The sequence below is a fragment of the Actinomadura luzonensis genome (assembly GCF_022664455.2).
GTDB lineage: Bacteria > Actinomycetota > Actinomycetes > Streptosporangiales > Streptosporangiaceae > Nonomuraea > Nonomuraea luzonensis.
The window spans coordinates 1,075,828-1,131,021 of the sequence record NZ_JAKRKC020000003.1 but is presented as its reverse complement, the minus strand read 5'-3'; the positions used below and the strand labels follow the sequence as shown (position 1 = coordinate 1,131,021).

At 68.0% G+C, this 55,194-nt stretch carries 64 protein-coding genes, 1 tRNA gene and 1 pseudogene (2 of these 66 cut by a window edge); 40 read left to right on the top strand and 26 right to left on the bottom strand.

Annotation, left to right across the window (positions count from 1 at the left end; genetic code table 11):
• Together MF672_RS50355 and MF672_RS50350 are read right to left on the bottom strand one after the other, a co-directional pair.
• Window positions 1-230: the 5' end (the start) of a VOC family protein gene (locus MF672_RS50355; RefSeq protein WP_242377563.1), read on the bottom strand. 508 nt of this gene lie to the left of the window's left edge; only the first 230 of its 738 coding nucleotides appear in the window; its start codon is at window positions 228-230; its stop codon lies off the left edge, out of view.
• Window positions 231-275: 45 nt separating this feature from the next.
• Window positions 276-671 carry a RidA family protein gene (locus MF672_RS50350; protein ID WP_242377652.1) on the bottom strand — a complete coding sequence of 132 codons (396 nt, stop codon included), beginning with the start codon at window positions 669-671 and terminating at the stop codon, window positions 276-278.
• Window positions 672-773: 102 nt separating this feature from the next.
• Here MF672_RS50350 and MF672_RS50345 point away from each other — a divergent pair, with 102 nt between their 5' ends.
• Window positions 774-1,751 carry a helix-turn-helix transcriptional regulator gene (locus tag MF672_RS50345; RefSeq protein WP_242377566.1) on the top strand — a complete coding sequence of 326 codons (978 nt, stop codon included), beginning with the start codon at window positions 774-776 and terminating at the stop codon, window positions 1,749-1,751.
• 90 nt (window positions 1,752-1,841) lie between these two features.
• Window positions 1,842-2,546, top strand: coding sequence for a sulfotransferase family protein (locus MF672_RS50340; protein WP_242377568.1), 705 nt, complete (start codon window positions 1,842-1,844; stop codon window positions 2,544-2,546).
• 86 nt (window positions 2,547-2,632) lie between these two features.
• Here MF672_RS50340 and MF672_RS50335 read toward each other — a convergent pair whose 3' ends face one another.
• Together MF672_RS50335 and MF672_RS50330 are read right to left on the bottom strand one after the other, a co-directional pair.
• Window positions 2,633-3,184 (bottom strand): NPCBM/NEW2 domain-containing protein, encoded by a 552-nt coding sequence (locus tag MF672_RS50335; protein ID WP_242377570.1) that lies wholly within the window; start codon window positions 3,182-3,184, stop codon window positions 2,633-2,635.
• A 236-nt stretch (window positions 3,185-3,420) separates the two neighbouring features.
• Window positions 3,421-4,416 (bottom strand): helix-turn-helix transcriptional regulator, encoded by a 996-nt coding sequence (locus MF672_RS50330; protein ID WP_242377572.1) that lies wholly within the window; start codon window positions 4,414-4,416, stop codon window positions 3,421-3,423.
• A 192-nt stretch (window positions 4,417-4,608) separates the two neighbouring features.
• Between MF672_RS50330 and MF672_RS50325 the strand changes: the two genes are divergently transcribed.
• The gene (locus MF672_RS50325) at window positions 4,609-5,070 is read left to right on the top strand and encodes a VOC family protein (RefSeq protein WP_242377574.1); all 462 of its coding nucleotides are present in this window, start codon (window positions 4,609-4,611) and stop codon (window positions 5,068-5,070) included.
• 84 nt (window positions 5,071-5,154) lie between these two features.
• Window positions 5,155-6,114, top strand: a complete 960-nt coding sequence (locus MF672_RS50320) for an aldo/keto reductase (protein ID WP_242377577.1) — start codon at window positions 5,155-5,157, stop codon at window positions 6,112-6,114.
• Window positions 6,115-6,171: 57 nt separating this feature from the next.
• On the opposite strand, the gene MF672_RS50315 is transcribed toward MF672_RS50320, so the two are convergent.
• Window positions 6,172-7,074, bottom strand: a complete 903-nt coding sequence (locus MF672_RS50315; protein ID WP_242377579.1) for an aldo/keto reductase — start codon at window positions 7,072-7,074, stop codon at window positions 6,172-6,174.
• Window positions 7,075-7,161: 87 nt separating this feature from the next.
• Here MF672_RS50315 and MF672_RS50310 point away from each other — a divergent pair, with 87 nt between their 5' ends.
• Complete coding sequence (locus MF672_RS50310) at window positions 7,162-7,869, top strand: TetR/AcrR family transcriptional regulator (protein ID WP_242377581.1); 708 nt, start codon at window positions 7,162-7,164, stop codon at window positions 7,867-7,869.
• A 111-nt stretch (window positions 7,870-7,980) separates the two neighbouring features.
• Here the strand turns inward: MF672_RS50310 and MF672_RS50305 are convergent, their stop codons facing one another.
• Window positions 7,981-8,811: a helix-turn-helix domain-containing protein gene (locus MF672_RS50305; protein ID WP_242377583.1), complete on the bottom strand. Its 831-nt coding sequence runs from the start codon at window positions 8,809-8,811 to the stop codon at window positions 7,981-7,983.
• Window positions 8,812-9,274: 463 nt separating this feature from the next.
• Between MF672_RS50305 and MF672_RS50300 the strand changes: the two genes are divergently transcribed.
• From MF672_RS50300 to MF672_RS50280, 5 genes are all read left to right on the top strand, one after another.
• Window positions 9,275-10,147, top strand: coding sequence for a helix-turn-helix transcriptional regulator (locus tag MF672_RS50300; RefSeq protein ID WP_242377585.1), 873 nt, complete (start codon window positions 9,275-9,277; stop codon window positions 10,145-10,147).
• A 180-nt stretch (window positions 10,148-10,327) separates the two neighbouring features.
• Window positions 10,328-11,170: an SDR family NAD(P)-dependent oxidoreductase gene (locus tag MF672_RS50295; protein WP_242377587.1), complete on the top strand. Its 843-nt coding sequence runs from the start codon at window positions 10,328-10,330 to the stop codon at window positions 11,168-11,170.
• Window positions 11,171-11,247: 77 nt separating this feature from the next.
• Window positions 11,248-12,030, top strand: a complete 783-nt coding sequence (locus tag MF672_RS50290) for an SDR family oxidoreductase (RefSeq protein WP_242377589.1) — start codon at window positions 11,248-11,250, stop codon at window positions 12,028-12,030.
• A gap of 136 nt (window positions 12,031-12,166) precedes the next feature.
• Window positions 12,167-13,540, top strand: coding sequence for an amidohydrolase family protein (locus tag MF672_RS50285; protein WP_242377591.1), 1,374 nt, complete (start codon window positions 12,167-12,169; stop codon window positions 13,538-13,540).
• 92 nt (window positions 13,541-13,632) lie between these two features.
• Window positions 13,633-13,953: an Atu4866 domain-containing protein gene (locus MF672_RS50280; protein ID WP_242377593.1), complete on the top strand. Its 321-nt coding sequence runs from the start codon at window positions 13,633-13,635 to the stop codon at window positions 13,951-13,953.
• Between the two features lie 625 nt (window positions 13,954-14,578).
• Here MF672_RS50280 and MF672_RS50275 read toward each other — a convergent pair.
• The 10 genes from MF672_RS50275 to MF672_RS50230 form a co-directional block, all read right to left on the bottom strand.
• Window positions 14,579-14,818, bottom strand: a complete 240-nt coding sequence (locus MF672_RS50275) for a hypothetical protein (RefSeq protein WP_242377596.1) — start codon at window positions 14,816-14,818, stop codon at window positions 14,579-14,581.
• On the bottom strand, window positions 14,815-15,597 hold the full coding sequence (locus MF672_RS50270) for a histidine kinase (RefSeq protein ID WP_247815821.1): 783 nt from the start codon (window positions 15,595-15,597) through the stop codon (window positions 14,815-14,817). Before MF672_RS50270 ends, MF672_RS50275 begins: the two co-directional genes overlap by 4 nt.
• Window positions 15,566-16,096, bottom strand: a complete 531-nt coding sequence (locus tag MF672_RS50265) for a helix-turn-helix domain-containing protein (protein ID WP_242377601.1) — start codon at window positions 16,094-16,096, stop codon at window positions 15,566-15,568. Before MF672_RS50265 ends, MF672_RS50270 begins: the two co-directional genes overlap by 32 nt.
• Window positions 16,097-16,206: 110 nt before the next feature.
• Window positions 16,207-16,410 (bottom strand): hypothetical protein, encoded by a 204-nt coding sequence (locus MF672_RS50260; RefSeq protein WP_242377603.1) that lies wholly within the window; start codon window positions 16,408-16,410, stop codon window positions 16,207-16,209.
• A 657-nt stretch (window positions 16,411-17,067) separates the two neighbouring features.
• The gene (locus MF672_RS50255) at window positions 17,068-17,619 is read right to left on the bottom strand and encodes a TetR/AcrR family transcriptional regulator (RefSeq protein WP_242377605.1); all 552 of its coding nucleotides are present in this window, start codon (window positions 17,617-17,619) and stop codon (window positions 17,068-17,070) included.
• Between the two features lie 110 nt (window positions 17,620-17,729).
• A complete protein-coding gene (locus MF672_RS50250) occupies window positions 17,730-18,758 on the bottom strand; it encodes a class I SAM-dependent methyltransferase (RefSeq protein ID WP_242377608.1) in 1,029 nt (342 codons plus the stop codon).
• Between the two features lie 58 nt (window positions 18,759-18,816).
• Window positions 18,817-19,107 carry an antibiotic biosynthesis monooxygenase gene (locus tag MF672_RS50245; RefSeq protein ID WP_242377610.1) on the bottom strand — a complete coding sequence of 97 codons (291 nt, stop codon included), beginning with the start codon at window positions 19,105-19,107 and terminating at the stop codon, window positions 18,817-18,819.
• An 18-nt stretch (window positions 19,108-19,125) separates the two neighbouring features.
• Window positions 19,126-20,076 (bottom strand): saccharopine dehydrogenase family protein, encoded by a 951-nt coding sequence (locus MF672_RS50240; protein WP_242377612.1) that lies wholly within the window; start codon window positions 20,074-20,076, stop codon window positions 19,126-19,128.
• Window positions 20,077-20,239: 163 nt separating this feature from the next.
• Complete coding sequence (locus MF672_RS50235) at window positions 20,240-20,713, bottom strand: hypothetical protein (protein ID WP_242377614.1); 474 nt, start codon at window positions 20,711-20,713, stop codon at window positions 20,240-20,242.
• 491 nt (window positions 20,714-21,204) lie between these two features.
• Complete coding sequence (locus MF672_RS50230) at window positions 21,205-22,377, bottom strand: serine hydrolase domain-containing protein (RefSeq protein ID WP_242377616.1); 1,173 nt, start codon at window positions 22,375-22,377, stop codon at window positions 21,205-21,207.
• A 493-nt stretch (window positions 22,378-22,870) separates the two neighbouring features.
• Here MF672_RS50230 and MF672_RS52395 point away from each other — a divergent pair.
• The 6 genes and pseudogenes from MF672_RS52395 to MF672_RS50205 all read left to right on the top strand — a co-directional run.
• Window positions 22,871-22,924: pseudogene (locus MF672_RS52395) on the top strand (hypothetical protein); the annotation flags it as partial.
• 83 nt (window positions 22,925-23,007) lie between these two features.
• The gene (locus MF672_RS52390; RefSeq protein WP_407654829.1) at window positions 23,008-23,508 is read left to right on the top strand and encodes a hypothetical protein; all 501 of its coding nucleotides are present in this window, start codon (window positions 23,008-23,010) and stop codon (window positions 23,506-23,508) included.
• 18 nt (window positions 23,509-23,526) lie between these two features.
• On the top strand, window positions 23,527-24,420 hold the full coding sequence (locus MF672_RS50220) for an NAD(P)-dependent oxidoreductase (protein WP_242377621.1): 894 nt from the start codon (window positions 23,527-23,529) through the stop codon (window positions 24,418-24,420).
• A gap of 184 nt (window positions 24,421-24,604) precedes the next feature.
• Window positions 24,605-24,892: a hypothetical protein gene (locus MF672_RS50215; protein WP_242377623.1), complete on the top strand. Its 288-nt coding sequence runs from the start codon at window positions 24,605-24,607 to the stop codon at window positions 24,890-24,892.
• A gap of 259 nt (window positions 24,893-25,151) precedes the next feature.
• Window positions 25,152-25,934, top strand: a complete 783-nt coding sequence (locus MF672_RS50210) for a transposase family protein (RefSeq protein WP_242377626.1) — start codon at window positions 25,152-25,154, stop codon at window positions 25,932-25,934.
• 419 nt (window positions 25,935-26,353) lie between these two features.
• Window positions 26,354-27,160: a hypothetical protein gene (locus MF672_RS50205; protein WP_242377628.1), complete on the top strand. Its 807-nt coding sequence runs from the start codon at window positions 26,354-26,356 to the stop codon at window positions 27,158-27,160.
• A 275-nt stretch (window positions 27,161-27,435) separates the two neighbouring features.
• Here the strand turns inward: MF672_RS50205 and MF672_RS50200 are convergent, their stop codons facing one another.
• Window positions 27,436-28,218, bottom strand: coding sequence for a GntR family transcriptional regulator (locus tag MF672_RS50200; RefSeq protein ID WP_242377630.1), 783 nt, complete (start codon window positions 28,216-28,218; stop codon window positions 27,436-27,438).
• 81 nt (window positions 28,219-28,299) lie between these two features.
• On the opposite strand from MF672_RS50200, the gene MF672_RS50195 reads away from it, so the two are divergent.
• The 4 genes from MF672_RS50195 (at window position 28,300) to MF672_RS50180 (ending at window position 31,108) form a co-directional block, all read left to right on the top strand.
• Complete coding sequence (locus MF672_RS50195; RefSeq protein ID WP_242377632.1) at window positions 28,300-28,668, top strand: hypothetical protein; 369 nt, start codon at window positions 28,300-28,302, stop codon at window positions 28,666-28,668.
• Window positions 28,669-28,735: 67 nt separating this feature from the next.
• Complete coding sequence (locus tag MF672_RS50190; RefSeq protein WP_242377634.1) at window positions 28,736-28,996, top strand: hypothetical protein; 261 nt, start codon at window positions 28,736-28,738, stop codon at window positions 28,994-28,996.
• A 514-nt stretch (window positions 28,997-29,510) separates the two neighbouring features.
• A complete protein-coding gene (locus MF672_RS50185; RefSeq protein WP_242377637.1) occupies window positions 29,511-30,200 on the top strand; it encodes a GntR family transcriptional regulator in 690 nt (229 codons plus the stop codon).
• Window positions 30,200-31,108 carry an aminoglycoside phosphotransferase family protein gene (locus MF672_RS50180; RefSeq protein ID WP_242377639.1) on the top strand — a complete coding sequence of 303 codons (909 nt, stop codon included), beginning with the start codon at window positions 30,200-30,202 and terminating at the stop codon, window positions 31,106-31,108. Before MF672_RS50185 ends, MF672_RS50180 begins: the two co-directional genes overlap by 1 nt.
• Here MF672_RS50180 and MF672_RS50175 read toward each other — a convergent pair.
• A complete protein-coding gene (locus MF672_RS50175; protein WP_507161389.1) occupies window positions 31,105-32,469 on the bottom strand; it encodes an NsdA family TPR-like regulatory protein in 1,365 nt (454 codons plus the stop codon). The two genes, MF672_RS50180 and MF672_RS50175, sit on opposite strands and share 4 nt — an antisense overlap.
• 522 nt (window positions 32,470-32,991) lie before the next feature.
• Between MF672_RS50175 and MF672_RS50170 the strand changes: the two genes are divergently transcribed.
• From MF672_RS50170 to MF672_RS50105, 14 genes are all read left to right on the top strand, one after another.
• Entirely contained in the window at window positions 32,992-33,321 is a 330-nt protein-coding gene (locus MF672_RS50170; RefSeq protein ID WP_242377645.1) for a WhiB family transcriptional regulator, read from the top strand.
• Window positions 33,321-33,704 (top strand): RRQRL motif-containing zinc-binding protein, encoded by a 384-nt coding sequence (locus MF672_RS50165; RefSeq protein ID WP_302893434.1) that lies wholly within the window; start codon window positions 33,321-33,323, stop codon window positions 33,702-33,704. The genes MF672_RS50170 and MF672_RS50165 overlap by 1 nt, the downstream gene beginning before the upstream one ends.
• Entirely contained in the window at window positions 33,701-34,198 is a 498-nt protein-coding gene (locus tag MF672_RS50160) for a DUF2637 domain-containing protein (protein WP_247815820.1), read from the top strand. The genes MF672_RS50165 and MF672_RS50160 overlap by 4 nt, the downstream gene beginning before the upstream one ends.
• A gap of 102 nt (window positions 34,199-34,300) precedes the next feature.
• A complete protein-coding gene (locus tag MF672_RS50155) occupies window positions 34,301-35,491 on the top strand; it encodes an ISAs1 family transposase (protein ID WP_247815238.1) in 1,191 nt (396 codons plus the stop codon).
• Window positions 35,492-35,567: 76 nt separating this feature from the next.
• Window positions 35,568-36,032 (top strand): KH domain-containing protein, encoded by a 465-nt coding sequence (locus tag MF672_RS50150; RefSeq protein WP_247815819.1) that lies wholly within the window; start codon window positions 35,568-35,570, stop codon window positions 36,030-36,032.
• Complete coding sequence (locus MF672_RS50145; RefSeq protein WP_242383932.1) at window positions 36,032-36,433, top strand: hypothetical protein; 402 nt, start codon at window positions 36,032-36,034, stop codon at window positions 36,431-36,433. The genes MF672_RS50150 and MF672_RS50145 overlap by 1 nt, the downstream gene beginning before the upstream one ends.
• Window positions 36,430-38,685: a P-loop NTPase family protein gene (locus MF672_RS50140; protein WP_242383933.1), complete on the top strand. Its 2,256-nt coding sequence runs from the start codon at window positions 36,430-36,432 to the stop codon at window positions 38,683-38,685. Before MF672_RS50145 ends, MF672_RS50140 begins: the two co-directional genes overlap by 4 nt.
• A 385-nt stretch (window positions 38,686-39,070) precedes the next feature.
• A complete protein-coding gene (locus tag MF672_RS50135) occupies window positions 39,071-39,517 on the top strand; it encodes a single-stranded DNA-binding protein (protein WP_242383934.1) in 447 nt (148 codons plus the stop codon).
• A 251-nt stretch (window positions 39,518-39,768) separates the two neighbouring features.
• A complete protein-coding gene (locus MF672_RS50130) occupies window positions 39,769-40,326 on the top strand; it encodes a bifunctional DNA primase/polymerase (protein WP_247815818.1) in 558 nt (185 codons plus the stop codon).
• A 24-nt stretch (window positions 40,327-40,350) separates the two neighbouring features.
• Entirely contained in the window at window positions 40,351-41,799 is a 1,449-nt protein-coding gene (locus MF672_RS50125) for an IS4 family transposase (protein ID WP_247815372.1), read from the top strand.
• Window positions 41,800-41,971: 172 nt separating this feature from the next.
• Complete coding sequence (locus MF672_RS50120; protein ID WP_247815817.1) at window positions 41,972-42,211, top strand: hypothetical protein; 240 nt, start codon at window positions 41,972-41,974, stop codon at window positions 42,209-42,211.
• A 23-nt stretch (window positions 42,212-42,234) separates the two neighbouring features.
• The gene (locus MF672_RS50115) at window positions 42,235-43,410 is read left to right on the top strand and encodes a DUF3631 domain-containing protein (protein WP_242384129.1); all 1,176 of its coding nucleotides are present in this window, start codon (window positions 42,235-42,237) and stop codon (window positions 43,408-43,410) included.
• Between the two features lie 174 nt (window positions 43,411-43,584).
• The gene (locus MF672_RS50110) at window positions 43,585-43,779 is read left to right on the top strand and encodes a helix-turn-helix transcriptional regulator (protein WP_138688512.1); all 195 of its coding nucleotides are present in this window, start codon (window positions 43,585-43,587) and stop codon (window positions 43,777-43,779) included.
• Window positions 43,780-43,790: 11 nt separating this feature from the next.
• Window positions 43,791-44,126: a hypothetical protein gene (locus MF672_RS50105; protein WP_247815816.1), complete on the top strand. Its 336-nt coding sequence runs from the start codon at window positions 43,791-43,793 to the stop codon at window positions 44,124-44,126.
• Here the strand turns inward: MF672_RS50105 and MF672_RS50100 are convergent.
• Window positions 44,123-45,490 (bottom strand): IS256 family transposase, encoded by a 1,368-nt coding sequence (locus tag MF672_RS50100; RefSeq protein WP_247815236.1) that lies wholly within the window; start codon window positions 45,488-45,490, stop codon window positions 44,123-44,125. The genes MF672_RS50105 and MF672_RS50100 overlap by 4 nt on opposite strands.
• Before the next feature lie 129 nt (window positions 45,491-45,619).
• Between MF672_RS50100 and MF672_RS50095 the strand changes: the two genes are divergently transcribed.
• The gene (locus MF672_RS50095; RefSeq protein ID WP_247815815.1) at window positions 45,620-46,678 is read left to right on the top strand and encodes a tyrosine-type recombinase/integrase; all 1,059 of its coding nucleotides are present in this window, start codon (window positions 45,620-45,622) and stop codon (window positions 46,676-46,678) included.
• Window positions 46,679-46,839: 161 nt separating this feature from the next.
• Here MF672_RS50095 and MF672_RS52385 read toward each other — a convergent pair whose 3' ends face one another.
• The 4 genes from MF672_RS52385 to MF672_RS50080 form a co-directional block, all read right to left on the bottom strand.
• Window positions 46,840-47,868: a DUF4238 domain-containing protein gene (locus tag MF672_RS52385; RefSeq protein ID WP_407654827.1), complete on the bottom strand. Its 1,029-nt coding sequence runs from the start codon at window positions 47,866-47,868 to the stop codon at window positions 46,840-46,842.
• 15 nt (window positions 47,869-47,883) lie between these two features.
• Window positions 47,884-48,513, bottom strand: a complete 630-nt coding sequence (locus tag MF672_RS50090) for an MAE_28990/MAE_18760 family HEPN-like nuclease (protein WP_242383289.1) — start codon at window positions 48,511-48,513, stop codon at window positions 47,884-47,886.
• Between the two features lie 16 nt (window positions 48,514-48,529).
• Complete coding sequence (locus MF672_RS50085; protein ID WP_242383290.1) at window positions 48,530-49,636, bottom strand: DUF262 domain-containing protein; 1,107 nt, start codon at window positions 49,634-49,636, stop codon at window positions 48,530-48,532.
• Between the two features lie 529 nt (window positions 49,637-50,165).
• A tRNA-Arg gene (locus MF672_RS50080) sits at window positions 50,166-50,237 on the bottom strand.
• A gap of 116 nt (window positions 50,238-50,353) precedes the next feature.
• Here MF672_RS50080 and MF672_RS50075 point away from each other — a divergent pair.
• The 5 genes from MF672_RS50075 (at window position 50,354) to MF672_RS50055 (ending at window position 53,101) form a co-directional block, all read left to right on the top strand.
• Complete coding sequence (locus tag MF672_RS50075; RefSeq protein WP_242383291.1) at window positions 50,354-50,752, top strand: response regulator transcription factor; 399 nt, start codon at window positions 50,354-50,356, stop codon at window positions 50,750-50,752.
• 32 nt (window positions 50,753-50,784) lie between these two features.
• Window positions 50,785-51,504, top strand: coding sequence for a hypothetical protein (locus tag MF672_RS50070; RefSeq protein WP_242383292.1), 720 nt, complete (start codon window positions 50,785-50,787; stop codon window positions 51,502-51,504).
• 81 nt (window positions 51,505-51,585) lie between these two features.
• The gene (locus tag MF672_RS50065) at window positions 51,586-52,251 is read left to right on the top strand and encodes an AIM24 family protein (RefSeq protein ID WP_242383293.1); all 666 of its coding nucleotides are present in this window, start codon (window positions 51,586-51,588) and stop codon (window positions 52,249-52,251) included.
• 45 nt (window positions 52,252-52,296) lie between these two features.
• On the top strand, window positions 52,297-52,599 hold the full coding sequence (locus MF672_RS50060) for an ArsR/SmtB family transcription factor (RefSeq protein WP_242383294.1): 303 nt from the start codon (window positions 52,297-52,299) through the stop codon (window positions 52,597-52,599).
• Complete coding sequence (locus MF672_RS50055; protein ID WP_242383295.1) at window positions 52,589-53,101, top strand: YbaK/EbsC family protein; 513 nt, start codon at window positions 52,589-52,591, stop codon at window positions 53,099-53,101. Before MF672_RS50060 ends, MF672_RS50055 begins: the two co-directional genes overlap by 11 nt.
• Here the strand turns inward: MF672_RS50055 and MF672_RS50050 are convergent.
• The 3 genes from MF672_RS50050 to MF672_RS50040 form a co-directional block, all read right to left on the bottom strand.
• Complete coding sequence (locus MF672_RS50050) at window positions 53,088-54,143, bottom strand: cellulose binding domain-containing protein (RefSeq protein ID WP_242383296.1); 1,056 nt, start codon at window positions 54,141-54,143, stop codon at window positions 53,088-53,090. The genes MF672_RS50055 and MF672_RS50050 overlap by 14 nt on opposite strands.
• Window positions 54,144-54,262: 119 nt before the next feature.
• Window positions 54,263-55,087, bottom strand: a complete 825-nt coding sequence (locus tag MF672_RS50045) for a universal stress protein (RefSeq protein ID WP_242383297.1) — start codon at window positions 55,085-55,087, stop codon at window positions 54,263-54,265.
• Between the two features lie 10 nt (window positions 55,088-55,097).
• On the bottom strand, window positions 55,098-55,194 hold the final stretch of the coding sequence (locus tag MF672_RS50040; protein ID WP_242383298.1) for a hypothetical protein. The gene runs 257 nt beyond the window's last position; the window shows 97 of its 354 coding nt (coding positions 258-354); the start codon falls outside the window, past its right edge; the stop codon is at window positions 55,098-55,100.

Here is a 55,194-nt window from a genome sequence, read left to right as displayed (position 1 = left end):
GTGGTGGCGAGGTCGAGGTGCACGCGGTACCGGACCGTCTCGGGATCCGGGACGGTGACGACGTCGATGCAGACGGCGGTGGGGTCCGGCCAGGTGAAGTCCAGGGGTTCGACGTTGGTCACGCCGGGCCCCTCGCTGGCCAGACCCCAGCCGAGCGCCTCCGCCCAGAAGCGGCCGAGCGCCGCGTCGTCCCGAGCCTTGAAGTTCACCTGAACAAGTCGCAGTCCCACGCCGCCCACCCTACCCCCGAAGATCAAGCGGCCGGCGGGACGGTGTCACGCCACGGCGGTCCCTTCGAGCTCGACCATCAGCTCGGGCAGCGCCAGCCGGGTCACCCCGAGCATCGTGGTGGGCGGCGCCGCCCCCGCGGCGCCCAGCCGCCCCGCCAGCACGCCGTAGTGCTCGAAGAGCCGGTCCACGTCCGTGGTGCAGACGGTGAGCCGGACCAGGTTCGCGAGGGACATGCCGGCCCCGCCCAGCACGGCCTCCAGGTTGTCGAGGCTCAGCGCGAGCTGCGCCGCCAGGTCACCGGCGTGCCGGGGCTTGCCGTCGCTGTCCATCGCGCCCTGCCCCGCGCAGTACAGGGTCCGGGTGTGCCCGGAGACGAGCTGCCCCTGGTCGTAGCCCAGTCCCACCGACCACGCCCACGGGTTGACCGCCGTTCGCTGCATCGCCACTTCCGCTCCGTCCGATGTCGATCTCTGTCGCTTGCGGTGATGAGCCTGCCAACGAATCACGACATCCTTTGTCGTGTATTCGATAGGGTTTTTCGCATGCGCGCCGACCGGCTGGTCTCGCTGGTGCTCCTGCTGCGGCAGCACGGCCGGATGTCCGCGACCGCGCTGGCCCGCGAGCTGGAGGTGTCCACGCGCACCGTGCTGCGCGACGTCGAGGCGCTGTCCGCGGCCGGCGTCCCGGTCTACGCCGAACGCGGCCGGCACGGCGGCTTCGCGCTGCTGCCCGGCTTCCGTACCGAGCTGACCGGCCTCAACCCCGACGAGGCCCTGGCCCTGCTGGTCGCCGGGTCGCGGCGCGGGGCGCAGGCGTTCGGCCTCGGCTCGGCGCTCGCCTCCGCGATGCTCAAGGTGGTCGACGCGCTGCCCGCGAGCTATCGCGACACCGCGGCCGGCGCGGCCGGGCGGCTGCTCATCGACCCGGAGACCGACCTGCTCTCCCGCCGCCTGGACGCCGAGGAGGTGCCCGACGCCGTGGCGGCCGAGGTGCTGCGCGCGGTGTTCACCGGACGCCGGCTCCAGATCCACTACGCCGCCGCCGACGAGGCCCCGCGGTGGCGCACGGTGGACCCGGTCGGCCTGGTCACCGTACGCGAGCGGGGCTACCTGCTGGCCACGCGGCAGGGCGCGGACCGCACCTACCGGCTGTCGCGCATCCTGGCCGCCGAGGCGCTCGCCGAGCCCGCGCAGCGCCCGCCCCGCGTCGACCTCGACCGGGCCTGGCGCGAACGCGGCACCCGCTTCCGCGCCGGCGGCGACCAGGTCACCGTGCTGGCCCGGGTGCACCCGGCGCGCCGGGAGGACCTGGTGGGCACCGCGCTGGCCGTACTCGCCGAGGAGGCCGGCGACCCGGACGGCTGGCTGCGCCTGGAGGTGACCTTCCAGGACCGGAGGCACGCCGAATGGGCGCTGTGGCAGCTCAGCACGAACGCCGAGGCCCTGGCCCCGCAGTGGTTGCGCGCCGCGCTCCGCACCCGCGCCGCCGCGCTCGCCGCCCGCTACGACCCGCCATCCTGAGCCCTCCCGGAAAATCGCCGCGGGGGGATTGCCATGCCCATGATCACACCACCATGATCGGGGCCAAGCCGAACCTCATGGAGGAGCGTCATGCTGACCGTGATCGGCGCGGGCTTCCCGCGCACCGGTACGAGTTCGATGAAGGCGGCACTGGAACAGCTGGGATTCGGTCCCTGCCACCACATGTTCGACGTCGGGTCCGATCCCGACCGCGCCCGGCGCTGGGCGCCCCTGGCCGACCCCGGCACGGTGCCGGACTGGGACCACGTGCTCGAGGGGTTCAGGTCCTCCGTGGACTGGCCGGCCGCGTTCTTCTGGCGCGAACTGGCGGCCGCGTACCCGGAGGCCAAGGTGGTCCTCACCGTACGCGACCCGGAGGCCTGGTTCGCGAGCATGCGGACGCTCATCACCAACGGCCCGGCGCGGCTGCAGACCGAGAAGCTGGCGCCCGAGATGGCCGGCCTGGTGGAGAACATGCAGACCACCCGCCCGCTGCTGGAACGCATGATCCGGGAGGGGCTGGGCAGCGACCGGCCCTTCGGCGAGGTCCCCGACGAGAAGGAGAGCATCCTGGCGTTCGAACGGCACATCGCCACGGTCAAGGAGAGCCTGCCGGCCGACCGGCTGCTGGTGTTCGACGTCCGCGAGGGGTGGGAGCCGCTGTGCCGCTTCCTCGGCGTGGACGTTCCCGCCGAGCCGTTCCCGCACCTCAACGACAGCAAGATGATGCAGCAGTCGATCGACCGGCTGATGCGGGGCGAGAACATCGGCCTCCCCTTCCACCCCACCCGCTGACCACCGAAGCCCGCACCCCCCTGGGCCGCAGTCCTTCTCCGGGGGACTCCAGGGGGCCGGGAGAAGCGCCCGTCGAGCCGCGGCGCTTATCTCGACAGGGTCGGCTCCATCCAGGCGGCCTGAGCGTCCTGATCGCACGCGAATATCGAGAGAGTAAGTGTGCGCGCATTCTCGACCGGGAATTCTATGTGCTTCGGCCGGCCGAATACGACTTCCACTGTCTCGGCTGATCCCGCCCGCCCGTTGACAGCAACCGTGAAACTGGCCGAGGTGTCGGCGCTCGCCCCGTCCGGAATGGCGGCGTCCGCGGTGAACCTTTTGTATCGGCCCCCGCCGAGGCGGTACGAGGACGATGCCGCGCAACTTCCGCTCTGCTGAATCACCAGGGCGTGATCCGTGCTGCGGCCGTCAACAGTGGCGGTGCCGGGTCTGAGCGGTACTGCGCCGGCTTCTGCCATCGGATCCAGGTCGATCAGAGACACACCCGGCTCCGCCTGGGCTGTTGCGGGCGTGGCTGTCGGTACGGGCCTCCGCTCGGGCGTTGCCACTGCCGTCGTGGTGGCTGAGTCGGAAGACGCTCTGTCCAGCAGCCACTCGGTCACGGCAGGGCCGATCACGCCGATGATCGCCAGAGACACCGTCACGATGATCCAAGTTGGGGTGCTCATTTTGGGTTCTGGCGCCGTCATATGACCCCCCATTCTTCAGCCGACATCTGTACAAGCATGAAAGCCGGCCATGAATGGACCCAGGGCATTTGGGCAGTGCCCGAGAAGGACGAAAGCCCTGGAGTGGCGGCGGCCGAGCCTGGCGCTCATCGGTGCGCACGAGATGCATGAACGGCGGCCGTCGGTGACCATCTCGTCCAGACGACTCACGATGTCGGTGATGCGATGCCGTGGCCGGTTGCGGTTCTGGTGAACCGGCGGGCGAGGTGTTCGAAGGCGTCGGTGAGTTCGTCGGGGCCGACGACTTCGATGTCGGCGTCGTAGCGGGCGATGGCGGCGGCGAGGCTCGGCCAGGACCAGGATCCGAGGGTGAGCCGGCAGCGGCAGGGGCTGATCTCCTCGACGAGTCCCTCGCGGGTGTAGCGAGCCACGGTGGCGGCGGGCAGGTCGAGGATCACCGTGCCTTGGCAGGGCCAGTTGCCCGAGGCGTCGCCAGAGCCGCGGAACGTGCTGGTGACGAAGGCGGCGACGTCTCCTCCGGGCAGTGCGCGTGGAGTGAACCGGGGGCCGTTGGGGCTGCGCGGGGTGATCCGGTCGGCGCGGAAGGTGCGCCAGTCGTCGCGGTCGAGGTCCCAGGCGATGAGGTACCAGCGTCCGTCCCAGGTGATGACGTGGTGGGGTTCGACGCGGCGCGGGGGTTCGTCCGTGACCTCGGCGCCGTAGTCGAAGCGCAGGACCTCGCGGGCGTGGACGGCGGCGCTGATGGTCAGGAGCACGTCGCCGTCGACCGGGGTGGCCGGCCGGGTGACAGGTCGTTCGACGGCGGTGACGCGCAGCGCGTCGATGCGGTGCCGGAGCCGGGAGGGCATGATCTGCCGGATGGTGTTCAGTGCCCGTTCGGCGGGTTCGGCGAGGCCGCTGCCGGGGTTGGTGGCGACGATCTGCAAGGCGATGGTGAGGGCGACGGCCTGTTCGTCGTCGAACAGCAGCGGGGGCAGTTCGCTGCCGGCGCTGAGCCGGTAGCCGCCGTCAGGGCCTTTGACGGCGGCGATGGGGTAGCCGAGTTCGCGGAGCCGGTCGACATCGCGGCGCACGGTGCGCAGGCTGATGTCCAGGCGGTCGGCCAGCACCGTGCCGGGCCAGTCCCGGCGGGTCTGCAGCAGCGACAGCAGAGCCAGCAGCCGGGCAGAGGTTTTCTGCATGAACCTCATCCTGCCCGAAGTAGGTGCCACATCCTGTCACCTACCCCTGCGACTCTTCATGTCGGGCCGGTCAGCCACGCGATCCGGACGGCCCCTCCAGCAGCACTGCGGGGACTCGCCGATTCGGCCGTCCGACACCCATATCCCACACCGGGCGCACCGCGCCCGGAAGATCAATAAGGAGCCACCAGCATGGCCATCTCCACCACCACCCACCTGAACTTCCGCGGCGACGCCCGCGCGGCGCTGGAGTTCTACCAGAGCGTGTTCGGCGGCCACCTCACCACCATCGCGTACGGCGACTTCGGCATGCCGAAGGACCTGCCGGACGCCGACAAGATCGTTTTCGGCCAGGTCACGGCCGACAACGGCTTCACCATCATGGCTTACGACGTGCCCAGCCAGGCGCCGGCCGCCGCCGCGCCCGCCGCCACCACTCGCGAGCACGGCATGACGCTGACCGGCGAGCGGTTCTTCGTGTCCGTCCGCGGCGAGACCGCCGAGGAAGTCGGCGCGCTGTGGGACAAGCTCACCGACGGCGCCCACATCATCGACAAGTACGGCCCGTCGCAGTGGGCCCCGGGCTTCGGGATGCTGACCGACCGCTTCGGCGTCACCTGGATCCTCGACGTCGCCGCCCCGTACGCCGGCTGACCACCAACGCACTCATCCGGTCCGAGGCGGCCTTCCCTGGCCGCCTCGGACCACCCGGCTCTCCGCCTTCCGAAGGAACAGATCATGCGCACCCGCCCCCTGGGCCGTACCGGCATCAAGGTCAGCCCCTACTGCCTCGGCACCATGATGTTCGGCCCGTTCGGCAACCCCGACCCCGACGCCTGCGTCGCCATCGTCCACCGGGCCCTCGACGCCGGCATCAACTTCATCGACACCGCCGACGTCTACGGCGGTGACGGCGAAACCGAACGGATCGTGGGCAAGGCGCTGCGCGGCCGGCGCGACGACGTGGTGCTCGCCACCAAGTTCAACGGCCCCATGGGCGCCGACCCCAACCAGCGCGGCAGCTCCCGCCGCTGGATCGTCACCGCGGCCGAGAACTCGCTGCGGCGTCTCGGCGTCGACCACCTCGACCTCTACCAGGTCCACCACCCCGAGCCCGGCACCGACATCGAGGAAACCCTCGCCGCCCTGACCGACCTGATGCAGGCGGGCAAGGTACGCGCGATCGGCCACTCCAGCCTGCCGGCCGCGGAGATCGTCGAGGCCCAATGGGCTTCCGAACGGCGCGGGCTGGCCCGCTTCCGCACCGAACAGCCGCCGTACTCGATCCTGAACCGCATGCTCACCGGCCGCTACCGCAAGGGCGGCAACGAACAAGTCTCCGACGCCCGCATGCGCTGGGTGCCCAGGCACATGACCGACAAGCGCAACCACGATGCCGTCGAAGAACTCGTCCCGATCGCCGAGCAGGCCGGTCTGTCGCTCACCCATCTGGCCCTGGCCTTCGTCATCAGCCATCCCGCGGTCTCCTCGGCGATCATCGGCCCCCGCACCATGGCGCAGCTCGAAGACCTGCTCGCCGGCGCCGGCACCACCCTCGACGACGACACCCTCGACCGGATCGACCAGGTGGTCCCGCCCGGGGTGAACCCGGGCACGCTCGACATCGCCTACGTACCGCCCGCGCTCGAGCGAGCCGACCTGCGCCGCCGCCGCACCGGCGACCGCGCCGCCGCCTGACGTACGTGCCGCGCGGGTTGCCGGATCTGCCCTGCTCGTCGCTCGTCGAGTGGTCGCTCAGCGGCGGCCTTCCGCCACGGACCTGAGCGCGTCGAACGTGGACTGGTCCGGCCGGCCGAGGACGGCCTTCGACTCGTCGACAAGACCGGTCAGGCGAGCCACCTCGGCTTCGGTCAAGTGCTCGGCGACCTCTGCCGCGGCGATGTTGGCGCGCAGGTGAGCGGGGTTCGTCGTGCCGGGGATGACGACGATGGCGGGAGAGCGGCGCAGCAGCCAGGCCAGCGCGACCTGGCTCGGCGTCACGCCGAGGCGTTCCGCGGGACCTGTCAGCTCGCGATGGCCGGCGAGCTGCCCGGAGGCCAGCGGGAAGTAGGGGACGAACATGACGCCCTGCGCCTCACAGTCGGCGAGGATCTGCACACCGCTGCGGTCGAGCAGGTTGAAGCGGTTCTGCACGGCCGCGATCGGCGTCATCTTCTGCGCGCGGGCCAGCATCTCCGGCGTCGCGCCGGACAGGCCGATGCGGCGGATGAGCCCCTGGTCGCGCAGTTCGACGAGCACCCCGAGCGAATCCTCGAGCGGCACGTCGCTGTGCGTTCCCGGAGTGTCGCCGGCGAGCCGCAGGTACGTCAGCTCGCTCGCCTCCGCACCCAGGTCCGCCAGCGCCTCGTGGACCTGCCGGCGTACCGTGTCGGGGTGGTCGGTGATGATCCACGACCCGTCCGGGCCCCGCCCGGCGCCGACCTTGTTGCCGACGATCACTCCTTCCGGGAACGGCTGCAGCGCCTCCCCGATCAGCTGGTTCACCGTACGCGGCCCGTAGGCGTTCGCGGTGTCGAAGAACGTGACCCCCAGCTCGACCGCCAGGCGCAGCACCCGCCGCGCCGCCTCGGGGTCGTCCGGCAGCCCCAACACGTTCGGCCCAGCCAGTTGCATGGCGCCGTATCCGACACGGTTCATTGGCTTCTCCCTCTATGTATCACTGCCACGCCTATTTGCGTATCACTGTACGTTCCAGTGATACGCCAAATGCCGTAGCATTGCAACGTGGATGACGCGAAGGCCTGTACCCGGCGGCAGATCCTCGAGGCGGCGGCCGGCATCCTGGAACGGGAGGGCGCCCAGGCGGTCTCCACCCGCTCCGTCGCCGCCGCGGCCGGCATCCGGGCCGCCTCCCTCTACCAGCTCTTCGGCGACAAGGACGCCCTCCTCGCGGCGCTGGCCATCCACGGCTTCGACCTCTACCTGGCCGAGAAGCACCAGCTACAGCACACCGACGACCCGGTCGACGACCTGCGCCGCGGCTGGGACGCGCACGTCGACTACGGCCTGCGCCACCCCGCCTTCTACGTGCTGATGTTCGGGACCGACCGCCCCGGTCGCCGCCCGCCCGCGGCCCAGGAGGCCCACAGTCTCCTGCTGAGGTTCCTCGACCGCGTCGCCGCCGCCGGCCGCCTCCGGGTCCCGGCGCTCATCGCCGCCCACCTCCTGCACGCCGGCGTCACCGGCGTCACCCTGTCGCTCATCGGCGCCCCCGCGGAGGACCGCGAGCCGGAGGTCTCCACGAGAATGCGCGACGCCCTCATCGGCTCCCTCACCACCGACCCGCCCCCCGCCGCGGACACCGGCCTCGCTTCCCGGGCCCTCGCCCTTGATGCCGCCCTCACCACCGCCGCCGTGGAGGGGGCGCCTCTCCCGCTTCGCCCGACCGAGACCGCGCTCCTCCGCGACTGGCTCCACCAACTCGCCCGATGACGGCCCGCCCGTGGGCGAACAGAACCGCGGCCGGTGAAGGCGACTGTCCGGGCCGCGTACAGGCGATCGGCGAGCCGGGTCATCGGCGGGAACGCATCTGGCGTGACAGGACTACTCCGCAGGCCGGATGGCCAGCGTGCCCAGCAGGGCCAGGGCCTGGGCGGAGGGCGAGTCCGGCTCGGCCGGGTGGGCGACGAGCCGCAGGCCGGGCCCGCTGGCGATCGGGAAGATCTCGGTGCGCAGACGCAGGTCGCCCACGTCGGGGTGGTGAAAGTGGCTGCCGGGCGTGAGCGCGCCGCGCGGCTCGGGGGCGGCCCACAACTGGCGGAAGTCGTGGCTGGCGATCGCCAGCTCACCGACGAGTTCACGCAGGCGGTGCTCGTCCGGGCTCTGACGGGCCGCATGACGAAGGTCGTGGACGGCGGCCCGGGCGGTGCCGGTCCAGTCGCGGAAGAACTGCCGTCCCGCCGGGTCGAGGAAGATCATGCGCAGCAGGTTGTCGCCGAGGACGAAACGGTTGTGCAGCACGGCCGCCAGCGGGTTGCGGGCCAGCACGTCGAAGGACCAGCCCAGGACGTACGCCGGGGCCGCCGTCCAGTCGTGCAGCAGGGCCAGCACCTCGGGCGCGACGCGCTCGACGCGGCCGGGACGGCGGCGGGCGACGGTGGGCCGGGCCAGCCGGTACAGCTCTGCCCGGGCGTGCTCGTCCAGGCGCAGCGCCCGAGCCAGGCTCTCCACCGTCTGCCGGGTGGGACGCTCGCGGCCCTGCTCGAGCCGGGCATAGTAGCCGGGGCTGAGACCGGCCAGGTGGGCGACCTCGTCGCGGCGCAGGCCCTTCACCTGACGGCGGCCGTCCGGGGACAGCCCGGCCTGCTCGGGCCGCACGAGCGCGCGGCGCTCTGTCAGGAACCTCCCCAACGGGTCGTTGCGCTCACTGTCCATGACATCCGAGGTTAGGCAGACGCGGGTGACGCTGCCTGGGTGTGTCACTCCCAGGCTGGCCGGGGCACCTGGACGATCTCCAGCACCTCCGGGCCGGCATCAGATGAGGACGGCAGGGCCCGCCCGCAGCCCGCCACGGCGGAAGTTACTCAACGAATGCGGTGTTCATGAGGCTGTAGCGGTGACGGCTGGAGGGGGAGAAGCGGGTGAGGGCGCTGGCGACGGCGGGCTACACCGGCACCGTCCCCGTACCGGGGTGTCTGGACGCGCTCGCCAAGCAGGCGGCACCCCCTACACCTTCGCCGACGCCCGCCAGGCGCTCATCGACCTCGCCACGCGGCACAGCCAAGCAAAAGGCGACCATCACCTTCTGAACGGTCCCGCACAGGGAAAGGACGGACATGACAGCCCTCACGAGCCCGCTCGGCGCCCTCCCGCAGCCTTGCCCGGCGAAGGACGTGGCATGACCGGCACTCCGCTGGGCGACTTCCTGCGCGCCCGCCGCGAAGCGCTCAAGCCACAGGACGTCGGCCTGCCCGAGTACGGCCGCCGCCGGGTCAAGGGCCTGCGCCGCGAGGAGGTGGCGATGCTGGCCGGCATGAGCAGCGACTACTACGTACGGCTGGAACAGGGCCGCGAGTCCAGCCCCTCCCCGCAGGTGGTCGACGCGGTCGCGCGGGCGCTGCGCCTGGACGCGCCCGCCACCGAGCACCTGTGGCGGCTGGTCCGGCCGCCGGAGGCGCGGACCTGGCGGGGCGCGCAGGACACCCCCGTCAGCCCGCAACTGCTGCAGCTGATGGACGGCTGGTCCGCCTCGCCCGCCTTCGCGCTCGGCCCCGCGCTGGACATCCTGGCCCGCAACCCCATGGCCGCCGCGCTGCACGAGGGCTTCGACCCGCCCGACAACCTGGCCCGCATGGTGTTCGCCGACCCGGCCGGACGGGAGTTCTACCAGGAGTGGGAGCGGGTGGCGCATTCGTGCGTGGCGGAGCTCCGCGCCGCCTACGGCCATGACCCCGGCAATCCGCGTATCGCCGAGGTGGTGGCGGACCTGTCGGAGGCCAGTGCCGAGTTCGCCGAGCTGTGGGGCCGGCACGACGTCAAGCCCAAGACGCAGGAGGGCAAGCACCTGCGCCATCCGGTCGTGGGCGATCTGCACATCCTGTTCTCGGCGTTCACCGTCAACGGGGCGCCGCACCAGCAGCTCGTCGTCTACCAGGCCGAGCCGGCCTCACCCACCGCGCAGGCGTTCGAACGGCTGCGCGCCCGCGCCCACGACGCGCTGTCCAAGGCGCTGCGGGACGCCGACGAGGCGCTCACCGCGCGAGCCGACTGACGACCCAGCACCATCACGCATACGACACCAGAGGCCGGGGCCATGCCCCGGCCTCTTTCGCTGCGCGGCCCGGTTCCTAGGTACATCACTCCCAGGAAACTCGCGGCCTTCTTCCACCTCGCTGACCTGGGCAAACTCCTAGAAGTCAGCCAAACGGAACGGAAAACGAAGGACACCGTCATGGCCACCTGGTTCATCACCGGAGCATCCCGCGGGCTCGGCGCCGAGATCGCCCGCACCGCCCTCGCGCAGGGCGACGACGTCGTCATCGCGGTCCGCGACCCGGACCGCGTCCCGGACGACCTCGCCAAGGCCGGCAACGTGCTCACTGTCGCCCTCGACGTCACCGACAGCGCCGCCATCCCGGCCGCCGTGCAGGCCGCCGTGGACCGGTTCGGCCGGATCGACGTCCTGGTCAACAACGCCGGCCGCGGCCTGCTCGGCGCGCTGGAGGAGATCAGCGACGCCGAAGCCCGCTCCCTGTTCGATCTCAACGTCTTCGCCCTCATCGACATGACCCGGGCCGTGCTGCCCGTCATGCGCCGCCAGGGCTCCGGCAAGCTGGTGCACATCGGCTCGCGGTCCGGCTTCGAGGGCGAGCCCGGCGTCAGCCTGTACAGCGCTTCGAAGTTCGCGGTGGCGGGCATCAGCGAGGCGCTGTCGAAGGAGCTGGAGCCGTTCGGCATCCAGTCGATGGTGGTCGAGCCGGGCGTGCTGCGCACCGACTTCCTGGACGCCAGCTCCCTGTCGGTCGCCGCCTCCCGCATCGACGCCTACGACGGCACCCCGGCCCACGTCACCCTCGACTGGGCCGGCACCGCCAACCACACCCAGCTCGGCGACCCGGTCAAGGGCGCGGCCCTGATCTACGAGGTCACCCGCCAGGACACCCTGCCCACGCACCTGTATCTGGGCCCGGACACCCTGGAGCGGCTGCAGGTCAAGCTCGACCAGATCGAGCAGGACGTGGCCCCCTGGCGCGACAAGTCCGCCGCAACCGCCCACGACGACGCCACAGCCTGACCGGCAGCCCGCCGCACGTCACCTGGCCTGCCCTGACCGCGGGCACCCCGCACACTCACCCGAAAGAGGCCTTTGCCATGTCTCCTGCTGCTCTGCTCACCGGAACCCCGCTGGCCGGCCGCGTGGCCGTCGTCTCGGGCGCCTCCAGCGGCATCGGCGCCGCCACCGCCCTCCGCCTGGCCGAACTCGGCGCGAGCGTGGCCGCGCTGGCCCGGCGCAAGGACAAGCTGGAGGAGCTGACCGCGTCCATCAGCGCCGCCGGCGGCACCGCGGTCGCCATCGCCGTCGACGTCACCGGCCGGGAAGCCGTCGCGACCGCCGCCGCGCAGGTCGCCGACCGGCTCGGCACCGCCGACCTGGTGGTCAACAACGCCGGCGTCCAGCTCATCTCGCCGATCACCGACCTTCGCCAGGACGACTGGCAACGCCAGATCGACCTGAACATCACCGGTGTCATGAACGTGCTCGGCGCCTTCCTGCCGCACCTGACCGCCGCCGCCGAGGCCGGCCGCCCCGCGGACCTGATCACCACCTCCTCGATCGCGGCCACCCGGATCCTGGAGAAGTTCTCCGTCTACTCCGGCACCAAGGCCTACATCAGCCACCTCACCCGGCTGCTGCGCGTCGAACTCGGCCCCCGAAACATCCGGGTGGCCACCATCGAGCCCGGCATGGTCGACACCGAGCTGCCCAGCCACGTCACCGACCCCGACGCCAGCGCCCTCATGGAAGGGCTGCTCACCGAGATCGACCCGCTGCGATCGGCGGACGTGGCCGAGACGGTGGCGTTCATCGCCGCCTCGCCCCGCCACGTGAACCTCACCGAGATCACCATCCTGCCCACCGCGCAGGCCGTCTGACCCCGCCTCCCGCCCGGCGCGGGCGAGTACCACCACCGCGGCGACGGCACCTTCTCCGCCAACGCCGCCACCGTCGACCCGCGCCACCGCATGACCAAGTGGCAGTACCTCACCCAGCCCTGAAGGAGACCACGCCATGACCCCCACCCTGGACGAGCTGCGCCGCCCCGGCCGCCGCATCCTGCTCACCGGCGCCACCATCGTCACCATGGACCCGGAGCTGGGCGTCCTGCCCCGCGCCGACCTGCTCATCGACGGCGACCGGATCGCCGCCGTCGGCGCGGACCTGCCGGCCGGCGACGCGCTCACCGTCGACCTCACCGGCGCCATCCTGGCCCCCGGCTTCGTCGACACCCACCGCCACGCCTGGGAGGCGCAACTGCGCCGCATCATGCCGGACGTCAACGACCTCGGCGAGTACGTCACCTCCACCCTGGCCGGCATCGCCCCCGCCTACCAGCCGCAGGACATGTACATCGGCACCCGCCTGGCCGCGCTGACCGCCATCGACAGCGGCATCACCACCCTGCTCGACTTCTCCCACAACTCCCGCACCGCCGCCCACTCCGACGCCGCCGTCCGCGCGCTGGCCGACACCGGCATCCGCGGCGTACACGCCTCCATGCGCCCCCACTTCGGCCACTGGGACGGCCAGTGGCCCGCCGACCTGACCCGCCTGCACGACACCCACATCGCCGGCAACCCCCTGCTCACCCTGCGCCTGGCCGCCCTGGCCACCGACGAGGTCGCCGGCCCCGACCTCGCCTACGGCGACCACCTCGCCCGCACCGCCCGCGACCTCGGCATCGGCATCAGCATCGACGCCGTCTTCGGCCCGACCTCCTCCCAGGCCATCCTCGACTGGGCCAAGCAGGGCCTGCTCGGCCCGCACGTCTGCCTCATCCACTGCACCGGCCTGACCCCGCACGCCTGGCAGGCGATGGCCGACACCGGCACAGGCGTCGCCCTCGCCCCCACCTCCGACGCCCAGATCGGCCTGGAAAGCGCCATCCCCGCCATCGACGAGGCCCTCGCCGCCGGCATCCGCCCCGGCCTCAGCATCGACGTCGAAGTCGCCCTGGCCAGCGACATGTTCACCCAGATGCGCGCCCTGCACGCCATCCAACGCATGCGCGCCGCCCACGCCGCCTACGGCACCAGCCACCAGCCCACCCGCATCGGCGTGCACGACGTCCTCGACCTCGCCACCCTGCAAGGCGCCAGAAGCATCGGCCTGGGCGACGTCACCGGCTCCCTCACCCCCGGCAAACAAGCCGACGTGCTCGTCGTACGCGCCGACGACCTCAACAACATGCCGCTCAACGACCCCATCGGCACCCTCGTCCTCGGCTCCGATCCGCGCAACATCGACGCCGTTTTCATCGCCGGACAAGTCCGCAAATGGGCCGGCACCGTCCTGGACGTCGACCTGGCCGCGCTGCGCGAAGACGTGCGCGCCTCCCGCGACCGCGTCCTGACCGCCGCCGGACACGCCGACCGCCGCGTCTGACCGGCCGCACCATCGCCGGCGCAACCGCCACACCTCCTCACCAGCCACGCCGGCCCGTCACCCGTCACCCATCACTGACAAGGAGCCCGCCGATGTTCAGAAACACCCTGCACCTGTTCGGACTGTTCACCACACTGCTCGCCTGCGCCGCTCCGGCCGCCGGCCGCCCGGAGCCCGCCCCTCACCCGTACGTCGGCATGTGGGTCACCGCCGACGGGCGCATCCGCCAGGAACTCCTCCCCAACGGCCGCTACGAAGAGGAACGCGACGGCCGCAAACGCGCCTACACCGGCTGCTACACCGTCACCGGCACCCACCTCGACTACCACGACGACCTGGGCTTCACCGCCACCGGCGACGTGCGGGACGGCGTGCTCTACCACGAGCACCTGGTGCTCTACCGCGAAACCTGACCGCGCCCGGCCCTGGCCGCCCTCCCGGAGCAGGCCGCCCGCCTCGGCACCCCCGCGCCCGTCGCCGACGCGCTCGCCCGCGAACTCGCGGATCCCGAGGACCAGCAGCGTGGAGGTGCTCATGGTGGTGACGGATACGGCCTGTCCGGCAAGCCAGTTGTCCAGGCCGTCGTCGACGGCGCCTGTGCGAGCTGCGCGGTCGGCAGGACATCCAAGGGCAACAACAGGCTCAGGCCGCCGCACATGCGTCCCGGGACCGCCCTCACGACCGGCAGCCGGCCCAGCGCCACATCGCCGATCCGGGCGGTGACGCTGCCTCCGGGTGAAATGCCGAGCGCCCCGAAACCGCCAGCGCGGCACGGCCGCGTAGCACCGGCACGTCACCACTGCCGGGATGGGCCCGCTCGTAGGCCCGGCCAGGCCGAGGTGCTCGCGCACCAGCAGCGGCACCCGGATGCGGCCGGGGCATCCAGCAGCGCGACGAGCCGGTCGGGGGTGAGCTCGGCCAGCCACTGCGCGAGGTCACGGGCGGCGCTTCCCGCGAGCGCACCCTCCGCCTGGTGGTGCCCGCCTCGTCGCGTTTCGTCACCTCCGCAGACACGTCTCACTGGGGGCGTCCCGCCGGTCAGGCACGTAGGGGGCCGGTCACGTCCCACTCCACGACCAAGATGCCCGTCTGCTGGTAGTGCGCCTGCTTTGTGCGTTTGCGTAGCCCATACGTCTCGCGTCCGGGCATGCCGTACGCCTCGACGTAGACGGCCGGGCCCCCGCGCTCGGTGAGCAGGGTGGCGGCCAGGTCGGTCAGCAGCAGATTGCCGGAGCTGCGAACCGTGCCACGCCGTACGGGCTTGCCTCTGCCTCTCAACGGGGGTCGTGCAGTACGTGCTGGGTGGCGCCCAGTTCGCGCATGGCGTCACCGCTGGCCTCCTGAATGGCCAGGAGGGCCGCCGGGACCTCTTCGCCACGCTTGCGGGCCAGATGGACCGCCACCCCGGCCTGGACCTTGATGACCGAAATGTTCTGGGTGAGAGAGTGGTGCAGTTCCCGGGCGATACGCAGCCGCTCGTGATCCGCCCGCCACCTGGCGTCCTCCTCGCGTACGCGCTCGGCGTCGACCGAGTCTTGTTCCGCCTTCCGCAGGCACGGTTGCCGGAGCCGAATCACCACGCCGACCAGCCCGGAGGCGATGAACCAGCCGAGCAGCAGGCCCGTGCTTCCGGCGAACCCGTGGCCGGGGTGGCTGGAGTCGGCGGCCGGGCTCATCGCCGGACCGGCGCCGAGGAAGACCACGCCGGCCAGCGCGGCGAGCAGCTGATGTCCGGCCCGTGCCGCGGCGAACACTGACACTAGAACCGGGAGAGCGGCCGACAGGCCGGCTGGGGCATGGAGCACGTGCACCAGCATGCAGGCGGTGGTGACGAGTAGCGGCACCAGGGGAGCCCGGCGCCAGGCCACGAGCGCGAGCGAACCGACCATGACGGCGGCGAGGTCGAGAGCGTCCCGACCGGGCGCACAGAACAGGTCGGCCACCAGCGGAACGGCCACCGCAACGGGAAGCAGGCACTCCCCGGCGAACCGCCACCCCCGCCTCAGATGGGTCAGGTTCACGGGTTCACGCGCCTTCCCGCCGATCGTCCCGGCCACGGGCGTCGTCGGTTCCCTCGATCGCGGTCAGGAAGCGTTCGATGGCGGCCCGCCGGTACTCCTGGGCTGTATGACCGAACTTAGCCCGATATGCGAGAGCGAATTGTGCTGCATCCTCGATGCCCCAGCCGGCGGCTGTGGCGTGGATCGGCCAGTGCCGCAGCGTCGAACCATCGAGGTCCCAATGACAACGCGTGGACATGTGATGAGCGGCCGCGATCGTCGCGGGCGTCAGCCCCGGGTTCCCGAGGTTCTCCGCGATGGGGCGATAGATGGACGCCAAGCGCATCCTGGGGCGCTCCTGTCCACCCCGTGACGCGTCTGCCTGTGGCGCGAGGCTGAGACGTGCCGCCTTGGGTCGTCGGAGCACGCCGATCTCGCCCAGCGCGCCCGCCTCATTAGCGTACGCCTTCAACGTGAGCTTGTCCGTTCTTCGCGTGTGGACGGATGAAAAAGTCACGCGGCTGATCTGCGCAGGACCGAGGTCGAGCAGATGCATGGAGCCCTCACCGGCACGAGAATCCGGGAGACCGATTCGGTCCAGTACTCGAATCGGTCCGCGTCTAGAAGGTGACTGGTACGGATGACGGTATGCACGGGACCTACATCTCAAATCTCTGGATGGACGCGGGAGCACTTGACGTCGTCATGCGGACCGGTTCGCCCGGGCACGAGCGCGGCCGGCATGGAGACCACCGCCGCGGTGAGGAACGCGAGGCTTCCGTTGCCGTCGGGGCCGGTCAAGTGGCCGGCGACGGCGGTGCCCAGGCCGCCGAAGGAGAAGGTGCCGAGAGCGGCCAGGACCAGCAGCACCAGAGTTGAGCGGTGGGTGAGCGGTCCGGCCAGCCGACTCAGCCGGCGTCCGGGGCTCCGGGGCGACGACCATCGCGGCGGACCTGGCTTGGTGGGCCATCAGCAGGAGACCGTAGGACACCGCGTGGGCGGCGGGGCAGACAGTGAAGACCCTGCGCCTGCCGTGGCGGTGAACGAGCCGGCCGCCGAGCCGGTCGAGGGCCGCCAGGAGCAGCGCGAGACTGAGCACCGGCGTGCTCAGCTTGACCGTCAGCGCGACGACAAGCAGGTAGGGCACACCTGAGTGGGACAGGAGAGGGCGGTAGGAAGGTGACCACGAAGGCTCCGTTACTATCAAAACGTGTTTAGTCCATAACGAACCACGAAGGCTGGTTACCAGTCAAGTGGGAATAGCCTGTAACGCCGTACGTCAAGCTCCGGTGATCACCGAACGCCCCTGGCGGGCGGTACCGAGACGCCATGCCTGGAGGGCGATGAGCTGGTGAGGGCATTCGTCGCCATGGTCGGCGAGCGCACCCGGAAAGCGTGCTGGACGATCTCGACGCGGATGTTCGTCTCGGGGAACTCGGCAGGGAACCACGGGAGGTGCTGGTGGCCGATCAAGCCGCGGACGCGGCTGCGGGTCCCTTCGTGGGATGGGCTACGGTCTCGCCGGGCTCAGGACCTGTCCACCAGGAGCTCGGCGAGCGCGCCCAGCAACTCCCGCACCTCGGGCAGCGACGGCCGGGGATACGCCTCGCCGGAGACAAGCAAATTGTGCACTGCTCCGGTCACCAGGAACCCGATCGCGTGCTCGTCCACCCGAGCCCCGATCCTGTCCAGGCGCTTCTCGGCGGCGATGTAGCGGGTGACGGTGGTCGGCAGGGCGTCGACGAACCCGCTGCCCATGGCCGAGTCGTGGAAGCCCCGATCCTGTACGGGCACCCCGGCGGCCAGCTTGATCACTTCGGCGGCCGGGCCCAGCAGCACCTCGGCGAACCGCCCTAGGTTCTCCGCCACGGTGCCCGTGCCGGCCCGCGCCACGATCTCCTCCAGGCTTGCCGTGAGGTCCCGGAACTGCCGGTCCACGACCGCGAGAACGAGTGCTTCCCGGCTGTCGAAGATCTTGTACAGCATGCCGAGGGAACATCCCGCCTCCTGGGCCAGCGCCCGCATGGTGAGCGCGTCGGCCCCGTCGCGACGGACGAGCCGGGCTGCGTGATCGATCATCGAAGCGTGCAGCGCCGCCGTCGCGGCGGCCCCACGTCGGGCCGGTGCTATGACCCCTCCACAGTGTTGCGACTGCATCGTGACCCCGGAAGCCTACCATGAACGATTGTTCATGATGGCTGGCGGCGTTTCCCGAGCGAGCCCGGCGCGTGCGCGGTGACCAGCCACTGGGCACCCGGCAGCAGCACGCCCGCAGAGCTCTCGTACGGCTTCAGCGCCGCCTCCAGCCTGGCCTGCGCCTCCCCCCAGGAGAGCAGTTCGTCCTGCTCGACGAGGTAACGCGCGGGACCGCTGGCGAGAAGGGCCTCGGCGGCCTCGTCCGCCGTCCGGCCGAAGTTCAGCGGCACCCGTGCCGGTTCGACCGACGCGTCCGCGAAACCGGCCCTGACCAGGACGTCGCGCAGACGAGCGGGATCCGACAGGGAGAACATGGCAGGGCGATCCCCTGGATACCGGGCGACCACCTCCCGAGGCGCCGGCGGGACGCCGAGCAGGGCCGCGACGGGGATCACGTACCAGGCGCACTCCTCGGGTGGCTGCGGGCACACGGCGGCCAAGCGCCCGCCCGGCCGCAGTGCCCGCCCGATGTTGGCGAACGCGGCCACCGGATCGGCGAAGAACATGACGCCGTACATGCTGATGGCCACATCGAAAGCGCCATCGGGGAACGGATGGATCTGGGCGTCGGCCTGCTCGAAGACGGCGTTGCCGATCCCGGCCGCCGTGGCGGCGAGGCGGGCCTGGCGCAGCATCGGCGCCGACAGGTCCACGCCGACGGCGCTCCCGTCGGTGGCCTGCCGCGCGGCCAGCAGGGTGGTCGTGCCTGTTCCGCACCCTATGTCGAGCACCCGGTCCTCCGGGCCGATACCGGCGATGGCGATCAGCCGCTGGCAGGTCTCCGTGGAGCCCCGGTTCTCGCCCTGCTTCGGGGGTTTGGCCCACGCGGCGCCCTCGGCGCCGTTCCAGGCCTGGAATTGATCGTGGTTGACGACGTCCATGCGGTGATGACTCCTTGTGAACCCGAGGTTGGGAATCGCTGTTCGCGATCGGGGGAGGATCGGGATGGATGAGAGCGAAAGCTGCTCCACCGTGACGGCGGTATCCTCAGCGAGCCCGTTCTCGGTGACGCCGTGATGCATGCGCCCGCGGGACTACGGGGTCCCCTGAGGTGAGACGGTCGGCGTCGGCTGCGGATCGTCAGTGCTCGTCGAGGATCTCGAAGTCTTCCGCGCCGGCCTCCCGGGTAAGCGCGAAGGCGGCGGCGGCTTCAGGGCTGCCGGCCACTGCCTGCCGGGCCGTCGACAGGCTGGCGGCCGAGTCCCAGCGCCAGATGCCGGCCCAGTGCTCATCGTCGACTCTGCCCAGCCACGCCTCCTCCAGCCCTGGCACTGCGGCTCTGGTCGCGGCGACGAGGGCGGCGTGCCGGGCCCGCAACTGTTCGGTGTCGGCGGGGTCGATCTGGAACCGGGTGACCGTGATAAGAGGCATGACCGTACCTTTCTCGATTCAGCGGTTGGGCTCGGGGGTCGGCGGATACCAGGGATGGAGCCTTATCGGCAGAGCTGCGAGGTCCGATAGATCCAGTACGTGGTGGAGGTGGTGGACCCCGCGCGGTAGGCGGGCGGCCTTCAGCGCGGCGATGGCCGCTATCGCGGCGGTGGCCTGCGCCTGGACCTGGCCGCCGAGCGTATGGGTGCGGCCGTTGGCGCTGCGCGACAGGGCCAACCAGCGTTGATCGCCTGGGAGGTGCCAGGAAGGCACCGCGTGAGCGGCCACGGGAAGACGCGTCAGGGCGGCCAGGGCGGCGGTCGCCAGACGGGACGTGAGCCCGAAATACGTACGGACGGGCACGCCGAGGTCGCGGTGGAGGACGTGCTGGTCGCTGTAGTCGACCCGAAGCAGACGGCGCACCCCGTACACGGGCAGGTGGAAGCGCCGGGGACGGCTGTAGTTGCGGATCCTTTCGCCCGTCGCCGGATCGGCGAAGTCCTGACCGAGCAACTGGTACGCCCAGGCGGTGGAAGCCTTGCCGTAACGCTCACCGGCGCCGAGCAACAAAGCGATGTCGATGGGCTGGGCCGGCGCTTCGTGCTGGACCGCGGCGGCGAGCAGGTTGGTCAAACCTGGGGCCAAGCCCACGCTGAGCAGGATGGGGGCGGACGGCTTGAGGCGTTCGATGGCGAATGTGTATTCCGCGCTCGCCGTGATGTCCACGAAAGCCGCGCCGTGGCGGGTGACCTGCTCCGCCAGGGCGGCATCTTCTGTGCCGGCGCAGTTGAGCACCACGTCCACGTCCTTCAACACGCGATCGAGGCCGTGGGGATGACCGGCGTCGATCAGCAGATCGGCGCGCTTTGGATCACGTCCTGCGGCCAGGACGTGCGCAGCCATCTCCCGGAGATAAGCGACCGCTTGGGAGCCGATGGCGCCGTAACCGCCCAGGACTATGACCTTCATGCGGGTCTCGTCCTGACTCGTTCGTGGAAGGTCCGGGACCACAGGCTCCCGACGTGGCCTTGACGCCTCCCGTCGTGGACATCGTGGCGGGCGGGCTGGGCGCCGCCGATCAACGGCCTGCCCGCGATCCGGTGCGCATGCCGCCATGCTCTGGTGCTGTCGCTCACGCGGTCACCGCCTGGCCACGCTCGCGCAACAGGCGCACGAGCAGCAGCGCCGTCACGGCGGCGGGGAGGACGTGCAGCACACCGGTGGCCTCGAAGAACAGGTCGAACGGCTGCCCAGGCGTCACGTAGCCCCCTCGGAGGAGCGGGGAGAGCACGTGGGTGTACAGGCCCTCGAAGAGCCCGAACGAAAGAACGAAACCGGCCAGGGACACCGACCAGTGGATCCACCAAGCCACCCGGGCGACAGCATCATCGCCGGCAGGGCGCCGGGCCCAAGCGTATGCGGCCACGTCCAGAGCCAGCAGCAGCGCGGCGGCGAGGACGGCGTGATAACGCCCAGGGGTGCCGTAGATGACGGCGCCGTACACGTGGTGAACGGTGGTGATCAGCGCGTTGGCGCCGCACCACGCCAGCACCTGCACGTTCGTCCTGGACGTAGAGACGGTGGGGCTTTTGCGATCAGTGGTCATGTGGCCTCCAACGGGAATCGGGCGCTGGACGCGGCATCCTCGGCCGGTGGGCCGCCTAGGCATGGAGGCGGTCGCCCGAGGCGTTCATGCCATCGTGAACAGCTGTCCACGACAGTATCATGAACATGCGTTCACAACAACGGCGCTTGCGCCTCGGCGTCACCCATGTCCTCTTCAGGCACAGCCGCGCGCGATGCTCGACCCGATAACGGTGCCCGTGAGGGGAAGCCCAGCCCCGCGCTTGTCCGCGTGCCGTGCTTCGAGGACCGCGGACCCTACGGCTGACGAGAATGTCAACCCGCAGAGATCATTCAGCTTGCCCCGCCCCTCCCGACTCGTGTCCGCCTCGGGCTCTGGAGGAGGGGGAGGGCAGACCCGCACTTCATTCGCGTATGCGGCGCGACGGCCGATCGCGGGCGCGGCAAGTGCCGTCGCGCCAGAGACGGGGTCAAGGCCATGAGCGTGACGGAGCCGCTGTTGCCTCGCTGTTGTCAGTCCTTCGGGCAGAGGACCGCTTCGGCGGCCTTCACGAGAAGCGGATCCAGCGCTTGGTCGGTGTTGGGGACGGCCAGGGTGGCCGACAGGGCGAACCGCGTGCGGCCGTCACGTGAGACGAAGGTGACCGCATTGAAGCCGGGGCCGCTGCCCTTGACCGACATGATCGCCGGCTGGCCCCCGCACAGCAGCGCGGGCTGCTGCTGACCGCCCCCGCCCTCGGGCGGTTGCCCCGACGGCTGTCCTGGCTGCGGCGTGATGGCCGGCGGCCCCATGAGCACCTTCTTCAGATCTTCGGGCAGCAGCCGGTTCTGGGCGAAGGCCCGCTGGAAGGCGCTGATGTCGTGCGCGGTGGAGATGACGCCGCCGGCGGCGTAGCCGTAGCTCATGTTGTGCCGGTCCACGTCGCGCAGCTGGCCCGTGCTGTCGGGGAAGTAGCCGTGGCCGTGCGGGCCCTTGATGCCGCCGGGGAACGTGGTGGGCAGGTAGGAGTCGTTCATGCCGAGGGGGTCGAAGACGCGCCGCTCGAACTCGGCGGCCAGGGTGTGCTTGGTGTACCTCTCGATGATCAGGCCGAGCAGCATGTAGTTGGTGTTGGAGTAGGAGTACCTCGCTCCCGGTTCCTGGGTCCGGGGCAGAGTGCGGGTCTTCTTCACCAGCTCGATCGGCGGGTAGTAGGTGGTGAAGTCGAAGGTGTCGACCACCTTGTCCTGCAGGAAGTTGGGGATGCCGGAGGTGTGCTGGAGGAGCTGCTGCAGGGTGATCTCGCTCGCGCGTTCCACCAGGTCCTTCTCGGCGACCTCCGGGAGCAGGTCGCTGAGCTTGTCGTCGAGCTTGAGCTTGCCCTCCTTGACCAGTTGCAGCACCACGACGCCGGTCATCTGCTTGGTCTGGGAGCCGACCCGGAAGCGCGCGCCGGTCGGGATCCTGCCGCCCTTGCCGTTCAGCAGGCGGGTGCCGGCCGAGCCCTTGCCGACGCGCTCGCCGTCGACGTAGACCTCGCCGATGGCGCCCACCACCTCGGGCGTCTTGGCCAGTTCCTCCAGCGCCTGCTGCACATCCCCCGGACGGGGCCGGCTCATGGCGGAGGCCGCCGCGGCGGGCAAAGTACTCAGCGTCAACGTGGCGCAGGCCAGCCCGGCCAGGCCGGCCGCTGTCGCACGATTCACGAGAAGAATCCTTCCTTGGGGGTATCCAGGCAGTCGTCGCGGGCGGCAACGTCTCGCCGACCGTGACGGTTCAAGGTCATGCCTATGCCAGAGAAGGTTTCCTGCCTGTTTCCGCCCTCGCTCCCGTTCCTGCTGTGGAGCGGAAGCCTTGTCCCGCCCAGGAGCGTGTCAGGCGCCATCCGGTGACCGGCCGGGCCTGGCTCGGCTGACGAGCTCGGTCGCTGCATCAGGTACGGGTCGAGCGCGGGCTGATGCACGCCGCCGAGCAGCGCGGCCATGCGCGACAACTGGCGCTCCAGTGCCTGGCTGCGCCTGGCCCTGTCGCCGGTGAAGGTTTCGATCTGAGGTGTCGTCGAACAAAGTCTGAAACGCTTCTCGCCACCCGATCCAAGTAGGGGTGTAAGGGCGAACGACGAAGGGACCGAGGCCAGTGCGCCTTCACGACGACCCCACGGCCTTTGAGGCCTTCTACCGCCGCCACGTCGATGCCGTCATGAGATTCGTGGTCCGGCGGGTGAGCGATCCTCACTTCGCCGCCGACCTGACGGCGGACATCTTCCTGGCGGCCCTTGACTCGGCGCACACCTACGTGCCCGGCCGGGGCAGCGAGCTCGCCTGCGGGACCACGGCGTGGAGCAGGCGTTGGCCCGCCCGGTCGGGCGGCCGAAGGCCGACCCGCGCGACAAGCGAATCGAAGCGCTGCAGGCGCAGGTCGAACGGCTGCGCGCCGAACTCGGCCAGACCCACCAGGTGATCGAGGTGCAGGGAACGCTCATCCGCCCCGGGCCGTGCCCGAGCTGCCGACCGACGCCCTCATCATCGGCCTGTTCGGCCGCTACGTCGCCGGCTGGATGGTCGCCTCCTGTCAGTCCGCCGACCTGGCCCGGCACCTCATCGAAGCGACCGCGCGCACACGGCATCGACCAAGGCACCCTCACCCAGCAGGCCGACCACGGCAGCTCGATGACCTCCAAAACCCTCGCCGTACTCCACATCGATCTGGGCGTGACCAAGTCCCACTCCCGGCCCCGCACCTCCAACGACAACCCGCACGTCGAAGCGAGCTTCAAGACACTGAAGTCAACACGGACAAACGATCGCAAATCACACCTTGACCTCAAGTGGGGTTGATATTGCAAGATCATCGCTATGACGGAACCCAATGCCTCTGACCATCAGATTGCCGTGATCGGCGCGGGTGCCATCGGCAGTGCGGTAGCACGTCACCTCCTCGCCCATGGTCACGACGTGGTGGCGTGGAACCGTACACCGAGTCGCCTCGACCCGTTGGCCGCCGCCGGGGCACGGCCGGCGGGGTCGGTGAGAGAAGCGGTGTCCTCTGCCACGCTGGCCCTTTTCACCCTCACCGACTACGTCGCCGTGCAGCAGTGCCTCGCCGAACTGGACGGAGACCTGTCCGGACGAACCATTGTCGCGATGTGCACCGGAACCCCCGACGAGGCGGAACGCGCCGCCCAGCGGGTGACCGCGCTGGGAGCGTCCTATCTCGATGCGGGGATCCAGACCTCGCCGGAGGTGATCGGCACCGACGCGGCGACCATCCTCTACGGCGGCTCACGATCGGCGTTTCAGCGACACCGCGCACTCCTGGGCCTGCTGAGCACACCGCACTTCGTGGGAGAGGCACCACAAGCGGCCGCCATCTGGGATCTCACCCTTTTCGGCCTCTGGTACGACGCCCAACTCGGCCTGCTGAGAGCCTTCGACACCGTGCGGGCGGCAGGCATCGATGTCGCCGAGTTCACCGATACCGCAGTCAAGCAACTCGAACACGTGGTCACCGGAGCTCCTGGCATCGCCTCCGAGCTGCTGAATGCCACCTATCCGGCAGGGCCCGCCACTCTCGCCGAGCACCTCACCGTCATTCGCCACCTCATCCGGCTGCGGGACGGCCAAACGCTCGGCGACGGCGGACTGCCGACGGTGGCAGCCAGAATAGAAACGCTCATCGCACAGCGTCGTGAAAGCGAAGGCCTGACCGCTACGATCGCTGCTGAACACGGTATGCCAGTAGCCCGTTAACGAGTTCGAAGGCGTAATTGGGGCTCGCCCCGAAGTGTGGACACGGGTGTTATGCGGTGAGCAGCACCCTATCGGAGGAATACGAGCCGACGGGTGATGACGACATCGACCGGGCCAGCGCGAGATCAAGGCCGAGGAGGTCAAAAGTCTCGCTGCCAATGCTCCCCCGAAGGAGGACCACGGCTTGCTGGAGGGGCTTCCACAGGTGGCGGCCAACCTCTCCACGATCGGAGAGGACCTTCAGCGCAAGCTTTTCGACGCCTTCAACCTGGAGCTCCGCTACCGCGCGGACGCTCACAAAGTTCTGATCCGCATCACCGTGAAGGAGAGCAGCATGCCGCTGATCATGACGTTGACCAGGGAGATTGCGACCTCCGCCAACGCAGAGAAGGGAATCACGGATGATTCCCTTCTTCTGAGTGCCCCCTGTAGGATTCGAACCTACGCACCCGGCTCCGGAGAGGGTTGCTGATCACCGCTGCGTACATCGGCTGACCTGCAGGTTTGGGTGCTGGGTGCCCTTCTGGGCAGGCCGCTGGTCCACAGTGGGTCCATGCACGTGGCTGTTAGCCCAAAACCCGCACATGACGCAGGCTGTGCCAACTACTGAGGCTTTTCCAACCTGATCGCGCTGGTCAGCAAGGGGCGGCGCCGGGAAGGGTTGGCACGAAGAGAGGCTCCCGGTAAGACAGCAGTCGACCAAGATCCGATGCCTCTACCGGAGAGCCTCGTTGCTGTCATACCGTGCCGCGATCCCGCTGTCCAATCACACCCTGACCCGTCTGGCCGAGCTGATCCGCGTCCGGCGTGCCGAGCGCCGCTGCCGGTGGCGGCGCCTGGATGCGTCTCGGCAAGCCCTGCTCGTCCTGGCCCACTTGCGTAACGGTGACACCTACGCGCGTCTGGCCGCAGGCTTCGCCATCGGCACCAGCACCGCCTGGCGCTACGTCCGCGAAGCGATCGACCTGCTTGCCCTGCTCGCCGACGACGTCCGCGCCGCCGTCTTACGCGCCGGCCGGCTGGCCTACGCCATCCTGGACGGCACCTTGATCCCGATCGACCGGCTGGCCGACGAACGGCCGTACTACTCCGGTAAACACCGCCGCCACGGCGTGAACGTGCAGGTCCTGGCCGATCCCGCTGGCCGGCTGGTGTGGGTCTCGCCGGCGTTGCCCGGTGCCACGCATGACCTGACCGCGGCACGCGCTACCGGCCTGATCAACGCGCTGACCGCGGCAGGGGTGAAGACCTTCGCCGACAAGGGCTATCAAGGCGCGGGCGGCAGCATCCGCACGCCGTTCAAAGGCCATCGGCTGCGGCCGCCGCTGTCGCGCCATCAGCGCTCGGTCAACCGCGCACACGCTCGCATCCGTGCCTGCGGGGAACGCGCCGTCGCCACCCTGAAGACCTGGAAGATTCTGACCCGGCTGCGCTGCTGCCCGCACCGCGCCACCACGATCGTGCAGGCCATCCTCGTCCTGCAGCTCATCGAAGAACGCCGCTACTCAGGATGAAAAGGGCTCACTGCGACTGACTCACGAGCGAGACCGGCAGTGCTTGGGACGCCTGCATTGCAACTCCGCAGCAGGTTCCAAGTCGGTCACCGAGTTCGCCGAGGTGCATTCCAGGCGAAATGCATCCTCCTCTAATGATCAGGTTGCCCCACGCTTGCAGCAGGCGACCCAATCACTTGGCGCGTGCGGACGCAGCAGATGTTGCTGACACGGCCAGTATCTCCACAGCTCAGAAGCATCTCTCAAGAGATAGACCACATGGCGAACGCATCGGACGGAACTGATCAGATCCGACTGGATCATTGAAGAGGCGAGCTCTTGTGTCAGTTCGATGGTTCCCTGGGATCTATTTCCGTGTGAAGGGTTGCCATCCGGGCGATGCTGACTAGAGTGCCAGCATATCGGTGTAGAGAGACGACATGAGCGAATGGTTTTCGAACATCCTCATCAGTGTTTTAGGCGCCGGCGTCTGGTCTGCGCTGGTCCTAGTGGCCAAGGCGTACTACGAGCGATCAGGCGCCTTGGCCGGGCTGTGGTATCAGGTCACATACTACGCCGATGATCCCGCAATGAGAGGAGTGCCTTGGTCTGTTGAGCTGATGCGTGTCCGCCATCACCGTCAATCCGTTTCCGGTCACATATGGCGCATCCACGGGCCGTATCTCGATAGGAAATGGTCCTTCGTGGGAAGGTACAGTGATGGCTGCATGGATGGAACCTACTGGTCGGTCAAGGGTGGGGGTGGGAGAGGCTCCCTGCACCTTTGGCGTGTTTCGGACAACAACCTGCGCGGACGCTTCGTGGAGTCACAGCTGGTTCACGATGGCCCGGAGATGTCAATTGTTTACTTAGAAGCGCCTCTAGAATGGATTCGACTTGGCTCGCACGAAGAGAGGCGAGTGCTGCCTTGGCTTGAGTTGGACAAAACCGCCCAAATGGAGCCATATATGCCCAAATATATGATTCAAGCGCTTAGGCAAGGCGTAGCCCGCTGTTATGGCGAGGGCCGGGTGCATGAGGCGAACGATTGGCGGAGGCAACTGCTTGAGGGCCTCGGCTATGCGGGAGCGCTGGTTGACCTCACGGGACCACTGGCGATGGAGGCAGAGAAGCGACGTCGCGCAACTCCTAGCGAAAAAGCAACTGCCTCTCCCGGCGAGTTGATCGCGCCGGAGCAACCGGCACAGTCTACCGATGATCCGGAGTCCGGAGAGGCGCGCTCCTGAGGGCAGTCGTGATCTCTGAGAAGAGACCTCGGTGGACGCCCAGCAGGATCCGTGTTCTCCACGGCCCGAGGCATATTTAGCACGAACTCAGCTCGTTTCGGTGACGACGTTCCACAATCTGCATGCGACGCTTGGGCGGCTCCGACATCGACGATGCATGCTATGGCCAGCCAGGGCGTTGGGTCCTTGAACGAGTGAAGGCCGCAGCCGTTCGCCGAACGCATGAGCAACCTGCTTCACCAGTTGTGACGTTGGTTCGGTGGATCGATGAGCGATTATTGCTCGGGAACGCATCCCATCTTGCCGCTGTAGACCAGTGTGAACCGGTCGGCCGGTACCACGATGTCAGCAGTCTCGACCTGGGTGTCTGCCGAGTAGTACGTGCGCTTGATCGTCACCATGATCGAGCCAGCCGCACGCCGTAGCCGCTCACACTCCTCGGCCGTTCCAAGCCGGGCTGCGACTTCCTCCACCCAGTCGTCGATGGGCATGCCGATGCTCAGCATGCGTTCGGCCACTCCGCGGCCCGCCAGCATGCCGTCCTCCGGTAGGACGATCGGCGTCCCGCGTGTAACCACGAGCGGTTCCCAACTTGTTGAGAGCATGACGGGCTCCCCGTCCGCCAAGAAGACGTAGTCAGTTCGGACGACATCTTCCGCGTCGCCCGTGCTCTCGGTGAGGCCCAAGCGGTCGCGAATCTCCGGTGAGGCCTGGACTGTCTTCGATTCGTAGCTCCAGCCGGCTTCGCGGCCCTGTCGATGCATGTCCTGCATGAAGGGTGAGCCGTACGGCGTCGCTCGGTACCACGCGCGAATGAGGCGTTGCGGCTCTCGAGGCAGCCGAACAAATGTGCCGGATCCGGATCGCGCGACGGCAAGACCCTCCGAGATGAGCACCTTCAGCGCCTCGGAGGCCGTGGAGCGTGAGATGCCGAGATCAGCGGCGAGCCCTGGCACGGAGGGTAGCCGATCTCCTTCCTGCAACTCCCCGGACCTGATGCGTTCGCGCAGTTGATCGGCGACTCGCAGGTACAAAGGGCGCTCGTCTTCTCGATTCACTCGGGTAGCTTGACAGCCTTGCCGGGAAGCTTCAAGCTTATCGGGACGCATCGAGACCTACCCGAGAAGGTTTGGCTTGTGATGTATCAGCAATCGGTACCGCCCATTCCGGACAGCATCGACAGTGTGGGCGTTTGGGTGCGTGGCATCGCGCAAGCCGAACGGCCGGATCTCGCATATGCCGCCGAGCAGGCGGCTCGCGCCCTGGTGTCCGCTGCCATTCGGCGCACCGGACAGGGCGAGCGCATCCACACGCAGATAGATGTGAGTCAGGACAGCCTTCGCATCGAGGTGCAAGATCCGGGCGGCAGCGATTACTCGGGAGGTTTCGAGACTGCTGAACTGTCCAGCACCGCCACATCCTTCGGCGCATCGGGAGACCACAACGGGCATCGGGCGTGGGTGATTCTGCGCAGGCGCAGAGAGGTGCGCCGTGACCTCGGACGTTGATCGCGGGGAGCAGCGTAGAGCAGGGTCTGCACGAAAATACCCGGGAGATCACCTATATGGACCTCACGTGCCTGACGTCCTGTCTGATGAGCTGCATGGCGCCTTCAGGCGGTTCTACGTCTGGCGCGACGCGCAGGGCAGTTGGTGTGCGAGGCCGATGCCCAAGCTGACCGCCGAGGAGGTCGCTTTCGGCATTCGGCATGAGCTGGTCTCAGAAACGCTCCTGGCACTCGCCTTCGCGTGTACCTGGCAGCGCAGCCGTCGCATTGTCTACCGCTACCTACAGGAGTACGCCGTCGAGGAGACGAGCGGCCATGTCACCTCCTGATGCGCCTGCGCCGCGCTGGGAGCCGTACGGACGTCCGTCCAAGGATCGTCTTCGGATCACGGAGACCTCGTGCTGTGGGGCACTGGAGTGGGCGAGTCAGGGCGGGCAGTTCCTCGTCCTGCGCGTCGGCTATTCCGGGGACTATGAAGAGGCTGGCAGGGGACGCTATCCGCACGCGCGTGCAGTCTGGACGACGCTCATCGCTGAATTTGAGAAGACGCATCGATGCGTAGACCTCTACGAAGTCCCTCCACGAGCCCGCCGGCAGGGCGGGCGCGCTCGCAAGGAGCAGACTGACTAACGCCGCACTTGCATTCACTGCGGCCGCGCGGCAGTGCCTCGATCGCCTGTGCTCTGTCGGGGCGACGAGGGCATTTCGGCCGACATGGCGTCATGCCGCGTCTCCTGGCTCCACCACGGGAAGACTCGTGATGAGGCATGGAGCCGCGACCCATCGCAGGTCCTAGCCTGTCCGCCCTACCCTAGAGACGATATGCCTCGGCGAGGGAGCGCGATGAGCAAGGCGAAGGATGGCCCCACCTACGTACGGATAGCCGAGGACCTTCGCCGCCGCATTCGCGAAGGAGATCCGCCCGCCGGCGGCATGCTGCTCTCCGAGGCGGACCTTGCTCGAACGTACGGCGTGGCCAGAGGAACCGTTCGGCAGGCCGTCGCCGAGCTGGAGCGGGCAGGACTGGTGGCCAGCGAGGCAGGCCGCGGACGCAGAGTGGTGGGGGACGGTCCGCCAGGCGCCGGCCGGGCGGCCTCGACCCAGTACGAAACGATCGCCGAGGCTCTACGCAAGCGCATCGAGACCGGCGAACTGACACCTGGCCAGCAACTACCGGGCGAAGCGGTGGCTGCGGATGAGTACGGCGTCTCGAAGGGAACTGTTCGCCAGGCGTTCCAACTGCTTGCCGCTGAACGTCTGATCTCCGCGGTTCACGGCAAGGGGTGGTTCGTCGGTGGGCCTGACTACGCACGCACGCGTGCCGACGATGTTGCCGCCGTCCTGCGGCAGGACATAGCGGGCGGGAGGTTCGCCGTTGGTGCTGTGCTTCCCGGAGAGAATGCACTGGCTCAAGAGCAAGGCGTTGGTCGTATCACTGTCAGGCGGGCGTTCGCGCTGCTAGAAGCAGAAGGGATAGTCGAGAAGCGGGCCGGAAGAGGCCGCGTGGTCAAGGCACAACCAAAGGGCTCCTAGTGACCGTGTTCCAGCCAGCCACAGTCCCGTTCACCTCTCAGGAAGCACAGGCAACCCTCCAGGAAGCTTGCAGGGTCGCCGGCCTCGCAAGCGGAGACGCGCGGCTGATCCGCCTTGGTGAGAACGCCCTTTTCGTTCTGGCCGCAGAACGGGTCGTTGTGCGCATCGCGCGGAACCTGGATGTGCTGGACGATGCTCGCAAAGAGGTGGCCGTGTCCACCTGGCTCCATGAGGCGGGACTGCCAGCAGCGCGAACAACCCATCACTCCCAGCCTCTCGTGGTCAGAGACAGGCCCGTCACGCTTTGGCACTTCATCGACAACGGCGGCGGTCCTGCGACCTTGACCGAACTGGCCGAGGTCTTGCGGGCTCTCCACCGCATGCCGGTCCCTGAGGATCTAGCACTGCCACAGATGGACATCCTTGGGCGCGTCTTGGAGCGCATCTCCTCGACCAGCATCCTCTCGGCCGAGGAGCGTCAATTCCTGCTCAGGAAGTACCAGGAGCTCCGGGCAGCCTATGAGGCCCTGCATTTCCCTCTTCCCGCCTGTGCCGTACACGGCGACGCCCACTCTGACAACCTCATCAAGACCACTGACGGCACCATCGTGCTGATCGATTTTGAGCGTTTTGCCTTCGGCCCTCCTGAGACCGATCTCGCCGTCACAGCCATTGAACACTCCCTGGGCTGGGGTACCCGTGCCGAATATGACCAGTTCGCGGAGCGTTACGGCTTCGATGTACTGGGCTGGGAGGGCTATCCCGTCCTCCGGGACATCAACGAATTCAAGATGACTACATGGTTGATGCAGAACGTCAACGAAGACGAGGCCATCGCTCGCGAGTTCCGTAATCGCCTTTTCTGTCTCCAGAATCCGGACTCGCCCCGTCAGTGGCGGGCTTTCTAGGTGCCGAGGGAAGGATACTTTTCGGCGATGAGAGTGTTGAAGGCCATGACCGAATCCTCGCAACCAAAGCCTGCGAGGTCGGCTTTCAGATCTCGGATATACCGGAGGTAACGCGCGGACTTGAGGGGGCCGGCAAGGTTGATGGCTTCGAGCGCCACCAGGGCGGCCTTCGCGGGCTGCCCCATGTGGACGTAGCTGGCAGCCTGCACGAGGCGGTCGAAGGCGAGCGTCCGCACGTACATCGGATCACAGAGATCGACGGCCTGACCGACGAACTCCATGGCCTGCGAGGGAACCCTGAGGTCGCGATAGCAGTGCGCGCCTTCGCTCGCCAGCTCCGCAGCGTCGAAGTAGCGTGACCATGGCGGGTCATCCTCTACGTTGCGCTTGCTGAAATACTTCTCGGCCTGGAGCAAGGCCCGTGCGCATTGGGCCTCGTCACCGTTACCTGCGTGGGCTCGCGCTTCCATGGCGTAGAACAAGGCCATGGGCGTGGCGGTGGAGACGTCCCTGCATCCTTCCTGGGCGGCGCGCGCAAGCTGTATCGCCTGGTTATACCGGCCGAGGTAGTTGGCCTGATGACTCATATCAGCGAGTAGCAGACCGCCGATCATGCGGTCACCCGATGCCTGCGCGAGGCGTAGCCCTTGAAGGAAATATCGCTGGGCGAGCCCATGCCTGCCGAGGTCGTAAGCCGACCAGGCCACCAGTTCGGTGATTTCTGCCGCCGCCGCGTACAAGGATCGTCCTACCGGCTCCGTGAATCTGCCGCCCAGCATGGGGACGACTTCGCGGTTGTAATACTGGATGAGCGCGGAACGTGCGTGGCCGCCGCCGAACTGAAATCCCATGTTCGCGAAGATCTCGGTTGTTGCCCGGATGGCGTGCACGTCCCACACGCCCACAGATGGACGAGCGGTCTCTTTGACTTGATGCGGCTCAGGCCGCGACAGCAGCCACGCGATCAGAGCCTCGTTCCAGGCGTCCGGAACGATCACGGACTCCAGCGCGACGGGATCGTCAGCGAGATCCCGCCGGGTTAGACCCAGCAAGAGGCTTCCGACGTCGGATATCCCGCCGCCGTGGGCGAGGGTGGCTTCAAGCGTCTCCGGAGTGACGACGCTGCCCAAGCCGAGGTCGTCTAACGAGAACGTCACGCCGGCCTTCTGAGAGAGGGCCTCGACGATGAATCTTGCCGTCGCAGGCCGAGGTTTCACGCCATCAAGCCATCGCTTGACGTCCACATGAGTGCAACTCAGGTTTATGCCGTCTTTCTGGGCAATTTGCCGCACTCGCGAAGCAAGTCCCGAATTTGAGCAATCTGCACGCCGCATGGCCTGCGCGAGTGCAACATTGGGCATTCGAGACACGTTCACCTCCGGATATCCGCGCCTTCGCATCATGGCGCGTACAGCGCTTGCGCGGCTCGAACTCCACAAATTTGGTCTCGGTGTTTCTCCTGGTCGAGGGCCGAAAGCACCCCTAAAAGCACCCCCTGTGCATTCAGTCCCGGGGGCGATCACAGTGTTGCCGGCGCTCGTCGCGAGGAACCCTTGAGTCAGCAGGAACGAGCGAGGCGAGGCTCGTAGGAACCCGAAACGATCGGCGCCTAGGACTTGACTCTCCGTGACTGTACATGTTCTATGTCTCTTAGAACCTGCATGCAGGTTCGCGAACCCGAGAGGGGCTCACCATGCTTGTCCGCCCGCGAAAGGTGCTTCCGACCGTCCTCACGATCTGCGCCGTGCTCTACGCCCTGAAGGACCCCGAGGGCGCCGCGACCCTGGTCAAGGCGGCAGCGCACCTGGTCATGAGCGCATCCGAGTCGTTCGCACGGTTCGTCCAGACCGTCAGCAACTGAACGCAGAAAGAGAGATCCACCAGTGGCACACAACACGAACCGCCCCACCCATCCCGCGCGCATGTCGCTCGCCGACATCGAAGCGACATGGCGGGTGGACGGCGGAGCGCCGCTCCCCGAATGCACCTACGACCCCGAACTGCACACCGGCCCGCGGCTCACGATCGAGAGCAGCGAGGAGCGCGCGGCCCGCGAAGCCGTCGCCCGCGAGGTCTGCGCCACCTGCCCGGCACTGCAGTTCTGCCAGCTCTACGCGTTGGAGAGCCGTCCGACGTCGGGCATCTGGGCGGGGCAGACGCCCGCTCAGCTCGCCGACCTCGCCGGCGACCTGGAAGACCTGGAGGTGGCTTGATGTCCAGCCGCATCCGTGCTCGCTTCTGGGATCCGGCCGGAGACCGGTACAGCATCCCCACCTACCCCTGGAAGATGGCGCCGCCGCACTTGCGCACCCTTCGCCAGCTCACCGCAGAGGGGCTGCGGCCTGGCGGTCAGGGCGTACAGGCGCAAGTCCTGTGGTGCTCCCGCCGCCACGGCGCACCCGGCGTCCGCGCCGCCTACCTGTACGACGTGCGCTTCGCCCTCCCCAAGCGCACCGCCACCCTGCGCCAGCGCGCCGCGCTGGCCAAGGCCAACGCCGCCCGCCGTACCTGCCCTGAGTGCCTGACGGATGTCGGGTACGTGCTGCCGCGCCACCTCGGTGTGTGCCTGGACTGCGCGGGAGAGGCGGCGGCATGAAGCGCGACACGCCCCGCCCTCTGACCGAAGGCGAACAGACCGCCATCGCCGCCACCTCGGCGGTTACGGGACTGCTCGGCTTGCTCGGGTTCATCAACAGCTTCGAGCGCGTGGCCGCCGCCGCGGGCCCCTCGTTCGGCTGGTTCGCCTGGACCGTTCCACTCGGCATTGACCTCGGTATCGCGGTGTTCTCCGCACTCGATATCGTGCTGGCCCGCCTCGGCATGCGGCTGGCCTGGCTGCGGTTCATCCCGTGGGTACTGACTGCCGCGACGGTCTATCTCAACGTCATCGGCTACCTCGGCGCACAGGGACAGACCGACTGGTTCGCCGTGGTGGCTCACGCCATCCTCCCGCTCCTGTGGGTCATCGCCATCGAGGTCGGCGCTCACGTCCTGCGCAGGCGTGCCGACCTGGCAAGGGCCGATCACATGGACGGCATCCGCCCAGGGCCGAAGCGTTCTCGTCTGACGAGACATGCACGGGCTCGATGAAGCCGGGCGGTTGAGGGCACCCCGGCGGGCAGACGGCAAACGCGACCCCTGAAGATCGTTGGGTGTCTACGCCAGTCGATCAAGAACAGGGGCCGCGTTCGCGTGCCATCATCCCCGATCGACGTGCTCACCCGCCACCTGGAGCACGTCACCATCACCGACCCACCGGCTGACCTGCCCACACTCGCCGAGCTCCTGGACGCCATCCCGGACCCGCGCAGCCGACGAGGCCGCCGCTACCGGCTCGGCCCGCTGCTGGCGATATCCCTGCTCGCCGTGCTCGGCGGCGCAACCTCCCTGACCAAGATCGCCCGATTCATCACCGGATACGACCCCGACCTGCGCGCCCGGGCCGGCCTGCCCGGCACCGTGCGCCTGGCCGCCAGCACCCTAGGACGGCTGCTCGCCCGGCTGGACGGCGACGCCTTCGACACGGCGACCTGCACCTACCTGGCCACACTCGCCGACTGCGGCCCGCCCACCACCGATATCCAACTCCCGGCCCGGACGGCGCTGTCCGGCCTGGCCGTGGACGGCAAGACCCTGCGTGGCAGCCGTACCCCGGACGGTGTCATCCATCTACTGGCCGCCACCCGCCACGACACCCAGACCGTCGTCGCCCAACGGCAGGTCGAGGCCAAGAGCAACGAGATCCCCGCCTTCACACCCCTGCTGTCCCACCTGGACCTGACCGGCGTGGTGGTCACCGCCGACGCCCTGCACACCCAGCACGACCACGCCCACCACGTCATCGCCGCCGGCGGCCACTACTTGTTCATCGTCAAGGGCAACCAGCCCACGCTCCTGCACCGGCTCAAGGCCCTGCCCTGGCGCGAAGCCATCCTCAACGACCGCACCGACCAGACCGCGCACGGCCGCCGCGAGATTCGCCGCATGAAGATCTGCACCACCCGCCCCCACCTGCCCTTCCCGCACGCCGCCCAGGCGATCCAGATCAAACGCCGCCGCACCGACCACCGCACCGGCAAAACCACCATCGTCACCATCTACGCCATCACCGACCTGCCACCAGGCCGGATCACCCACGCCCAACTCGCCGCACTCATCCGCGGCCACTGGAGCATCGAAGCCCTGCACCACATCCGCGACGTCACCTACCGCGAAGACGCCTCCCGCATCCGCACCGGCACCGCACCCCGCATCATGGCCGGCCTCCGCAACCTCGCCATCGGCCTGGCCCGCCTGATCGGCTGGACCAACATCGCCGCCGCCACCGACCACTACCGCAGCCACCCCGCCGACGCTCTTCAGCTACTCGGTTTCATCACATGAGAACGCAACGGCCCTGGGCATCCGCCGCTCACGCTGGCTGCTGGCACCGCTGGCCACCGTAGTGCTGTGGCGTCGGATGGTGCTGTGGGAGATCCGCAGCTATCCCGAGGCCCTCGGGCGCGAGCGTGAGCGCATCCTGGCCAAGACAGAGCTTCAGGATCGGTACGGCTTGCTCTGGCGCTGGAAGGCCACCCGTCGCGAGCGAGCCCTGTACCGCCTGGGCGAACTCACGCCGAAGGACGTGACGGTCAAGGCCGTACGAGTTCCACAGGAGGTCACCCCGCCCGCCTTGCCGCCGGCCCCGCGTACGACGAAGAAGCCGGTCACGGCGAATCTCGGTGACCTGATCCCGCTGGGGAGGCAAGTGGCCGCCGACTTGACGGCTCAAGGCAAATCGCTGACCCGTGACCGGTTGCGAGACGGCATCCGCAGCCTGGGGCAGAGCATCTCGACCGATAGGGCCGGGGCACTCCTGGCTCAGTTGAAGCGGCAGGGCCCCGAGAACCGACCGTCAGCCGTACCGGAAGACGAGGCCGCCTGATGACCCTGCTCATCACTGACACACACATGACCTCGGACGACTGCCCGAACGTGGCCGAACTCCAAGACGGACGGTGGACCGTCACCGGCTATCCCGGACGGACCTTCGACCGCAACCAAGCCATCACCGCCATGCTGCTGGCCGAACTGCTCACCCAGCGCCCGTTCCCTGCGGACCGGATCGAGCTGTTGGCCGCCTCCTGGCGTACCGAACTCGGCATCAGCGAGGCGGACGGACCGCACGCGCCGACCGCCACGACGCCCGTAGACCGACCGGACGAGCAGCGGTCCGACCGCGCATCGTCCCTGACCGCCACCTGGGGCGCGGCCTCATCCGCCAAGACAACGACCGCGCCCCAGAACCCCGCGACCAGCAAGTCAGACGAGGTGCACCCATCATGACCCACCAGCAGGACAACCCCAACCACGACGACGGCAACCAGCCGGACCGGTCCGAGGCGGACCGCGAGCACGGCAAGGACGCGGACATCGTCCACCTGGACGCCGCCCGCGCCGGACGCCAGCCGCAGAAGCCGGACACCGACCGGTCCGAGCCGGACAGCCCCGCGAAGGCGGACGGACCGGTCCTTGAAGGCGCGGTCGTCCGCGTCGACCAGTCCGGTCCGACCGGAGCGGACTGGCGGACCGCGTTGGAGGCGAAGGCACGCAACCGACAGCCGATCATTCCTCTGTGGCTGCGCTCCCGATCCGAAGCGGTCGAGACCTTCGCATGGGTCAGTCGCCACTACCTTCACGTGGCCGGCTACCAGGTCGCTCGCCTGCCGCTGTATGGCGGGCGACTGACCGCCCGCGCTCCCCGCGGACTCCTTCGCCTGGTCGGCGGGAGCATCAAATGGACGTTCGACCTGGAGGGTGAGCCCGTACGACTGGCCGCCGTGCAGAAGGCCGATCCCGAGGCGTATCTCAAGCTCAGCAGGCAGCGTGACCGCCGCGTACGTCTGCGAGCCCTGGCCTTCGGTGCTGCGCTGGTCACCCTGCTGATCGCGGCCATCTTGGTCGCCAAGCAGCCGACCGCCACGCAATGGATGGCGCTCGCGGTCGCCATCGCCACGCTGGGGGTCCTCGGCAAGCCCGCCGACCGCCCGCTGATCAACCGCGCGGTCGTGCCGTCAGCGGTGGAGAAGCTCACCAGCGACATCGTCATCCGCGCCCTGACCGTGCTTGGCATCGCCGGCATCAACCAGGCCGTAGCCAAGAACCCCAAGGACGCCATCCGGTTCGTCGCCCCGATCACCCGTGACGGCCCTGGCTGGCGGGCGGACATCGACCTGCCGTACGGCGTGACCGTGGCGGACGTGATGGACAAGCGGGACCGCATGGCCTCGGCGCTGCGCCGCCCGCTGGGCTGCATCTGGCCCGAGGGCGATTCGACCATCCACGAGGGGCGCCTGATTCTGTGGGTGGGGGACAAGGACCTGTCCAAGACGGTCATCAAGTCCCCGCTGCTCAAGGCCAGCTCCCACGACGTCTTCAAGGGCATCCCGTTCGGCTGTGACCCGCGAGGCCGCCCCATCGTCGTCCCGCTCATCGAGCAGAACATCCTGATCGGCTCCCAGCCAGGCCAGGGCAAGACAGCCTCGGTGCGAGTGCTGGCCTCGGGCGCGGCCCTCGACCCGTCCACAGAGCTGTGGATCCACGAACTCAAGGGCACGGGCGACCTCGACCCGCACGAGCAGAACTGCCACCGCTACGTCTCCGGCATCGAGGACGAGGCCATCGCCTACGCCGCCGACTCGTTGGCGCTGCTGCGCAAGGAGGTCATGCGCCGCGCTGCCGCACTGAAGGCCCTGCCTCCGGACCTGTGCCCGGACAAGAAGGTCACCCGGCAGATCGCCGACAAGCGCTCATTGGGCCTGCACCCGCTGGTCGCCGTCTTCGACGAGTGCCAGAACCTGTTCGCCCACGCCGAGCACGGCGACAAGGCCGGTCAGGACGCCGAGTTCATCATCAAGCTCGGCCGCGCTCTCGGCGTGATCCTGGTGCTGGCCACGCAGCGACCGGACAAAGACAGCCTGCCCACCGGCATCAGCGCGAACGTGACCATCCGGTTCTGCCTGCGAGTGGCCGGCCAACTGGAGAACGACATGATCCTCGGCACGTCCGCGTACAAGAACGGCATCCGCGCCACGGTGTTCCAGCCCGGCACTGACGCCGGGATCGGATACCTGCTCGGCGCGACGCCGATGCCCAAGGTCGTCCGCACGGCTTACCTGGACACGCCCGCGACCCAGCGCATCGCCGACCGCGCCCACGCGCTACGGGCCAACGCGGGAGCGCTCAGCGGGCACGCCCTCGGCGAGACGCCCGAGCAGATGGCGCCCACGTACGACCTGCTCGCCGACATCCTCGCCGTCGTCCCGCCATCCGAGGCCAAGGTCTGGAACGAGACCATCGTCCATCGGCTGGCAGAGCTGCGGCCCGAGATCTACGGCGCGTGGGCGGACCTGGAGGGCGGGGCGAAGACGGCCCAGCTCACGACCGCGCTCAAGCCGTACGGCATCAAGACCATGCAGGTGTGGGGCACGCCCGAGGGTGGCGGCAAGGGCGCCAACCGCATCGGCGTGGCCCGAGAGGACATCACCAAGGCCATCACACACCGTGATGGCGGACGTGGCGCCAGCGCCGCTTCCTGACGCTCGAATCGCCTCTAGACCTAGAGGCGGCGCCCTCTAGGTCTAGAGGCTCTCCTAGAGCCCAAAACCATGTTCGACCTGCGCTCTAGCGCCTAGTTCCCGACCTGCGGAAACGCTGAAATCGGCCCCTGGAGGCCCACATGGTCACCGCCATCGCCCTTCTAGCCGTCTGCCTACCTGTAGTCACTTTCGGTTACATCGGATTCTGTATCGCGTCGCCGTGGGGCACCTGCCGGCGATGCGCTCCCGGACGCAGGAACCGCACTTGCCGAGCCTGCGACGGCACCGGCATGAGGCCGCGCCTCGGCTGGCAGCTCTACGTCTACGCCCGCCGCCTGTACCGCGACAGCACCCACTGACCCGGATCCAAGAGAGGAAGTCCGCCATGTCTGGCGAGACCACCATCACGATCATCGGCAACCTGACCAACGACCCCGAACTCCGCTTCACCCAGACCGGTACAGCCGTCGCCACCTTCACGATCGCCTCAAGCCCGCGCGTCTACAACAAGCAGCTTGAGCAGTGGGAAGACGGTGAGGCCCTGTTCATGCGCTGCTCGGCCTGGCGCGACCTCGGCGAGCACATCTGCGAGTCCCTCACCCGAGGCACCCGCGTCATCGCCTCCGGACAGCTCCGGATGCGCACGTATGAGACCAGCGAGGGCGAGAACCGCACCGTCTTCGAGATGACCGTGGACGAGATCGGCCCGTCGCTCCGCTTCGCCACCGCCAAGCCCACCAGGGCGGCCCGCAAGTCCCACACCAGCCAGAACGGCACTGCACCTGACCCGTGGGCCAACACCGCCGCCTCGGGCGACAAACCGCCGTTCTAGCCGCTCACGCAGCACCAGGGATACGGCCTCGGCGACCAGCCGCCAAGCACAACCGCCGAGGCCACCCACCCCGATCACGAGGAAAGGCACTTCCAGCATGACACCCACCAACGCCCGCCACCTTCTCCATCACCAGATCCGCGTGTACACGCAGCGCTTCGGCTCGCGCCCGGCCACCCCATTGGACGCCCTCCGTCAGGGCCTGATCGAGAGCAACCGCCTTCACCTACGTGAGGACCAGGAGGCGTCCAATGGGGTGGCCTGACCTGACCCGCGCGGCCCTGGAAGCCGCCGTTCGCGGCTGGCGTGTCTTCCCGCTCACCCCACGCGGCAAGAAGCCGTTGCGCGGCTTCACCAACTGGGAACGGCACGCCACCACGGACACCGACCGCATCGCCGCCTTCTGGCCGCGCCACCCGTACAACATCGGCATCGCGTGCGGCCCGTCCCGCCTGGTCGTGATCGACCTCGACCAGCCCAAGCCCGGCGAGCACCCGCCGGCCACCCACAACCCACAGAACGGCGAGGAGGTCTTCCGCCAGCTCTGCGCCGACCACAGCCAGCCCTACCCCGACCGGACCTTCACAGTTCGCACGCGACGTGGCGGCACGCATCTCTACTTCACCGCGCCCGAGGGCGTACGGCTGCGCAACAGCGCAGGCCACAACGGCGGCCTCGGCCGGCTCATCGACACCCGCGCTCACGGCGGGTACGTCGTCGGCCCCGGCAGCCACGTCGTCCAGCCGGACGGCACCGGCCAATATGAGATCACCCGCCACCTGCCACCCGCGCCAATGCCGTTTAGATAGCGATCTTGCTGGTACCTTCGCTCGGTGATCTTGTCGGGTGACGCGGGTGATTCGGGGCGGTTGACGGATCTGGTCGCGGTCGGTGCGCTGACGTCGTTGGTCCCCCGCCAGGTCCTGGATGCGGTGATCGCCACGCACGGATGCCGGGAGCGTCGTGTGCGTAAGCTTCCCGCGCATGTGGTCGTCTACCTGCTGATCGCGTTGTGCCTCTACCCAGACGACGACTACGAGGAGGTAGCCGAGAAGCTGACGGGCATGCTGGCCCTGGTGCCGGGGGCGCGCTGGCAGGCGCCGACCCGCGGGGCGATCACCCAAGCCCGCCAGCGCCTGGGAACCGAGCCGGTCAAAGAGGTGTTCCAGCAGGTCGCGCGGCCTGCTGCAACCGAGTCGACGCCGGGCGCATGGTTGCACGGCCAGCGGGTGATGGCGATCGACGGGTTCGTCCTGGACCTGCCCGACACCGAGGCCAACGTCGCCGAGTTCGGCCGCGACAGCGCGGGCGGGTACGAGACCGCCTTCCCACAGGCCCGGGTAGTCGCCATCAGCGAGTGCGCCAGCCACGCCATCGTGGCCGCCGATGTGGCGGGCTGCTGGGCCGGCGAGCAGACGCTCGCCTTCTCCCTGTATCGGCGGCTAACCGAGGAGATGCTGCTCACCGCCGACCGCGGCTTCTATAGCTTCCCCGCCTGGAACGAGGCCCGTCACAGTGGCGCGCATCTGCTGTGGCGGGTCCAGGCCGGGTTGCGCCCATACTGGCTTCGCGATCTGGCCGACGGGTCCTGGCTCGCCGTCATCACCAAACCCGCCGGTCTGCGCCAATCGCAGAAGGACCGGCTGCGCGCGGCCGCCCGTCAGGGCCGCGACCTCGATCCCGAGCACGCGGTGATCGTCCGGGTGGTCGACTACACCGTGCCCGACCGCAAGGGCGAGCACATCCGGCTGATCACCAGCATCCTCGACCCGGCCGAGGTCACCGCCGAGGAACTGGCCCGTTGCTACCACGACCGCTGGGAGGCCGAGACCGGTATCGATCAGCTCAAGACACACCTGCGCGGGCCGGGCCGGATCCTCCGCTCCCGCACCCCCGAGCCGGCCTATCAGGAGATCTGGGCCTACCTGCTCACCCACTGGGCGTTATGCACGCTGATCTGCACCGCCGCCACCACGGCCGGGCTCGACCCCGACCGGATCAAGTTCCTGGGCACCGTCCGCATCGTGCGCCGCTCGGTCACCGACCGCGCGGCCTTTCCCCCTGAGCCGCCCGACGCCTCCTGGACCCGGGCTCTCCACCAGGTCGCGCACCGACGCAACGTCAACCCGCGCCGCCGACACCGCTCCTATCCACGAGCCGTCAAACGCTCACGCCGCAGCAGCTACCGTGAACGCCGCCCATCGGACAAGGGGATCCGGTACGCGGGTCCACCGACCGTCGCGCTGTTGCCCACCCCCTCGGCCACCCAGCGAGGACCATGATCATCCTCTATCTAAACGGCATTGGCCACCCGCGCCGCTCCCGGCCTGGCTCACCGAGGCCCTCACACCTGCTGGACCCTCCGCGCTCAGCACGGCTGACCTGCTGTCGAGCCTGCCCGGACGCCGGCTGACTCGCTACGCCGAGGCGGCCCTACGGGGCGAGGTGGAACGGGTGGCCACCGCTCAGCGTGGCACCCGCAACCGCGCGCTCAACACCGCCGCCTTCAATCTCGGCCAGCTCGTCACACGCGGCGTGCTGCCCGCCGAGGTGGTCACTACTGCTCTCCAGTCCGCCGCGGAGGCCGCCAACGCCGAAGGCGACCCGAATCCGTCCCGCGAGATCGCCGCCGTCATCGCCTCGGGCCTGTCCGCCGGGATGAAAGCCCAACCACGCCGAGGCAGGGCCGCATGAACACCACTCAAGGAGCACCAGCCATGGACGACCACACACCCACCGGCGCCGCCCTGCTCGACCGACTACGTGCCGCGCTCACCCGCTACGTCATCCTGCCAAGCAGCGAAGCCGCCGACGCCGTCACGTTGTGGATCGCCGCTACCCACGCCCAACCGGCCTGGGCACACGCACCCCGGCTGGTCATTCGTGGCCCGGAGAAGCGCTGCGGCAAGTCCCGGCTCCTGGACGTGGTGGAGGCCACCTGCCACGAGCCGTTCATCACGGTGAACTCCTCCAGCGCCGCCGTCTACCGCTCCATCACCGAAGACCCGCCAACCATGCTCGTGGACGAGGCCGACACCATCTTCGGCCCCAAGGCCGACGGCAACGAGGACCTTCGCGGCCTGCTCAACGCTGGCCACCAGCGCAACCGCCCAGCCAAGCGCTACGACGCCGCCACCAATCGAGTGGAGAGCATCCCGACCTTCGCCATGGCCGCCTTGGCCGGTATCGGTGCCATGCCCGACACCATCGAGGATCGCGCCGTCGTCATCCGCATGCGCCGCCGTGCGCCGGGGGAGACAGCCGCTCCGTACCGCCACCGCCGCGACCGCTCTCCGCTTCGCGACTTGGCGACCGACCTGCACCAGTGGCTTCGCGCCGACCTGTCCGCGCTGGAGGAGGCTGAGCCGAACATGCCGGTCGAAGACCGTGCGGCCGATACCTGGGAACCCTTGGTCATCGTTGCCGACCACGCTGGGGGAGGCTGGCCTAATCGAGCCCGCGCCGCCACGTTGAAGCTCACCGCCGAGGCCGACGACAACGGCCAGACCTCGGCCCGCGTACGCCTACTGACGGCTTGCCGCACCGCCTTCGGCCTCGACACCGCACTACCTACCGCCGTCTTGCTGGAGCGGCTCAAGAGCGACCCCGAGAGCGAATGGGCCGACCACGGTCCGGCAGGCCTGACCGCGATGAAGCTCGGCACGATGCTGCGCGAGTACGACATCCGCTCAGGCAACATCCGCTTCCCCAACGGCCAGGCCAAGGGCTACCAGCGCGCCGACTTCACCGACGCCTGGGCGCGCTACTGCCCCAGCCTCGACCCCATCCCAGATGCCGACGTCGTGCCGATCGAGAGGGACGCTCGTCCCAGCCGTCCCAGCCTCGTCACCGCAGGTCAGAGCGGGACGGCTCCGATCGCTGGGACGGCATGACCCGTCCCACCCAATCAAGCCGTCCCAGGCTTGACCTGCGGAAATGACCCTGGGACGGCTGGGACGGCTTCCCCCGCCCAACCACCCGCGAGCACCCTCGGCGACCAGCCGCCAAGCACAACCGCCGAGGCATCACCCAGCACCGATCACGATGTCCGAAAGGCAAGCATCACCATGACAACGCGTCCCAAGACCCTGCTCACCATCGCCGAGGTCCTCGACGAGATCGACGTCCCGAAATCCACCTTCTACCGCTGGCTGAACACCGGCCGCGGCCCGAGGTCACTGAAGCTCCCCAACGGCAAGCGCAAGGTCCGTCGCTGCGACCTGGACGCCTGGCTCACCACCTTCGAGCAGACCGCAGCCTAGGGAGGGGCGACATGCTGACTCACGACGTCGTGATCTGGAGCATCCGTAACCGCAAGGGTCGCGCCAAGCCGTACCAGCTCCGATGGAAGGTCGGTACAGAGCCGAAGTCCAAGGCATTCTTGACCAAGGCACTCGCCGACAGTTTCCGCGCCGACCTGCTCAAGGCCGCGAAGAGGGGCGAGTCCTTCGACACGCTCACCGGCCTGCCTGCCTCCATGACCAAGACGGAAAAGGCTGCTCTGAGCTGGTACGACTTTTGCCGGAAGTACGTGCGCATGCGCTGGAAGGTCGCGTCTTCGGAGCGGTGTAAAAGGCTCAACGAGGTAGGTGCCGTGGAGCGATCTTAGGCGGCCACCGTGTCGGGTGTCGACTCGGCCGTCGTGGTGCTGGTCGGGCGAAGCTGGGCGGGCGGGTGGAGCAGGGCACGGCGCAGGTCTTGAAGGATGCGCAGGCCCTTGCTGGTCATGGCGAAGCCGCGCCAGCCTCGCGCGGCCCGGTCCAGCACCGCCCACACGAGGGAGACGCAGGAGGTCTCGCCGGGGAAGCGGCCGATGACCTTGACGCGGCGGCGGGTCTCCCCGAAGGTGCGCTCGATGAAGTTGGAGTGGCGGATGCGTTTGTGGTGCTCGGGCGGGAAGCGCAGGTAGGTGGTCAGGCTCTGCCGGTCGGTCAGCAGGCTCTTGACCGCGGCCGGGTAGCGTCCGCCCCAGGTCTCGGCGAAGGCGTCGATGCGGGCCTGTACCCAGGCCACCAGGGCCGGGCCGGGCTCGATCTCCGTGCCGTCGTTGTTCAGGCTGCTGGTGTCGAAGATGTTCCAGAAGGCGGCCTTGACCTCGGCCTGGTCGCCGGCGCTGACCTTCGACAGGACGTTGCGGCATTTGTGGATCACACAGCGCTGGCGCAGCGAGCGGGGAAATGCCTGCTCGGCAGCGGCGATGAGGCCGGGCGCGCCGTCGGAGATGACCAGGAGCGGCGGACGCAGCCCGCGGATGGCCAGGTCGGTTAGGAAGTCGTGCCAGGCGTCGGTCGACTCGGCCGCGGCGGCCGACAGGCCGATGAAGACGGGTTTGCCCTCGGTGGTGATGCCCCAGGCGGCCAGCACCGGCTCGGCGCGCTGGCCGTCGTGCATCTTGAAGTGGCTGGCGTCCAGGAACAGGTAGTCCAGCTCGATGCCGGTCAGGTCGCGCCGGCTCCAGGCGTCGTACTCGGCGACGATGGCCTGGCAGATGGTCGAGACCGTCGACTTCGACAGTGCTGCCTCGGGGCCGAGGGCATCGGCCAGGGCGCCTTCGACGTCGCGCACGGACAAGCCACGCACGAAGGAGGCGATGACCAGGGTCTCCAGGGCGTTGGTGCGGGTCACGCCGGTGCCGAACAGGCGGGAGGCGAACGCCTCGGTGGTGCCGCGCAGCTTGGGCCGTGCGATGGTGACGGCTCCGGTGGTGGTCTTGATGGTGGTGGGGCAGTGCCCGTTGCGGTGGCCAGGTCGTACCACGGTCTCCTCTTCGCCGCTGCCGGTGACGGCGGCGGCGCGCTGGTAGCGGGCGCGGCCGAGGAAAGCGTCCACCTCGGCCTCGACGGCGGTCTGGATGATCAGGCGGGCGCCGAGCCGGGCGACGTCCTCGATGACCTCGACCAGGTCACGGCCTTCGGCGAACAGGGCGTCGATCTCGGCGCGGATGGCCTGAACGGGCGGTAGTGTGCGTGCCACGAGCGTAGGTCCTTGCGTAGTGCGAACTTTGGACGGTTCAGCACGGCAACCTACGCTCGTTCCCTTTTACACTGCATCTCGGACGCGACCCGCTGGAAGGGCGCCGCCGCCAAAACCCGTGAGGCCATCGTGGACAGCCTCACGGTAGCCACGTTCGCCCTCCTTGCCGATGAGGCTGCCAGCCTCTCCAAGAAGGAGATCAGAGCCGCGATGCAGTGGGCCCTCCTACCGCGTCAGGAGGACGAGGCGGCTCCGCCACATCTCAGCTACGCCGTTCGCCTCCTCCAGAAGGGCACCGTCAACGTGAGTGACCTCGCAGACCCCATCGTGGCGCGCAACATCTGCGAGGAACTCACCCTCACACGCGACGGCAAACGAGCGGCGGCCGACACGACGGCCCGGCGGCGGCGAGGCCTCAACACAGCCCTCGAATACGCGATTGACCTCGGCGAGCTGACCGAGAACCCACTCAAGCGCGTCAAGCAGAAAAAGGTGGCCAGGGACAACACCGTTGACCGGCGATGCGTGGTCAACCCCGCCCAGGCACGCGAACTCCTCGTGAGCCTGTCCTACGTCGGCAGCTGGCATCGTGCCCGAGGACGCCGCCTTGTGGGGTTCTTCGCCACGCTGTACTTCGCTGGCCTTCGCCCAGCCGAAGCAATCGGGCTCAGAGAAAGCGACTGTCTACTGCCGGAGGACGGATGGGGGTTGCTTACTCTTGAAGTCACGCGCCCGAGTAGTGGCAAGCAGTGGACCGACAGTGGGACCGTACACGATCAACGAGGCCTCAAACAGCGAGAGGAACGCGAGGTCCGACCTGTGCCGATCCCGCCGGAACTGGTGCGTATCCTGCACACACATCTCCGAGAGTTCGGCGCAGCTTCGGACGGACGGTTGTTTCGCAACGAACGTGGAGGCGTTCTCGGCGCTTCGACTTACTCCCGGGCCTGGGAAGAAGCCCGCCGTTTGGCCCTGACCCCGCGGCAGATTGCCTCGCCTCTCGCTGGAAAGCCGTACGACTTGCGCCACGCTGCCCTGTCCACGTGGCTTAACGCAGGTGTTGATGCGACGGTGGTAGCGGAGCGCGCTGGCAACAGCGTGGAGGTCCTCCTCAAGCGGTACGCCAAGTGCCTCGACGGGCGCGACGATCAGATTAATCGCCGAATCGAAGCCGCACTCGAAACCTGATCAAAATCATGCAGTGAATGCTGTGCTTCGGCAGGTGCGTGTGAATGCTCATCTGCATGTACCTGCCGAAGGTTAGAATTTAGAGGCAGGCGTGACCAACTAGCCTCTCCGCTGCGGCTGTTGCTGCGTACTCGAAAAGCGCATTTGCTGTGATTGTATCGCTATCCCTCATCGTTGTATGGGACGAACGTGTGCAAAATCTCGTGACCTGTAGTGCGCGTCTTGCCGCGTGAATCTACTTCGAGTAGTGGTCCTGTATTGAATCTCATTGCTGGACGTACTGTCTGCAGGGGGAGCAATCGGAGGTAATCGAGGTCTTCCGGGATGCCGATAATCATCTTGTAGCAAGCGGAAGCTATATGCCTATTTACCAGCTGGTGTCGAGCTTCCTCGATAACATACCGGCGCTCAGGATGCCGAGGGCGGAGTACTAAGAGATGATGTGGACCTAGTGGGAACCACACCTCGTCTGCATTATCCAGTCCGACTCCGCTAAAACGTTGAGGGCGTCGTCGCCATAGAACAACTGGCCTGTCGGTAGTTATGAAGGTGCGTAGAGGACTCTTCTCCACCGACCAAGCCATGGCAGCCAGTCTCGGCGCCAGTTGTTCCTCGGCAGACTTGACTAGTATATGGAAGGCTTCTCGCTTTGTAACTTCGCCTCGCGATAAAACGTAGTTGGTGAAGTCTAGAGCCCCTCGAATTTCGCTGTCCGTTGGGGGTTCGCCGAGATACTTGCGTAGGAATCGGCGCATTCCCTCGAAGCTGACTGGCCGCTCTCCGGTGAAGTTAGCGGCATCAATCGGGAACATGATTCGGTCGAGACGCTCCGGTGTTCGAACAAGCTGTAGGGCGAGAAGGAAACTAATTTCTGTGCGAGCGATGGAATTCTTTCGCGGTGCCCCCTTCTCCCTTACGCTAGCAATGTGATTACTCAATGGCGACTCGATGCGAGATAGAGCCACCTCCATGGTGTCGTCTATACCAGCATCCGTCGAGAAGGCATAAAGGTCGGCTTCTACGGCTACATTGCGAGTGGAAGCCCGGAAAGGCAATTCTTTATCGCGGCGTCGCACCGCAACTTGTCCCTCTTGGTCCGTCCACGCCTTGAGGTATGACTCTGGTACGTAATGATGCCGCTTACGTCGCTGCGCGGATCTGTCATCTCCGTCATAGTTTGCTTTATGCACTGAAACCCTTGCCTGTCAGGCCAAATACTGCTTATATAGAGCCGCTGTTTGCACTTGGTCGTTTAAAGTGGTGCACAGTTTGAGCACATCTCCTATGACCGAACGTGCTTCACTAGTGGCTATCGGCTGCCATTCGCCGTGCGCTATGCGATGCCGTCGCCCGCATACGACAGAATCGATGAAGTTTTCGCGTATTGAGTAATCTGCCAGATAGGGAAGTGCAACGCACTCAAGAAGCGTGCGCAAATTCTCTGATGTCATATTTCCGACACGGATTACCTCGCCCGCATCTACACTGAAAAGTTCTGTGCCTCGGCAGTCTAAGGTTCTCAGAAGTGAAGCACTACCTGTGACTGATCGCTCGGCAGCAACAGCTTCCTTCATATGGCCCATCAGCGCGAGAGCTTGCAACTCATACTTAAGGTCGCCAAGCTTGACGCGCATCTTAACTAGATGATCTAGATATCTGCGGAGGGCATGTTTGGAAAAGCCTTCCCAGTGAGCGTAGGCCATGACTTGACATGTACGGGCTATCATCATTCCTCGCGAGCCATCTGCCGCGCTCACCAACAGTCGCAGATCTATTAGCTCGCGACGCCGGGCCGCGAGGTCTCGATCCAGCTCATCAATGAGCCACTCAGCCACAGTTGCCACTAGAAGCCTACTTCTTGAATAGGTTTCTACCGATCGGGATCGACCGGGCCATGCGCGTATCTGCACGGAGCCCGGTGGCGAAGCCCGATGAGTAATCTGAGCTTGACCAAAATTTCTTGGCCTTTTCTAGAGCATCGACTTCGGTAGCGTCCGTATAGGAGTCGATGTGGCAACCGAGGCCTAGTGCTATAACCTCGAACGCTGTGTTAAGAAAAGCTCCTTGGAAACGCTTCCTTGCTGGGTTCCATCTACGGAAGACGTCATCGCCGCCGCTTTTTGCGAGTAGCTCAAAGGTCTTTCTGAATCTTCTGCCTTCGGCTTCTCTGTCGTACGTTGCAGACTGAGCCATGGTGGATATCGCCTCGGTAAGATACTCCCCAAGGTTGCCGATGGCCGATATAGTTGACTCTTTCATTTGTCTGAATACAAGAAATCGAACGGCGAGCTCGTAATTATACTGCTCTGAGATCAGCCGCTCGTTGAGAGATGTTGTCTCGAGGAACGGCTCGCTCAATGCAAGATCTTTGAGCCACCCATAAAATTCGGCATTGATACTTATAAGAATGCAGCTGCGAAGCTCCTGCGCCGTAGCTGGCGCTCCATATGAATTCAAGCGCTGGAAAAGATCGTACTTGCTCTCTGAGCTAGATTCTCTTTTGATAATCTTCAAGTCTAGCTTCGCGCGCTTGAAGTCCAGTCTCTGCGCCGGTGTAAGTGAGTTGCTGGAGTTACTGTCGTCCCAAACCTTCTCTGCGAGCGACGGCAGAAGCTTGGTGCCTTGCAACTTTACTGGAGGGATCAGATTGCCGTGATCATCCTTTAGTACGCCTTGGAATTGTAGAATAGTACTCAGCCTTTGAACGCCGTCTACTACGTCCCATGCTCCTGATTCTGCTTGAGCTACAAATATTGAAGGGAGTGGTATCCCAAGTAGTATGCTCTCTATCAAACGGGACTTTTGGAGATCGTCCCAGCGATATATTCGTTGAAATTCTGGATGCACATCTATCTCGCCATCTCGATAGAGATTAGTGATCTCCCCGATGGACATACTGTAGGAGTCGGCGAAAATCTCTCGCCTTCTTTGCGAAATTTCCTCTTCGAGTGAGCTCACGGGCCGCCGTCCTGTCGTTGTGGCGATGTCTTGTACATTGTGCTTCACGTGCGCGTTGCTGTCGCCTTACGCACGCACATCTGTTGAAGAACCGCAACATGGTGTCTGCCGCCCATGGTGCCAGCGCGGGTGGCGTCGGCGGCGGCCGGCCGAAGAGCCGTAGCGCGGTCGCCACCGGATCAACGTAGGAGGTGTCAGTCGCAGCCGGGCTGCCCGTGGTGAGCTCTGGCGAAGGACGCCACCTGATTGGTCCGTTACCTGCATGCGGCTGCGCTGACTGGTGTCGCAAACTCGTCAAGACGATGACGTGCCGTGTAGTAGGGGGTGCTCTGGACAGCGAGCCTTCCGACGTGTCCGCCAGCCCATGAGTCCGCACGCGCTTGGCGAGGTTCTGTCTGATCATGGTCCACGCCTGGTCCACAACCAGGGAGCGTCAACGAGAACGGGCGGGACTCCGTGAGACTGGAGGCCCGCCCGTACCTGCGATGTTCGCCCTGGTCAGCGGCTCAAACCGCTGATCAAGATCGTGTGCCCCCTGCAGGATTCGAACCTGCGCACCCGGCTCCGGAGGCCGGTGCTCTATCCCCTGAGCTAAGGGGGCTCAACGAGTGACAAGGCTATCAGCATCTCGGCAGTGGTCGGCACCAGATAACGCTCGTCGAACACATCCCGCGAAAACCGCACGTGACGCCCCCGCCAAGGGTTAGCTTGGCGGCCGTGGGCGAGGTTCTTGGGAAAGTACTGGTCGTGGATGATGACGAGGTCATCCGGCAGCTCATCGCGGTCAACCTCAACCTGGAGGGGTTCGAGGTGGAGACCGCCACCGACGGGCAGGACTGCCTGGACCGGGTCAGGGACGTCAGGCCGGACGTCATCACGCTCGATGTGATGATGCCGTGCCTGGACGGGTGGACCACGGCGGAGCGGCTGCGGACGGAGGAGGACACCAGCCATATCAGGGTGGTGCTGATCACGGCGCGGGCGCAGGACGACGACCGGCGGCGGGGGCTGGGCATCGGGGTCGACGCCTATCTCACCAAGCCGTTCGACCCGGCGGAGCTGATCGAGGTGGTGCGGGAGCTGGCGGGCAGGGACGGGTCGGCGGCCGATCGGTAGCGCACCGCCGGGCGCGCCGGGGAGGACGCGGGATGGACGAGCGGCTGGAGCGGGCCGGCGTGTCGTACGAGCGGGCCGTGTTCTGGGGCGATGCCGGCGGGCTGGAGGAGGCCGAGCGCGGCCTCGACGGGGTCGAGGCGGATCTGGCGCTGGCCCGGGGGCGGCTGGCGCACGCGCGCTTCCTCGGTGGTGGCGAAGAGGCGGCGGACGACGGGGAGCGGTCGGCGGTCGAGCGGGCGGCGGTCGAGCGGGAGTCGGTCGAGCGGACGGCGTTCGAGCGGGCAGCGTTCGAGCGGGCAGCGTTCGAGCGGGCGGTGGAGCTGTACCGGCGGCTCGGGGACGTGCGGGGCGAGGCGGAGGCGCTGTTCTGGGTGGCGATCTTCCACCAGGTCGTCCGGGGCGATCAGGAGAGCGCGCGGCCGCTGCTGGAGCGGGCGCGGGAGCTGGCGGTGCGGGCCGGTGACCGGTTGACGCTGTCGTACGTGCTGCGCCACCAGGGGATCGCCGAGCACGTCGCGGGACGGCTGGCGGCGGCCCGGGAGCTGCTGGAGGAGTCCACCCGGCTGCGGCGGGAGGTCGGGTTCCCGGCCGGGGTGGCGGCGAACCTGGTGGGGCTGGCGTACGTGGCCGGGCAGGACGGGCGTCCGGACGAGGCCGGGCGGTTGCTGGACGAGGCGCGGGCCGTGGCCGGGGAGTGCGGGGCGGACGCCGTCCTCCGGCAGGTGGAGGAAGCGGCCCAGCGGTTGCGGTGATGTGGGTTTGTCTGGTGCGCGGGGATAGGCGTTGTTCCGTACGCTGGCGACACAAGGTCCGGAGTGGCGAAGGGTTGAGGCGTGCGTAGCTCGGTGTTCGGCAATCTCGACGAGCAAGGACTGCCGGGCGGGTTCGCCCTGCAGAACGGCAAGATGTTGCGGGTGCAGCTGCCTTCGGAGGTGCTGGCGAAGCAGGGGTCCATGGTGGCCTTCCAGGGGCAGATGGACTTCGACTACGAGGGCGGCGGGCTCGGCAAGCTGCTCAAGAAGGCCGTGACGGGGGAGGGCGCGGCCCTCATGCGGGTACGCGGCGACGGCCTGCTCTACCTCGCCGACAACGCCGACGACATCCACCTGTTCTACCTGGAGAACGAGGGGCTGACGGTCAACGGGCGCAACCTGCTGGCGTTCCAGCCGCAGCTCACCTGGGACATCAAGCGGGTCCAGGGCGCCGGGATGGCGGCCGGCGGGCTGTTCAACACGACCGTCGCGGGCACCGGTTGGGTGGCGGTGACCACGCACGGCACGCCGGTGCTGCTGGACGCGGCCCGGATGCCGACGTACGCCGACGCGCAGTCGGCCGTGTGCTGGAGCACCGCGCTGCAGGTCGGGGTGAACCGGACCGTCAAGGTGGGCGCGCTCATCGGGCGGGGCAGCGGGGAAGCCATGCAGCTGGCGTTCCGTGGGCAGGGGTTCGTGCTGGTGCAGGCCAGCGAGGGGCCGCCGGTGGTGAAGGCGACGTCCTGAGATCGGCTCTCGACAAGGTAATTAGCTTATTGCCATAATGCCTTCGTGCTGGACGTGGATCTCGTCAAGGCACTGGCCAACGACAAGCGGCTGCTCGTCCTGGAGTGGCTGCGCGATCCCGAGCGCCACTTCCCGCCCCAGCGGGACGGCGACCTCGTCCGCGACGGTGTCTGCTCGCTGTTCATCGCGGGCAAGCTCGGCGTGAGCCAGCCGACGTGCGGCGAGCACCTCAAGGTGCTCGCCAAGGCGGGGCTGATCCGCGGCACGAAGATCAAGCAATGGGTCTTCTACCGGCGCGACGAGGAGCGGATCGCCGAGGTGAAGGAGCTGCTGGCCGGTGACTGGTAACGACGCGGGGGCGCTCACCGCCCCTCTCCATGACCGGCTGCTGGGCGACCTGGACGCCGCCGGCGCCCGCTACCGGGTCCTGGAGCACGCCCCCGAAGGTCAGACGGAGCTGGTCAGCGCGCTGCGCGGCAACACCCTCGCGCAGGCCGCCAAGTGCCTCGTCGTCATGGTCAAGATCGGCAAGAAGCAGACCAGGCACGTGCTGGCCGTCGTCCCCGGCGACGCCCGGCTCGACCTCCAGGCGGTCAAGGAGCTGCTGGGCGGCACGTACGTCGCCTTCGCCGCCAAGGACAAGGCCGAGGAGCTGGCCGGCAGCGCCAGCGGCACGGTGCTGCCGTTCAGCTACGACCCCCGGCTGGAGCTGGTCGCGGACCCGTCGCTGCTGGAGCAGCCCGAGCTGTACTTCAACGCCGCCCGGCTGGACCGCTCTCTGGCTCTCGCCACCGAGGACTACGTGCGCGTCGCCGCGCCCCGGGTGGCCAGGATCGTCACGAGCAGCTAGGGGTGGGGGCGGTGTTCGTCCCGTTGTAGGAGGCCAGGAAGCCGAACGTGGTGCTCGCGCCGGGCGCGAGCGAGCCGTTCCAGCTCGCGTTGCGCACGGTCACGTCCGCGCCGCTCGCGCTCAGCGTGCCGCCCCAGATCTGGGTGATCTGCTGGCCGTCGGCGAAGGCCCAGCGCACGGTCCAGGAGGTCAACGGGGCGGTGCCGGTGTTCTTGACGGTGACCTCGCCCTGGAAGCCGCCCTGCCACTGCCCGGCGGTGCGGTAGGTGGCGGTGCAGCCTCCGCCCGTCGTGGGGGTGACGGTGGGGGTGACCGTCGGGGTGACGGTCGGGGTCGGGGTGACGCCGGACAGGGCGTTCACGACCGCCGGGTACCACTTGTCGGACATCTTCTGGTCGCCCGAGGCGTTGGGGTGCACGCCGTCGTAGGTGTCGGTGGCGGTGCTGAAGCCGGTCCACTGGTCGACGACCGTGATCGGGGACTGCGCGGTCGTGGTGGCCGCGGCCCAGGCGGGGATGGCGTTGTTGAAGTTCACCGCGCGCTGGGCGCACTCGGCGCAGGTGGACGGGTTCATCGGGATGATCTTGGCGACGAGGATCTTCATGGCGGGGTTGCTGGCCCGCATCTGGTTCACCAGCGTGGTGAACGCGCTGAGGATCGTCGCCGGGGCGATGTTGCTCCACACGTCGTTGGTGCCGAAGTGCATCATGACGACGTCCGGCTTGGTGGCGGACAGCCAGCCGGGCAGCAGGTTCTGGTTCGCCACGTTGGTGGCCAGGTAGCCGCCGTGGCCCTCGTTGTCGCCGTCGTAGCTCACCCCGCAGCCCTGCGGCGGCAGCGTGCCGACGAAGTCGATGTCGGTGTGGCCGGTGCTCTGCAGCTTGTTCCAGAGCAGGGCCCGCCAGCAGCCCGGTGAGCCGGTGATCGAGTCGCCCAGGGGCATGATCCTGATGGCGGCGGCGCTGGCCGGCACGGTGTTCAGGAACATCACCACTGCCGCCAGGGCCAGGAACGCCGCCAGCGCGCTGCTGGTCTTCCGCATCGTCCGCTCTCCCGTCGTCGCCTGGCGCCGATCGTAGGATCGGGTCCGTACGGCGGGAAGACGCCTAACCGGTCAAGGAGGCGCGACCTGCGGCGACGCGGTCGCGGAGCATGTAACTTTCAGCGACGGACCACGGCGAGCGGGCACGGCGTGTGCTGGAGGAGGGCCTGGCTGACCGAGCCCATGATCATGCCCGCGAGCGGGCCGTGCCCGCGCGAGCCGACCACGAGCAGCGCCGCGCCCGCCGCCGCCTCCTTCAGCACCTCGACGGGATGGCCGTGGACGACCTCCGTCACCACCTCGCCTTCCGGACGCCGGCTCGCCACCAGCGCGCGGAGCTCGCCCAGCACGTCCTGCTCGCTCTCGCGGTCGGCGGGCGCGAAGCCGGCTGGCTGCGGCCAGGCCCACGCCCGCACCACCCGCAGCGGCACGTCCCGCGTCCTGGCCTCGGCCAGGGCGAAGTCGAGCGCGCGCAGCCCGTCGGGGGAGCCGTCGACGCCCGCCACCACCTCGCCGCGCCCCGCCGCCGGCCGGGCGGGCACCAGGACGACATCGGTGCGCGCGTGCCCGGCCACCCCGTGCGCCACGGACCCGACCAGCAGCCCGCGCACGCCGCCGATCCCGCGGCTGCCGACGACCAGCAGCTCGGCGTCCGCGGCGGCCTCGATGAGCGCGTTGCGCGGGTCGCCGGGCAGCAGCTCGCCGCGTACCTCGACCTCCGGGTGCTCCCGCCGCACCCGGTCCTCGGCCGCGGCGAGCACGGTCGTGGCGCCCTCGCGCATCCACTGGCGCACCTCGGCGTAGTGGCCGCCGTTGTCCTCGCACACCCACCTCGCGACGGCGTGCGCCACGGTCAAGGGCGTGCGGCGCAGCGCCGCCTCGGCCCCCGCCCACGCGGCGGCCTCCAGCCCGGTGGGCGACCCGTCCACCCCGACGACGATCATGGCAGGACGATCATGACAGCGCGTAGCACTCCACCTCGGCGCGCCGGAACGGCAGCCCCTTGTCGGTGGAGTCCTTCAGGCACCGGCGCTCGGCCCTGCTCAGCGTC

Coding starts and splice junctions, on each gene's coding strand:
- MF672_RS50350 (WP_242377652.1), bottom strand. CDS start 671: ATGCAGCGAACGGCGGTCAACCCGTGGGCGTGGTCGGTGGGACTGGGC.
- MF672_RS50345 (WP_242377566.1), top strand. CDS start 774: ATGCGCGCCGACCGGCTGGTCTCGCTGGTGCTCCTGCTGCGGCAGCAC.
- MF672_RS50340 (WP_242377568.1), top strand. CDS start 1,842: ATGCTGACCGTGATCGGCGCGGGCTTCCCGCGCACCGGTACGAGTTCG.
- MF672_RS50330 (WP_242377572.1), bottom strand. CDS start 4,416: ATGCAGAAAACCTCTGCCCGGCTGCTGGCTCTGCTGTCGCTGCTGCAG.
- MF672_RS50325 (WP_242377574.1), top strand. CDS start 4,609: ATGGCCATCTCCACCACCACCCACCTGAACTTCCGCGGCGACGCCCGC.
- MF672_RS50320 (WP_242377577.1), top strand. CDS start 5,155: ATGCGCACCCGCCCCCTGGGCCGTACCGGCATCAAGGTCAGCCCCTAC.
- MF672_RS50315 (WP_242377579.1), bottom strand. CDS start 7,074: ATGAACCGTGTCGGATACGGCGCCATGCAACTGGCTGGGCCGAACGTG.
- MF672_RS50305 (WP_242377583.1), bottom strand. CDS start 8,811: ATGGACAGTGAGCGCAACGACCCGTTGGGGAGGTTCCTGACAGAGCGC.
- MF672_RS50300 (WP_242377585.1), top strand. CDS start 9,275: ATGACCGGCACTCCGCTGGGCGACTTCCTGCGCGCCCGCCGCGAAGCG.
- MF672_RS50295 (WP_242377587.1), top strand. CDS start 10,328: ATGGCCACCTGGTTCATCACCGGAGCATCCCGCGGGCTCGGCGCCGAG.
- MF672_RS50290 (WP_242377589.1), top strand. CDS start 11,248: ATGTCTCCTGCTGCTCTGCTCACCGGAACCCCGCTGGCCGGCCGCGTG.
- MF672_RS50285 (WP_242377591.1), top strand. CDS start 12,167: ATGACCCCCACCCTGGACGAGCTGCGCCGCCCCGGCCGCCGCATCCTG.
- MF672_RS50280 (WP_242377593.1), top strand. CDS start 13,633: ATGTTCAGAAACACCCTGCACCTGTTCGGACTGTTCACCACACTGCTC.
- MF672_RS50265 (WP_242377601.1), bottom strand. CDS start 16,096: ATGCATCTGCTCGACCTCGGTCCTGCGCAGATCAGCCGCGTGACTTTT.
- MF672_RS50255 (WP_242377605.1), bottom strand. CDS start 17,619: ATGATCGATCACGCAGCCCGGCTCGTCCGTCGCGACGGGGCCGACGCG.
- MF672_RS50250 (WP_242377608.1), bottom strand. CDS start 18,758: ATGCATCACGGCGTCACCGAGAACGGGCTCGCTGAGGATACCGCCGTC.
- MF672_RS50245 (WP_242377610.1), bottom strand. CDS start 19,107: ATGCCTCTTATCACGGTCACCCGGTTCCAGATCGACCCCGCCGACACC.
- MF672_RS50240 (WP_242377612.1), bottom strand. CDS start 20,076: ATGAAGGTCATAGTCCTGGGCGGTTACGGCGCCATCGGCTCCCAAGCG.
- MF672_RS50235 (WP_242377614.1), bottom strand. CDS start 20,713: ATGACCACTGATCGCAAAAGCCCCACCGTCTCTACGTCCAGGACGAAC.
- MF672_RS50220 (WP_242377621.1), top strand. CDS start 23,527: ATGACGGAACCCAATGCCTCTGACCATCAGATTGCCGTGATCGGCGCG.
- MF672_RS50205 (WP_242377628.1), top strand. CDS start 26,354: ATGAGCGAATGGTTTTCGAACATCCTCATCAGTGTTTTAGGCGCCGGC.
- MF672_RS50195 (WP_242377632.1), top strand. CDS start 28,300: ATGTATCAGCAATCGGTACCGCCCATTCCGGACAGCATCGACAGTGTG.
- MF672_RS50185 (WP_242377637.1), top strand. CDS start 29,511: ATGAGCAAGGCGAAGGATGGCCCCACCTACGTACGGATAGCCGAGGAC.
- MF672_RS50175 (WP_507161389.1), bottom strand. CDS start 32,469: ATGCCCAATGTTGCACTCGCGCAGGCCATGCGGCGTGCAGATTGCTCA.
- MF672_RS50165 (WP_302893434.1), top strand. CDS start 33,321: ATGTCCAGCCGCATCCGTGCTCGCTTCTGGGATCCGGCCGGAGACCGG.
- MF672_RS50160 (WP_247815820.1), top strand. CDS start 33,701: ATGAAGCGCGACACGCCCCGCCCTCTGACCGAAGGCGAACAGACCGCC.
- MF672_RS50150 (WP_247815819.1), top strand. CDS start 35,568: ATGGTGCTGTGGGAGATCCGCAGCTATCCCGAGGCCCTCGGGCGCGAG.
- MF672_RS50145 (WP_242383932.1), top strand. CDS start 36,032: ATGACCCTGCTCATCACTGACACACACATGACCTCGGACGACTGCCCG.
- MF672_RS50140 (WP_242383933.1), top strand. CDS start 36,430: ATGACCCACCAGCAGGACAACCCCAACCACGACGACGGCAACCAGCCG.
- MF672_RS50135 (WP_242383934.1), top strand. CDS start 39,071: ATGTCTGGCGAGACCACCATCACGATCATCGGCAACCTGACCAACGAC.
- MF672_RS50130 (WP_247815818.1), top strand. CDS start 39,769: ATGGGGTGGCCTGACCTGACCCGCGCGGCCCTGGAAGCCGCCGTTCGC.
- MF672_RS50115 (WP_242384129.1), top strand. CDS start 42,235: ATGGACGACCACACACCCACCGGCGCCGCCCTGCTCGACCGACTACGT.
- MF672_RS50110 (WP_138688512.1), top strand. CDS start 43,585: ATGACAACGCGTCCCAAGACCCTGCTCACCATCGCCGAGGTCCTCGAC.
- MF672_RS50105 (WP_247815816.1), top strand. CDS start 43,791: ATGCTGACTCACGACGTCGTGATCTGGAGCATCCGTAACCGCAAGGGT.
- MF672_RS50070 (WP_242383292.1), top strand. CDS start 50,785: ATGGACGAGCGGCTGGAGCGGGCCGGCGTGTCGTACGAGCGGGCCGTG.
- MF672_RS50050 (WP_242383296.1), bottom strand. CDS start 54,143: ATGCGGAAGACCAGCAGCGCGCTGGCGGCGTTCCTGGCCCTGGCGGCA.
- MF672_RS50045 (WP_242383297.1), bottom strand. CDS start 55,087: ATGATCGTCGTCGGGGTGGACGGGTCGCCCACCGGGCTGGAGGCCGCC.